The following is a 55,752-nucleotide window of genomic DNA, read 5'->3' as shown; positions in this document are numbered from 1 at the left end:
TTCAGAGGCTTCTTCGGCCGCGGACTGCTCGGCAACGGGCTCGTCGATTTCTACGTCGACCGGGGCGATCGCCTCGGGGATAACGGGCTCCGGCGCCGGCGGCACTTCGGCCGGTACCGCTGCTGCGACGTCCGCTTCCGGCGCGGCATCCTGCGGCTTGGTTTCCTCGACAGTGCCCTTGCCGAAGGAGAAGATCTTCTTGATGAAACCGATTGCCATTCAGGGATTCCGCATGAGTCAGGCCGCAGCCATCTGTTTTACCTGCATCGTCAGATGCTTGCCATTGTGGCCGGTGATCGTGACCGGCACAAGCGCACGGGGTTTGAGGCCGGCGGCGTCGACGAGCGTGAAGTTTTCGGTGTGAGCGAGGCCGTTGTTTTCGACCAGCAGCGTCTGCGCGCTGCCGACCATGCCTTCGAGATGGCGGGCATAAAGGGCCGCGCCCGTCGCGCGAAGGCGGGCGGCGCGATCCTTGACCAGCGCCCGGTCAAGCTGCGGCATACGCGCTGCCGGCGTGCCGGGACGGGGGCTATAGGGAAAGACGTGCAGATGGGCGATGCCGCAATCCTTGGCAAGCCGCACGGCATTTTCAAACATCTCTTCGGTTTCCGTCGGGAAGCCGGCGATCATGTCGGCGCCGAGACTGATATCGGGGCGCAAGCGCCGGACCTTGTCCGTGAAGGCGAGGGCGTCGGCGCTCGAATGGCGACGTTTCATGCGCTTCAGGATCATGTCGTCGCCATGCTGCAGCGACAGATGCAGATGCGGCATGAAGCGCGCTTCGTCGGCAATCAAATCGAACAGATGGCCGTCGGCCTCGATGCCGTCGATCGAGGAAAGGCGCAGGCGGCGGATATCCGGCACCTGTTTGAGAAGCGTCTTTGCCAACAGTCCCAGCGTCGGGGTTCCCGGCAGATCGGCGCCGTAGCTCGTCGCATCGACGCCGGTGAGCACGATCTCGCTGTAGCCGCCCTCGACGAGCCTGCGTGCCTGGTCGACCACCGCACCCATCGGTACCGAGCGGGAATTGCCGCGTCCATAAGGGATGATGCAGAAGGTACAGCGGTGATCGCAGCCGTTCTGCACCTGGATGAAGGCGCGTACGTGACCGTCGATATGCTTGACCATCTGTGGTGCTGTGGCCCGCACGCTCATGATGTCGTTGACGCGCAGCTTTTCTTCCGCCGAGACGCCGAAATCGGGCAGCGATCGGTAGGAGGCGCTTTTCAGCTTCTCCTCGTTGCCGAGCACGGCGTCGACCTCGGCCATACCGGCGAAGGTTTCCTTCTCCGTCTGGGCGGCGCAGCCGGTGACAATGATGCGGGCATGCGGGTTGTCGCGGCGGGCGCGGCGGATCGCCTGGCGCGCCTGGCGCACGGCCTCGCCGGTCACCGCACAGGTGTTGACGAGGATGGCGTTGTTCAACCCCGCCTTTTCGGCTTCCGCCCGCATCACTTCGGATTCGTAGGTATTGAGACGGCAGCCGAAGGTTATGACCTCGACGCCGCTCAAAGCGCCCGGGCCTCGGCGGTTCCCGGTTGGGTTTCATCGCGCTGCCAGGCGCCGGTCGCAGGGTCGACGGTTCCCGACCATTCCCATTCGGCCGGGCCGGTCATGACGACATGGTCGTCCGCTTCACGCCACTCGATCGACAGTGGGCCACCGGGCACGTTGACGATCACCCTGCGGTCGGTGCGGTCGGTCCGGGCGGCGCTGACGGCCGCAGCACAGGCAGCAGAACCGCAGGCAAGCGTCAGGCCGGCCCCGCGTTCCCAGGTTCTGAGGTCCAGTTCATTTCGCGAAAGCACGCGCGCAATCGAGATGTTGGCCCGCTCCGGGAACATCGGGTGGTTTTCGAGCAGCGGCCCGAAGCGTTCGAGGTCATAGGACCAGACGTCGTTGTCGACCCAGAAGATCGCGTGCGGATTGCCCATCGAGGCAACCGACGGCGAATGCAGCACGGGATTGTCGATCGGGCCGATCTGCAGCTCGATCCGGCGCGTGTCGTGAAACTCTTCCGACAGCGGGATTTCGTCCCAGCCGAAGCGCGGGCTTCCCATGTCGACGGAGATCGTGCCGTCGTCGTGCTCCTTGGCTTCGAGCAGGCCAGCAACCGTATGGAAGAGAAAGGCCTTCTTACCGGTTTCGGCGGCAAGCGCCTGGACGACGCAGCGCGTGCCGTTACCGCAGGCCTGGGCCATCGAGCCGTCGGAATTGACGATATCGATCCACGCGTCGGTGCCGGCGGCCTTCGGATCGTGGATCGCCATGATCTGGTCGAAGGCGGTGGCCGGATCGGCGTTGAGCGATATGGCAGCCTGCGGCGTCACGCGGTCGCGGCGGCCGCGCATGTCGACGACCAGGATCTTGTTTCCAAGCCCGTTCATTCTGGCAAATTGCACGTTGTCGACCATGTCGCGATTGTCCAAACCAGCCTCGCCAAGCGGAGGCACCCTTCATTTGGGCTGTATATGGCGGAAAAGCCCGGAAATTACCAGTGCCGGCTTCCCAGTGCCGGCTTCATTGGCGCGTCGACGACGAAGGCGGCACATCGAAGATTTCGCCCGGGCGCATGGCCCTGAAGCGCGTGCGGGCAATCTCGGCCTCGTCAAGCGCCTGTTCGAGCGCCTTGACCGGTGCATCGACGCCTTCATCGGTCAAGCGGAAGGTTCCCCAGTGGTGCCCAGCCACGTGGTCGGCGGCGCAGTCGATCATGCCCTGCACCGCCTCTTCCGGGTTCTGGTGATGATCCTGCATGAACCAGCGCGGCTCGTAGGCGCCGAAGGGCAGGTTGGCGAGGCGGAAGCCGCCATGTTTTTCGCGGGCGGCGCGATAGTTGATGCCGCCGTGAAAGCCGGTGTCGCCGACGTGGTAAATCTTGCCAACAGGGGTTTCGATGACGAAGGCCGCCCAGAGCGCCATGCGGCGATCGCCGGAGCCGCGCGCCGACCAGTGATGGCAGGGCTCGGCATGGATCACCAGTTCGTCTTCAAGGTCCAGCCGGTCGCCCCAGTCGAGAACGGATATGGTCGCGTCCGGCACGGCGCGGCGGATGATTGTGTCGTTGCCGAGCGGCGTGACGATCAGCGGACTGTGCTCTTCGTTGAGGGCTGCCAGCGTATCGAGATCGAGATGGTCGTAGTGGTTGTGGGTGACGAGCACGAGGTCGATCGGCGGCAGATCGTCCATCTCGATGCCTGGCGCATTGCGCCGTGCTGGGCCGACGAAGGAAAACGGGCTCACCCTGTGTGCCCAGACCGGGTCGGTCAGTATGTTGAAGCCATGCACCTGGATCAAAAGGCTCGCGTGGCCGATCATCGTCACCCGCAGGCGGTCGGCCTCGATGCTCAGATCCGGCTTTGCCTGCTGAAACGGGCTTGGATAATGCGTCGGCCACCTCACCTTGCCTCGACCGAGCTGCCAGCGCAGAAGGTCGCCCATGCCCCGCGGCTGCCGGCCATTGGGGTTGAAGAACCGCGTTCCGTCGAAGTGGTCGGAGGCGGGCCCCCGATAATAAGGATTGACCTTCGGCATCGTCGCTTTCCGGCGATTGTTTGGTGGCGGTGTCTGAAAAAGATAGGCGCTTGCGATGCGTCGTGACAGGGTGAGGGGACAAGGTTTAAGAAATTCTTGAAAATAGCAACTTGATTGCTATCGTGCCTCATGCTGGTTCGCTTCGACAAACAGGAACGTCTGTACAAGGCCATCAAACTGGTCCGGCCGATCCATCTCAATGTGCATCGTTCGATCGAGCACATGCTGGAAGGTTCGGGCATATCCGTCGCCGAAAGGGCGGTGCTCGAGCTTCTCTGCGTGGAGCCATTGACAGTGCCGGAGGCGGCGCGGCGGTTGTCGATGAAACGGCAGTTCGTGCTGCGCGTCGTCGTCGGACTGCTGGAAAAGGGACTTCTGGAAAAGCAACCCAACCCGGAACATCGACGCGCCTATTTCTGTGCGCCGAGCGTTGTCGGTCGCGACCTGTTCGAGGCCATCCACCGGCGCGAACTCGAATTGCTGCACGCGGTTCTGGGCGATATCAACCAGACCGAAGTGGTTGCGGCACTCAGGGTCATGACCCGCGTCGCGACGGCGTTCGATGAGCTGGCACGTGAACTTGGCGCAGCGGATGACAAGGAAGGCTCTTGACCGCCGGGATTGGTGCTGTGAGCGTCGCGGCGCAGTCCGTGCCTGAAATCCCTGCTGCCGGATTTGCCGGCCGTTCTTGACTTTTCGGCCGCTTTCCTGTTTATCGCGGCAAATTCCTTCGCAAGTTGATGACTTCGAAGCCACCGACCAGGCCCCGTAAAGGTATAAAGAGAGCCCGGAGGTCAACATCCGACAGCGCGTTGCGCCCTCGGGTGGTTTTTGGCTTTGCGCCTTGTTTTTCAGGCGAAGGAACCCACGTTTCCGGCTAGTCTCCATGCCACCGGAAACCAGAAGGAAGTGAGAATGTTCGAGAGCCTCCAGGACCGCCTTGGTTCCATATTGAATGGACTGACCGGCCGCGGCGCATTGTCGGAAGCAGATGTTTCCGCGGCGCTTCGCGAGGTTCGCCGTGCGTTGCTCGAAGCCGATGTCGCCCTCGACGTCGTGCGCTCCTTTACTGAAAAGGTTCGCGAGAAGGCCGTTGGCGCCGAGATCCTGAAATCGATCAAGCCCGGGCAGATGGTCGTCAAGCTCGTCCATGACGAGCTGGTCGAGATGCTGGGCTCCGAGGGCGTCACTATCGACCTCAATGCGCCGGCACCGGTCGTCATCATGATGGTCGGTCTGCAGGGCTCGGGCAAGACGACGACCACCGGCAAGATCGCCAGCCGGATGAAGACGCGGGACAAAAAGAAGGTCCTGATGGCTTCGCTCGACACCCGTCGTCCGGCCGCCCAGGAGCAGCTTCGCCAGCTCGGCGTTCAGGCCGGCGTCGATACGCTGCCAATCATCGCCGGCCAGTCGCCGACCGATATCGCCGCGCGCGCCGTGCAGGCCGCCAAGCTCGGCGGCCACGACATCGTCATCCTCGACACCGCCGGCCGTACGCATATCGACGAGCCGCTGATGATCGAGATGGCGGAAATCAAGCGGAAGTCCAATCCGCATGAGATCCTGCTGGTCGCCGATGCGCTGACCGGTCAGGATGCCGTCAACCTCGCCCGCAACTTCGACGAACGCGTCGGCATCACCGGCCTCGTGCTCACCCGTATGGACGGCGACGGCCGCGGCGGTGCAGCACTTTCGATGCGCGCCGTTACCGGCAAGCCGATCAAGCTCATCGGCGTCGGCGAAAAGATGGGCGAACTCGAAGAGTTCCATCCGCGCCGCGTTGCCGACCGTATCCTCGGCATGGGCGACATCATCTCGCTGGTCGAAAAGGCTGCCGAGAACATCGACGCCGAAAAGGCGGCCGCAATGGCCGCCAAGATGGCCAAGGGCAAGTTCGACCTGAACGACCTCGCCGACCAATTGCGTCAGATGCAGAAGATGGGCGGCATGGGCGGTATCATGGGCCTGATGCCCGGCATGGCCGGCATGAAGGACAAGATGGCCTCGGCCGGTCTCGACGACAAGCTGTTCGGACGCCAGATCGCCATCATCTCCTCGATGACCAGGGCCGAGCGCGCCAACCCGGACATGCTGAAGCATTCCCGCAAGAAGCGCATCGCCGCCGGTTCCGGCACCGATGCTGCCGACATCAACAAGCTTCTGAAGATGCACCGCCAGATGGCGGACATGATGAAGATGATGGGCGGCAAGGGCAAAGGCGGCATGATGAAGCAGATGATGGGCGGCCTTGCCAGCAAGATGGGCCTCGGCGGCCTTGGTGGCGGCGGCATGCCCGATCTGTCGAGCCTCGACCCCAAGCAGCTCGAAGCGTTGCAGAAGCAGGCGGAAGCAGCCGGCCTCAAGCCCGGCGGCATGCCGGGCCTTGGCGGCGGCGGCCTGCCCGGTCTCGGCGGCGCCAAGCTTCCGGGCCTTGGCGGTTTCCCCGGCCTTCCGGGCCTACCCAAGAAGAAGTGAGGATCGGTGAGAGATGATTGATCCCGAAATCAAAAAGGAATTGGCGGGTTACCGGCAGTCGATCGACAACATCGATGCCGCGCTCGTCCACATGCTGGCCGAACGGTTCCGCTGCACCCAGGCGGTCGGCGTTCTCAAGGCCAAGCACAATCTGCCGCCGGCCGATGCGGCGCGCGAAGAATACCAGATCGAACGTCTTCGCCACCTGGCGAAGGATGCCAATCTGGATCCGGATTTCGCCGAGAAGTTCCTGAACTTCATCATCAAGGAAGTCATCCGGCATCATGAAGCCATCGCCGCCGATCGCACGCATTCCGCGGGCACCGTCGGCACCACCCATTCCGCTTGAACGAAGCGGTCAAGAAAGCCTGCAAGGAGTTACTCAAATGGCACTGAAAATTCGTCTCGCCCGTGGCGGTTCCAAGAAGCGTCCTTACTACCAGATCGTCGTTGCCGACGCCCGCAGCCCGCGTGACGGCCGCTTCCTCGAGAAGATCGGTTCCTGGAACCCGATGCTCGGCAAGGACGACGAAAAGCGCGTCGAGCTGAACGCCGAGCGCATCAGCCACTGGATCGCCCAGGGCGCCCAGCCGACCGACCGCGTCATGCGCTTCCTCGACCAGGCCGGTATCGCTCAGCGTCCGGCTCGCAGCAACCCGAACAAGGGTCTGCCGGGCAAGAAGGCTCAGGAGCGCGCTGCTGAAGCCAAGCAGAAGGCCGAAGACGCCGCTGCTGCCGCTGCCGAAGGTGCCGCGGAATAATATCCGGCAAACGGATGAAGGAGACGGGCGGCATTTCCATGCCGCCCGTTTTCCGTTATGTGCACCCTGAAATCCCCAAACGGATACGGATGATGAGCAAACTCGAAAACCCGGTTCTGATGGCGACTGTCGGCGCGGCGCAAGGTTTGCGCGGCGAGGTCAGGGTCAAGTCTTTCACCGACGACCCGACGGCACTCGGCGATTATGGCCATCTCCATAGCGCCGATGGGCGCGTGTTCGAGGTGCTGGAAATCCGCGAGGCCAAGAACGTGGTCGTCGTCCGCTTTCGCGGCGTCAACGACCGCACGGCCGCCGAGGCGCTGAATGGCCTCGAACTGTTCGTCGATCGCGACAATCTGCCCGACGACGATCTCGACGAAGACGAATTCTTCTATGCCGACCTCGAGGGCCTCGAGGCCATCGACGGCAGCGGCAAGAGCTACGGCACCGTGACGGGCGTGTTCGATTTCGGCGCGGGCGACCTGCTGGAGCTCAAGGGGCCGGGCAAGCGCCCCGTGCTCATTCCCTTTACTGAATGGTCCGTTCTGGAGATCGATTTGGAAGGCGGCAAGCTGCTGGTCGATCCGCTGGCCGCCGGCCTCATCGACGACAAGGACGAGCCCGGCAGCCCGTTTTCGGCCAAGCGCAAGTGAGCGCCAAGGCAATGTCCTTCCGCGCAACGGTTCTCACGCTCTATCCCGAAATGTTTCCCGGCCATCTCGGCGCCTCGCTCTCCGGCCGGGCGCTGGAGCGCGGCCAATGGTCGATCGATGCCGTGCAGATCCGTGACTTTGCGGAGGACAAGCACCGGACCGTCGACGATACGCCGGCCGGCGGCGGCGCCGGCATGGTGCTGAGGCCCGACGTCCTCGCCCGTGCGATCGACGCGGTGTCGCAGGACGATCATCGCCCGCGGCTGCTGATGAGCCCGCGCGGTAGGCCCTTGACGCAGAAGCGCGTGCGCGAACTTGCCGACGGTCCCGGCGTGGTCATCGTCTGCGGGCGGTTCGAAGGTGTCGACCAGCGCGTCATCGACGGGCGCGCGCTCGAGGAAGTGTCGATCGGCGACTATATCCTCTCGGGCGGCGAGCCGGCAGCGCTGACGCTGCTCGATGCCGTCGTGCGCATCCTGCCCGGGGTGATGGGCAACGAGCTGTCGGGCGTTCACGAAAGCTTCGAAGGCGGGTTGCTGGAGCATCCGCACTATACCCGTCCGCAGGTCTTCGAGGGCAGGGAGATCCCGGCCGTGCTGACCTCGGGCAATCACGGCGCCATCGCCAAGTGGCGCGAGGCGGAAGCCCGTCGGCTGACCGAGGCGCGTCGGCCGGACCTGCTTCCTCAACCCGTGAAGAAGTAATAGGCGGCGAGCAGCAAGCCGACCGCGACGACCAAGGCGCGGATCACCGCCTGCGGCACGCGCCGTGCCGCCCAGACGCCGAGATAACCGCCGAGGGCGGCACCGGGAACCATGATCGCCGCATGCAGCCACGACACGACCCCGCCGGCGGCGAAGACCACGATGGCGATGGTGGCGATGACGATCGAGATGAAGTTCTTCAGCGCATTCAGGCGGTGATAGCCGCCACCGGTGGCAAGTCCCAACACCGCCAGCATCATGATGCCCATGCCGGCGCCGAAGAAGCCGCCATAGATCGAGGTTGCGAACTGGCTGACGACACCGGCCGGGCTGATCGCATGCTCGTCGATGCGGGCCTTGGGCTTCAGGAGCGGCCCGGCGGCGAAGATCGCCGTCGCGGCGATCAGCAGCCAGGGGACGAGCGCACGAAACGAGGCGTTCGACAGGGAGATCAGCAACACCGCGCCGGCAAGTCCGCCGACCGCCGAAATGACGCCAAGAAGGATCGCCTGGCGGCGGTCCGCGCGGATCTCCTTGGCATAGGCAAGGGTCGAGGTGATATAGCCGGGAAGCTGGATGATCGACGACGTGGCATTGGCGACAATCGGCGGCAACCCGCCAAGGGTCATGGCGCCGAAGGTGAGGAAGGTTCCGCCACCGGCAATCGCATTGACCACGCCCGACAGGAAACCGGCGACGAAAAGCAGAAGTACTTCGAAGAAATGCATGGTCTCCCCCATCGCCCCCAGCTCGGCATAGCCCGCGGGCTTTGCAGCCGCAAGCCCGCGATTGAATGCATTTCAATGCGCGTTATTTCGAAATCTCTGATAGAATTCGCGCCGAACGCCTCCATGGCCCGGAAAATATGGCTTGCGGGGATGACAAGCGGGTTTTCTTCGTGTAAGTGCCGCCCCGGTTCGGGTTGTTTGCCCGTCGACCACCAACAAAGAATGGTGAATCCGCTCCTGCCGGGGTCCGGCAACATCTGAAGGTACGTCCGACAGGTCGATCGAGAGCGCTCTGGCTGTTTCAGAAGAACTTGAAAGGTTAACCCGATGAACATCATCCAGCAGCTGGAAGCCGAACAGGCCGCCAAGATTGCCGCCAAGCGCACGCTCCCCGATTTCTCCGCAGGCGACACGCTGCGCGTCAACGTCCGCGTTGTCGAAGGCACGCGTACCCGCGTTCAGGCCTATGAAGGCGTTTGCATCGCTCGTTCGGGCGGCGGCATCAACGAAAGCTTCACCGTTCGCAAGATCTCCTACGGCGAAGGCGTTGAGCGCGTATTCCCGGTTTACTCGCCGCTCGTCGAGAGCGTTGAAGTGGTTCGCCGCGGTAAGGTCCGTCGCGCCAAGCTCTACTACCTGCGCGATCGTCGCGGCAAGTCGGCTCGTATCGTTGAAAACACCGGTACGCGCGCCCGCAAGCTGAACGACGCCGAGCGCCAGGCCGTTGTCGAGGAAAAGGCACGGATCGAAGCTGAAAAGATCGCAGCAGCTCAGGCTCTTGCAGCCGAAAAGGCAGCAGCCGAAGCCGCAGAAGCCAAGGCAGCAGCAGAAGCCGCCGAAGCCAAGGCAGCTGAAGCCGCAGCGGAATAAGATTTCAATCCTTTGGGATTGTAGGGAAGGCGGCCTCGGGCCGCCTTTCTTTTTTGGTACTATGCGCTTGTCTTTTCTTAGCAATCCGTGACATTTTTCGCTGCCACACTTTTCGGGAGCTCTTCCAATGACAATCCGTCGCCATGTGCTTGCGGGCATCGCAGCCGCACTTGCCGTTCCATTTGCTTTTTCTGCACCGGCTTTCGCCAGCGACCTGCCGGATCTCGGTGGCAAGACGGTTGTCGTCGTCACGGAAAATGCCTACCCGCCGCTGCAGTTCGTCGATCCGAAGACCGGTGAGGCGATCGGCTGGGAATATGATGCGATGAACGAGATCGCCAAGCGTCTGAACTTCAAGGTCGAGTACCAGAACACCAGCTGGGACGCGATGATCCAGGCTGTTCACGACGGCCAGTACCAGATCGGCATGACCGGCATTACCATCAAGGACGACCGCAAGGAGAAGGTCGACTTCTCCGATCCGTACATGCGCTCGCAGCAGTTCATGCTGGTGCGCGGCGACGAGAACCGCTTCAACGACGGCAAGAGCTTCGGCGCCTTCGCCGACGGTCTGGTCGGCGCACAGCCGGGCACCTCGCCGTTCTACACCGCCGTCTACGAAATGCTCGATGGCAACGAGCAGAACCCGCGCATCAAGCTGTTCGAAACCTTCGGTGCCACCGTGCAGGCGCTCAAGGCCGGCGACGTCGACGTCGTCCTGACCGACAGCGTTGCCGCCAAGGGGTATGTCGATTCGTCCGAAGGCAAGCTGAAGGTCGTCGGCGGCCCGCTCGGCACCGAGGATTTCGGCTTCATCTATCCCAAGGGTTCGGACCTGGTCGGCCCGGTGAACGCCGCGATCAAGGCGCTGAAGGAAGATGGAACCTTCGACGCCTTGGATAAGAAGTGGTTCCTCGACTACAAGATGGGCGGCTGATCGCAGGCCATGGCCTCCCCACAATCGACTGATAAGTCCGGAAAGGGCGACTATCCCTGGTGGCTGGTCGCCCTTCTGGTGATTGCCGTGGCGCTCGCCGCTGTTATCGTCACCAATGACATCTACACCGAAGTCTTCAACGTCGTCCTCAAGGGCATTGGCGTCACCATTTTCGTGACCCTGATGGGCTTCGTGCTGGCGACGACGCTCGGTCTCGGCATTGCGCTGATGGCGCTGTCGGAGCACGCGGCACTTCGCCAGATCGCACGCTTCTACACCGAGGTCATCCGCGGCGTGCCGATCCTCGTCCTGTTGTTCTACATCGCCTTCGTCGGCGCGCCGACGCTCGTCACGGTCGCCAACTTCATCACCGCGCCGCTGATATCGGCCGGCTGGATGGAGCCGGTGGTGGTGCGCGACATCTCGCTGATGTGGCGGGCGATCATGGCGCTGATGATCGGCTATTCCGCCTTCATCGCCGAAGTCTTTCGGGCCGGCATCCTCTCGGTCGACAAGGGTCAGGTCGAGGCAGCCAAGGCGCTGGGCCTGACGCGCTACCAGCGGTTTCGCCTGGTGATCTTCCCGCAGGCGATCCGCGTGATCCTGCCGCCGCTCGGCAACGACTTCGTCGCCATGGTCAAGGACTCCTCGCTGGTCTCGGTGCTCGGCGTCGCCGACATCACCCAGATGGGCAAGGTCTACGCCTCCGGTTCCTTTCGCTTCTTCGAGACCTATTCGATCGTTGCCTATGTCTATCTCGTCCTGACCATTGGCCTGTCGCTGGGCTTGCGGGGGATCGAGCGGCGGTTGCGGCGCGCCGAGCAGCGTTGAGGCTGCTTCCACCGATTGCCGAAGTGTCAAAAAATTGATATGTACGGCCTCATGGAATCCAAGTTCGGATGTCGAGAGCAAAAAATCGTCGTGCTGCAGGACCACAAGCGTCTGCCGGCACGCTTTTTTGCGCGCGTATCCGGGGCGCTGACAAGCCTCCTATCCTGATCCCTTGATCAGTGTTTCCGGCTGCCTTGCTGCCGGCTTTTCCCTTACTTCTGAAAATTCGATGGATATATCGCCATGAGCGCACCGCGTACTCTCTATGACAAGATCTGGGACGACCATCTGGTCAACAGCCAGGACGATGGCACCTGTCTTCTCTACATCGATCGTCATCTCGTTCATGAGGTGACGAGCCCGCAGGCTTTCGAGGGCCTGCGCATGGCTGGCCGCAAGGTCCGCGCTCCGGAAAAGACGCTCGCCGTCGTCGACCACAACGTGCCGACCTCACCTGATCGCCATCTCGGCATCAAGAACGAGGAGAGCCGCATCCAGGTCGAGGCGCTCGCCACGAACGCAGCCGAGTTCGGTGTCGAATACTACTCGGAAAACGACAAGCGCCAGGGCATCGTGCACATCGTCGGCCCGGAGCAGGGCTTCACGCTGCCGGGCATGACCATCGTTTGCGGCGACAGCCACACCTCGACGCATGGTGCCTTCGGCGCGCTGGCGCATGGCATCGGCACGTCGGAAGTCGAGCACGTGCTTGCGACCCAGACGCTGATCCAGCAGAAGGCCAAGAACATGCTGGTGCGCGTCGACGGCCAGCTGCCGCCAGGTGTGACCGCCAAGGACATCATCCTTGCCATAATCGGTGAGATCGGTACCGCCGGTGGCACCGGACACGTCATCGAGTTTGCCGGCGAAGCGATCCGCTCGCTGTCGATGGAAGGCCGCATGACCATCTGCAACATGACGATCGAAGGCGGTGCCCGCGCCGGCCTGATCGCGCCCGACGAAACGACCTTCGAATACATCAAGGACAAGCCGCGCGCGCCGAAGGGCAAGGCCTGGGAAATGGCGCTCGACTATTGGAAGACGCTGCACACCGACGAAGGCGCGCATTACGATCGCGTCGTCGTGCTCGACGCTGCCGATCTGCCGCCGATCGTCTCCTGGGGTTCGTCGCCTGAGGACGTCATCTCGGTTCAGGGCATCGTCCCGAACCCGGACGAGATCCCGGAAGAAAACAAGCGCACCTCCAAGTGGCGCGCGCTTGACTACATGGGCCTGAAGCCCGGCACCAAGATCACTGACATCGCCATCGACCGCGTCTTCATCGGCTCGTGCACCAACGGCCGCATCGAGGATCTGCGCGCCGTTGCCGCTGTCGTCGAAGGCCGCAAGGTTGCGCCGACCGTTTCGGCGATGATTGTTCCGGGCTCCGGCCTCGTCAAGGAGCAGGCGGAAGCCGAAGGCCTCGACAAGATCTTCCGGGAAGCGGGCTTCGACTGGCGCGAGCCGGGCTGCTCGATGTGCCTGGCGATGAACGACGACCGGCTGAAGCCGGGCGAGCGCTGTGCCTCGACCTCCAACCGTAACTTCGAAGGCCGCCAGGGCTTCAAGGGACGCACACATCTGGTATCGCCGGCAATGGCGGCGGCCGCAGCGGTCGCCGGACATTTCGTCGACATTCGTGAGTGGAAGTAAGCTGGCGCGAGTGGAAATAAGCCGGTTCCTGAGCTTTCCGGCGTTGATGGCCGCCCTTCGGGGCGGCCTTTTTTGTGGTTCACTCCTACAGCGTCCTTTGCGCGTCAGATATGAGGCGCAAAGGACGCTGTAGCGCATTAAACCTGCTGCATAATTTCCTCCTTAAATCGATTCCGATTTAAGGAATTATGCAGTACGGGGACAAAACGTCGAAGCGATGCCAGAATGGACCTGACGGAGTAGATCGTACTTCGCTGCGAAGGAGGACGTGATGGCCGGGGATCGCGGGGCGAAAACATACCGCCTGATGCTGTTGCGCCATGCCAAGTCCGCATGGCCGGACGGCGTGCCGGATCACGACCGGCCGCTCGGCGAGCGCGGCCGCAAGGCGGCGCCACTGATCGGCGCAGATATGAAGCGCAAAGGGCTGATCCCGGGGCTCGCGATCGTTTCCACTGCGCGACGTGCGCGGGAAACCTGGGCGCTGGTTCGGGATAACCTGCCGCCGCCAATCCCCACCCGTGAGACGCGCGACATCTACGAAGTTGGGGCACCCGCCATTCTGGCGACCATTCGCGCCGTTGACCCTGATATCCGTAACCTGCTTGTCGTTGGCCACAATCCGGGCATGGAGGAACTTGCGCATCTGCTGGCCGGATCGGGCAGGCAGGAGGCGCTCGCGCGCATGCGGGAGAAGTTTCCGACAGCGGCGCTTGCCGTACTCGCGTTCGACGGCTCCAGTTGGGAGGACCTGGCATCGGGCCGGTGCCGTCTCATCGATTTCGTCACGCCGCGCCAACTCGCCTGAGGCCGCGCCGGCTTGCCTGATTGGATCAGATCTTGTGTTTTGCCAGCCTGCGCACAAGGGCGGACGGAAGGCGCTTTGCCAAGACCTTGGCCGCCGGTTGCAGCCGCGCCATGACAAGCTCGCGCAGCAGCCAGCCGCGCCAGGAGAACGCGAAAGCATAGTCGCTGACGGCAACCAGCCCGTCGGCGTGCTGCATCTTGTAGCCATCCGCTGGCGCCAGCAGGTCGAAGACACGGCTGCCGCGATCGGCGGCGGCCGCGAATGTCCGGTGGATCAGCAGCCGCCCGAGGCCCTCGCGGTCATAGCCAGGGTCGGTTGCCAGCACGTGTCCGAAGGTGTGGCCCTTGCAATCGAAGGACAGATCGACGCCGATCGGCCGCCCATCGCAGGCGATCGTCGAGGCGCAGAGGCCGGCGCCGGGATCGCCGGCCAGGTCCTCGAAGAACGCTTGGAAGCGGCTGTCCATGACGGTCGGCGACAGGATCGCGTTTTCGAGCAGCCAGTTCTTCTTGATGGTGATGGCAGCGGCTGCGGCCGTTGCGGCTGTTGACCCCGGCTCCGGCTCGGTAAAGGTGATGTCGCCGTGCTCTCGCAGCCTTCGCAGCCGGCGCCGATAGTTCGAGCGCTCGCGTGCGGAATAGGCGATGCCGGGGCCATCGGCTGTCACCCGCCGTGACAGGCTTGCGAAAGGCGCCTGCACGTCGCCAGGCAAGGAGGCGCCGCTTGGGATCACCGATCCGCATAGGGCAGCATCCGCTCTTACCCGCCGTGCTTCGAAGAGATCGGCGCCGAGCGATGCGACGGCGTTCCAGCCGGCTTCGAGCAAGGCGTGTCTGTTCTCGCCGGCCTCGACGAGCACGTCGCCGAATTGGGTCACCGGCGCTCCCATGAAACCAAGCACATCAAAACCAAGCTTGCGCCGGCGCACCAGTGGCCAGAGGGTGACGAGACGCCCGTCGATACGACCGATGAGGATGCAGAGCTGCGTCTTTGGATCGAGATAGTGCCGCGCCCAGTGTCGCAGGAAGATATGACGCTGGAACACCTGCTGAGGCTCCGCCGTCCGCTCGAACAGGTCGTCCCATTCCTTGTGCAGGGCCTCGAAGCCTTCGAGACTTGTGACGCAACTGATTTGGAGATTGTCGCCCAAAAGCTGAGAGCTCGGAGTTATCTCAACTGCGTCGGCGATCGGCGACGTCGCTCGGCCGGGCATGGCTCAGCCGCTTCGGAAGTGATTGACGAGCCGCCGCGTTCCTCTGATCGGGAAACGGGCAAGATAGGCAACCATGAGGGCGGGGTGGAGAGCGGCGAACGGGGCATCGTTCTCGACCAGATGCCGGATCGCGAGAACCGGCATCGGCGAGCGCAGTGGTCGGAAGTCCGGGTTCCACAGGCCGCGATCCTCGGAGCCTGCATGCATCATGCCGATCATCCGGGCGCGGGCGAGTGAATAGAACCGATGCCGCCGCTGGATGCGCTTCAACATCGCGATCCCATCCGCATCGGCGCAGTCAGGAAAGCCAACGATCACCGTGCGGAAATGCTTCATCGCGGGTTTGCAGGGGATGGCTTCGAGTTCGCCGAATGCGCCACGGATGAGCGCAAAGACCGTGTCTTCGTCCTCGGCGCGCGCGTCAGAAATCGCCAACCGGACGGTATCGATCTTGGCGGCCTGGCGGGTAAAGGGGCAGACAGCGCCGGTTCGTCCGAGATCGGAATGGCCGGCCATCAGATAGGATTCGACCCAGTCGAGCAGCTGCGCAATGTCGGAACCTTGCGAGACGCCGTCCGCGCTATCACGAACCTCTTTTATCCCGAAGAACCGTCCGTCGGTCGCCGGTATCGCTTTGGCCGTCTTGGTCAGCATCGGCAGCACTCGTCCTGCAAATCTCGCTTGAGGCTACATAGACACCAGAGCTTGCGGAAGTGTTGATGGTTGTGGCCGGTGAGGTTTCTCGCGTGATCTATGCTTTCCGAATTCTTCTTTCGATCGCCGGTCATGCCTCATATTGCAGCGTCGACATTAGACAACTTTGACGACGGTGCCGCGACGCAGATGCGGGATCAGCCGGCGCATGGCGGCAAGGCTTATGGCGACGCAGCCCTCGGTCGGCTCGTATCCGGGGCGGATGAGGTGAAAGAATATTGCCGACCCGGCATAACGGCGCCGGCTGGTCAGGTTCCAGTCCATCACCAGGCAGATGTCGTAGAGCCTGTCCGTGCGCATCATGTCCTCGTGGCTCGGCGCGAAGGGCGCATTGGCTGGACGGTTGTAGCGGGCATGACTGGGAGCGTCGCACCAGAGCATGCCGTTACGCGTGGCCCGCATCGGCAGCGGCGTCGGCGGCAGCAGGATGCGGTCGCGCCTGACATAGCCGCCGATGAGTTTCATCGCGGCGCGCGGCGTGGCACCGTCGCCCTCGCGCTTGCGGCTGGTAATGCCGCTGCGGCCGATGGCCGCTTGCTCCGTGCGGCCATCGAAGGTAACCAGTGCACGCCTGCGATCAAGCGGGGCAGGCCGGACGGTGATGACGGATTTGACTGGCCTTCTTCCCGACGTTTTCTTGCGCATCTCTCTCACAGATTTTTGAATTGTCCGTGATTTGGCGGGCACCATAAGCACGGTTGCATATATAACGAGGTTCCAAAACCGGTTCGCTTGCCAACACGGGCATTTGAGCTAGTTTGAAACCGGAAGCAAACAGGAATTGTCCCATGGCGACCCGTACCATTCTTCTTGTCGACGACGACAATGACCTGCGCGAAACGTTGGTCGAACAGCTTTCGCTGTACGAGGAGTTCGATCTTCTTCAGGAAGCGACTGCCGGCAAGGGGATACAGGCGGCGCGCGCCCAGCAGGTCGATCTGCTGATCATGGATGTCGGTCTGCCCGACATGGACGGGCGCGAGGCGGTCAAGCTCTTGCGCAAGGGCGGCTTCAAGGCGCCGATCATCATGCTCACCGGTCATGACACGGATTCGGATACGATCCTCGGTCTGGAAGCCGGCGCGAACGACTATGTCACCAAGCCGTTCCGCTTCGCCGTCCTCCTCGCCCGTATCCGCGCGCAGCTGCGCCAGCACGAACAGAGCGAAGATGCGACCTTCAGTGTCGGTCCCTACACGTTCAAGCCGAGCCAGAAGCTGCTGACGCTCGAAAACGGCCAGAAGATCCGGCTGACCGAAAAGGAAGCGGCGATCATCCGCTATCTCTATCGCGCCGACCAGAAGGTGGTGACGCGCGACGTGCTGCTCGAAGAAGTCTGGGGTTACAATTCCGGCGTGACGACGCATACGCTCGAAACACATGTCTATCGGCTCCGCCAGAAAATCGAGCGAGACCCTTCCAATGCCGAGATTTTGGTGACAGAGAACGGCGGCTACAAGATCGTTCCGTGAGGCGGCGACGTCCGATGATTTCTCCGCACGTCAGCTGCTTCGGACTATTTGCATCGATTGCTATGCTCTTGGGTTTCGAACCCCGGAGCATCGTGATTCAGGGAGGTTAGCCGTTTGGCGCTCAACGACGACATCGTTCTTCTGTCCAATGTGCCGCTTTTTGCCGATATCAGCGAGGACAAGCTGAGGCTGATTGCCTTTGGCGCCGAACGTCGACGCGTGTTCAAAGGGCAGGAGCTGTTTCGCGAGGGCGCTCCGGCCGATTGCGCCTTTGCCATTGCCAGCGGCAGCCTCTCGCTTTCGAAAGCCAATGCCGACGGCGCGATGGAGGATGTCACCACCGTCGGCCGCGGCGCGCTTCTCTCGGAACTGGCGCTGATCTCGATGGTGGAACGCAAGTTTACCGCGACCGCGGACGAAGACAGCGAAGTGATCCGCATCAATCGCCCGCTGTTCCGGCGCATGCTGGAAGAATACCCGGAAGTTGCCGCCCTCGTGGAGGCGCGCATCCGCGAGAACCTGCAGGCGATGATCCGCCGCGCAGGCGCACTGGCCGGCCGTTTCGCCTGACGCACTCCCGATAGACGGTCGCACGCCAGGCGTTTTCACCTACCATTTGTACTTGAGCGTGCCGAGCACGGTGCGGCCCTGGCCGAAGTAGCAGTAACCGTCGGTGCAGACTTCTTCGCGCCGGTCGCCAATGTTGGTTGCGCTGACGGCCAGCGACAATCCGTTCAGATCGGGATTTTTCACGCCGAAATCATAGGCGATCGACGCGTCGAAGTAGACGGCGCCGCCGTTTTCCGCCGTATTGTCGTCGGAGGTGAAGGACTTGGAGGTGGCGCGGATACCGCCGCCAAGGCTGAGACCGGCGAGCTGCGTATCGTCTGGCACGAGGTAGTTCACCCAGAGGGATGCGATGTTGCGCGGCTTGGTCGAGGGCACGTTGCCGATCAGTGCGGGATTGACGTTCCCGGTGATCTCGGCGTCGTTGTAGGTGTAGGCGGCGATCAGGCTGAAGCCATTGTCGAATTCGCGTCGCGCCTCGACCTCGAAGCCCTTGGTGGTCACCTCGCCCGAAGATTTGTAGTAGTAGCCGACGGGCAGCGACGCGTCCGCGACATATTGCGGCGCCCCGGTTTCGACGATCCGGTAGACGGCGGCGCTCAGCGAATAGGCCTCGCCTTCCGGCTGGTATTTGATGCCCAGTTCGATCTGCTCGCCCGTCGTCGGATCCAGAACCGTACCATCTGCCGAGAGCTGCGTGCTCGGCACGAAGGACGTGCCGTAGCTGGCGTAGGGCGCAATATCGTTGTCGAAGAGGTAGAGCAGGCCCACCTGGCCGGTGACTTCACCGTCGTCCTTGCGGTCGACTGCACCGGTGTTCTTGTTGGTGCTCGTCTGGTCCACCCAGTCGTGGCGCAGGCCGGCGACGGCGCGCCAGTTGCCGAATTCCGCCTGGTCCTCAGCATAGATGCCGGTCTGGCGCAGATCGCGGCCACTGAAGCTGGTGAGCGCGGGCGTCGGGCCGGTGATGCCGAAGGTCGGATTGTCGAGGTCGAAGCGATAGGCCGGATCGCTGGCGCCAAAGCCGAGCCCGAAGTCTGACGTGATCCAGGTATAGTCGAGGCCGGTCAGCAGTGTGTGCGAGATGGCGCCGGTATCGAAGGTCGCCAGCAACTGGTTGTCGATCTGGTAGGTGCGCTGATTGTCGGTAATCGCGACCGGCGACCGCTCGTAGACATTGCCAGTTGCCGTGCCGAACTCGAGATAGCGGGCGTCCAAATCCATGTCGCTGACGCGGGCGTGCTGACGGAAGATCAGGCCATTGTCGAATTCGTGCTCGAGCTTGAAGCCAGCCTGATACTGCCGCACCTTCTGGTGATCGTATTCCGGATCGCTGTAGCGCAGCAGCTTGCCGCCATATTCGAACACCCGCGGGCTGGCATCGCTCTCGCCCTTCTGTCCGAGGCCGTAGACGGTCAGCGACGTTGCCTCGTCCGGCTTCCAGGTGAAGGAGGGCTGCAGCAGGTAGCGGTCGTCGGCAACGTCGTAGCTGGTTTCGCCGTTCCGCAGCAGACCGACGATACGATAGAGAAAGTCGCCTTCGGCGGTCGCCGGGCCGCCGAAATCGAAGGCCGTCTGGGCGCGGCCGATCGTGCCGTATTGAACTTCGACCTCGCGGTGCGTGTCGTCCTGCGGCATCTTGGAAATGCGGTTGACGATGCCGCCGACACCGGCGGCGCCGTACAGCACCGACACCGGTCCCTTGATGATCTCGATGCGGTCGAGACCGTAGATCTCGGTCGGGAAGGTGCCGTAGTTCATATAGGGCTGGCGCAGGCCGTCGCGGAAGTCGCCGGTTGTGGTCGTCTCGAAGCCGCGAATGTAGATCTGGTCGAAGCGCGGGTCGAAGCCGAAGGCGCCGGTGGTAACACCGGCGGCATAGCGGGTTGCCTGGATCATGTCCTGGGCGCCACGCTCCTCCAGTTCCTTGCGGGTGACGACGGAGACCGAGCGCGGGGTCTCGACCAGTGGCGTGTCGGTCTTCAGCGCCGTGATATTGCGCGACGGTGCGATGGTATCATTGTCCTCGGCGATGCTGGTGGCCGCCTGTGCGGCCGAAACCTCGATCTTCTGCAGCCGTGTCGTCTTCTCACTCGTGGCCGTCTGCGCGGTGGCGGAATTTGATAGCAGTCCGATCGTGATCGCGAGTAGTGCCGTTGTTGCCGAAAGGGAACGAAGCGAGGTGCGAACGGGTCTGTTCGGAAAAATCTTGCGCATGATCTGGCCCCTTTTGCGGGCGCACGAAAGCCCTCCGGACTGGCCCGGAGCGAAGCACCCGAAAATCAATGGAAACGACGGCTGCTTAGCCGCCGGAGGCGGTGTCCCCGCCGCTCGCAAAAAGGGATAATCGCTTCGAAAAACAGGATCAAGAAAAATATGAGATTTTTACTCATCTTTTCTTGATGCAGCTGATCGTGCTACAGCGCCGCGCGTCTTATTAGACGCGCGGCGCTGTAGCACTTTGAATTGCTGCATGTTTTTATCCTTAAATCGAATAGGATTTAAGGAAACACGCAGTAGAGCGTTGCCGCTCTAAATATCGAAATGCGCGATCACCGGCACATGGTCCGACGGCCGCTCCCAGCCGCGCGCTTCCCGCAGGATATCCACCTGCGTCAGCTTCGGCGCGAGGTCGGCCGACGACCAGATGTGGTCGAGGCGTCGGCCGCGGTCGGCCGCTTCCCAATCCTTCGCGCGGTAGCTCCACCAGGTATAGAGCTTGGTCGGCGCCGGCGCATGCTGGCGCATCAGGTCGACCCAGGCGCCGCCGTTCATCACCGTGTTGAGGCCCTCGGTTTCGATCGGCGTATGGCTGACGATCTTCAGGAGTTGCTTGTGCGACCAGACGTCGTCCTCGAGCGGCGCGATGTTGAGGTCGCCGACGAGGATGGAGGAGATGCCCGCCTCGGCTTCGGCGTGCAGCAGCTTCATCTCATCGACGAAATCGAGCTTGTGGCCGAACTTCGGGTTGATCGACCTGTCCGGTTCGTCGCCGCCGGCGGGAACGTAGAAATTGTGCAGGCGGATCTTCTTGCCGCCCGCCTCGAACACCACCGAAAGGTGGCGCGCATCGCCGACGCCGCAATAGTCGCGGCGGTCGCTAAGCTCGTGCAGGGGCAGACGCGAGATCGTCGCGACGCCGTGATAGCCCTTCTGGCCGTGCATCTCGATATGGTTGTAGCCGAGTGCCTTGAGTGGCTTTGACGGAAACTGGTCGTTCGGGCACTTGGTTTCCTGCAGGCAGAGAATGTCGGGCTGCCAGGTCTTCAGCAGATGTTCGATCAGCGGCATGCGCAGGCGAACGGAGTTGATATTCCACGTGGCGACGGAAAGGGCCATTGCTCATTCCCCATGATTGGGTAGGTCCGGGCGTTCGACGAATGGAAAGCCGGCTCAGGACGGATATGTTTTCGATGTCGGGGAGGTTTAAGCAGGTCTGGCGCGTCGGGACAAGGAATGCATGAAAAGGTCGCTGCGCACTTTGACGCGCTGCATGTTTTATCCTTAGATCGGATCCGAGGACACATGCAGTGGGCGGCCGATGTCCACAATGCCTATGCTGAGGCGGTCTTAGCCGCCCCGTTTGTTGCGAACCTCGTCGTAAGGAATCTTGAACACCTTGTCGTCGAGCGCGATGCCGGTCCGGACGTTGAAGATCATCACCGACGTGTCCTTCTTCTGCGCATCGGTGATCGTCCACTGGCGCAGGTCGTAGGTCTTCGGATCGAACATCATGGTGATGGTCGAATCGCCGAAGATCGAGCGATCCCCGAGCACGATGGTGATGAGGTCTGATTCTTCCTTGACGTCGCGCACCATCTTGCCGGTCAGGTCGATCCGCTCGCTGAGCAACAGGTTCAGCGGCGTCTTGGAGAGCGGGTAGATATCCCAGGTCTTCAGCTTCATATTGCCGATGACCACCGACTTGCCGTCGGAAATCACGCGCATCGGCGAAGGCGCCTCGTAGTTGAAGCGGATGCGGCCGGGGCGGCGGATGTAGAACTTGCCACCGGTCTGCTCGCCGCGCGGGCCGAACTGCACGAATTCGCCGGACATGGTCTTCACCGACGAGAAATGATCGGCGATCTTCTGGGCGGAGGCCGGGGCCTGGGCAAAGGCCTTGGTGACGTCAAGACCGGCGCCACCCATGCCCGCGAGCGCCGCGAGGCCGCAAACGAATACACGGCGCGACATCGCCGGATTGCTGCCCAGGGTGGTTTTCGTCTCTGTCATCACAGTCTCCTTCATTTCCTGAATCATCTGGAGCGCAAGTGCGGCACCTTCAAGGCGTTTTTCATGGCCTTCGGCGGGCCGCGCTCTCACATGACCGTTACCGGGCATGGATCATCGCCCGGGACGAAAGCCGGGTTTACCGGCCAGTGATTTCCGCTTCGGTCGGCACGAGGATTTCCCGTTTGCCGGCATGGTTTGCCGGGCCGATGATGCCTTCCTGTTCCATGCGCTCGATCAGTGAAGCGGCCCTATTATAGCCTATCCCGAGGCGACGTTGCACATAGGATGTGGAGGCCTTGCCGTCGCGCAGAACGATCGCCACCGCCTGGTCGTAGGGGTCGTCGGAATCGGCAAGATTGGACGTGCCGGCGGGGCCGCCGCCGTCATTGTCCTCATCGTCATCTTCGGTGATCGCGTCGAGATATTGCGGTGTGCCCTGGGTCTTGAGATAGGCGACGACTTCCTCGACTTCGGTGTCGGAGACGAAGGGACCGTGGACGCGCTGGATGCGTCCGCCACCGGCCATGTAGAGCATGTCGCCCATGCCGAGCAGCTGTTCGGCACCCTGTTCGCCAAGGATGGTGCGGCTGTCGATCTTCGACGTCACCTGGAAGGAGATGCGGGTCGGGAAGTTGGCCTTGATCGTACCGGTGATGACGTCGACCGACGGGCGCTGCGTCGCCATGATCACATGAATGCCGGCAGCGCGCGCCATCTGCGCCAGCCGCTGCACCGCGCCTTCGATGTCCTTGCCGGCGACCATCATCAGGTCGGCCATTTCGTCGATGATGACGACGATATAGGGCATCGGCGACAGATCGAATTCCTCGGTCTCGTAGATCGCCTCGCCGGTCTGGCGGTCGAAGCCGGTCTGCACCGTGCGGGTGATCGCATCGCCCTTGGCCAGCGCCTGCTCGACGCGGGTGTTGAAGCCGTCGATGTTGCGCACGCCGATCTTCGACATCTTCTTGTAGCGCTCTTCCATCTCGCGCACCGTCCACTTGAGCGCGACGACCGCCTTCTTCGGGTCGGTCACGACGGGCGAAAGCAGGTGCGGGATGCCGTCATAGACGGAGAGTTCGAGCATCTTCGGGTCGATCATGATCAGGCGGCACTGGTCGGGACGCAGGCGGTAGAGCAGCGACAGGATCATGGTGTTGATCGCCACTGACTTGCCCGAGCCGGTGGTGCCGGCGACGAGCAGATGCGGCATCTTGGCGAGATCGGCGACCACCGGTTCGCCGCCGATGGTCTTACCGAGCGCCATGGCCAGGCGCGCCTTGCTGGTCTCGAAGTCGCGCGAGCCGATCAGTTCGCGCAGATAAACGGTTTCGCGGCGCTGGTTGGGCAATTCGATGCCGATGGCGTTGCGGCCCGGCACGACGGCGACGCGGGCAGCAATGGCGCTCATCGAGCGGGCGATGTCGTCGGCAAGGCCGATGACCCGGGAGGATTTGATGCCCGGCGCCGGCTCCAGTTCATAAAGGGTAACGACCGGGCCCGGGCGGACGTGGATGATCTCACCCTTGACGCCGAAGTCCTCAAGCACACCTTCGAGCATGCGGGCGTTCTGCTCCAGCGCGTCGGCGGAGAGCGAAGCGTCGCGGGTGACGTTCTTCGGCTCGGCGAGGAAATGCATTGGCGGCAGCGCGAAATCGCCGTCATCGTCCTCGACGAAGGAGCGCTGCGCCTCGCGCTCGAGCCGCTGGCTGGTCTTCGGGCGAGGCGGCGGGGTGGCAACACGCGAGCCGGCCTTCGGCAGACCCTGCTTCGGCGGTGCTGCTTTCGGCGCCCAGTCGGCTGCTGCGTCAAGATCGTCGTCCTCGTCATCGGACAGAATGCCGGCGGGGCGGCGCTCGTCCATGTCGAAGGGCATGTCGTCATCGTCATCAGCCATGATCGGCGGTGGCGTGACGATGCGGCGCTCGGAACGGTCGAGCGAAGGTTCGATGCGGTCGCCGGCCATCGGCTTCGGCCGGACCGGCTCGTTCAGCGTGCCGAATTCGTCATTGTTGAAATCGTAGGGCTCATCGTACTGGCGCTTCGTCGGCGTGCGGGTACCGCTCATGCCGAAGATGCGGCGGACGCGTGCCTGCACGGTGTAGCGCAAGTGGGCGAAAGAGCCCATCAGCAGGGTGAAGGGGCCTTCGCTGTCGTCTTCGTCCAGTTCGTCGCGCACGGTGCGCGCCTTGCTCGGCGTCGGCGCCTCGATCTCGTCTTCGTCCTCCTCCTCGCCGACACCGATCAGGCCGGCGCTGTAGATCAGGCACCAGGCGGCAGGAGCGGCGAAGATGCAGGCAAGCACGGTAGCGAAGGTGCCGGTCGGGAAGGCGCCGGTGAACAGCGCGGGAAACCGCAGGATCATGTCGCCGAAGACGCCGCCGAGGCCGTTGGGCAGCGGCCAGGTGATCGGCGCCGGGACGCAGCTCAAGGCCGCGCCTGCAAGCACCGATCCGACGAACCAGAGGCCGAGGCGCTTGAAGATCTTGTCGAAGCGCTTGCCGCCGATCAGCACCAGCGCCCAGGCAACGGCCGGAAGCAGGGCGACGACGCTTGCAAGCCCGAAAAACTGCATGAAGATGTCGGCAAAGGCCGCGCCGGCATAACCGAGCACGTTGGTCGGCTCGTCGGAGGTGGCGTAGGAGAAGCTCGGGTCGGCAACGTTCCATGTCGATAGCGCCGCGATTGCCAGCGCCAGTGCGCCAAACAGCGCAAAGCCCGCCAGCGACGCGATCTGTCGCCATACGAATGTGGTTAGCACGAACCGGTTGGAACGGCTGTCAAGCGTTGCCGGATTGCTTCTGCTCATGTTGCCTGCTGCCCGTCTCGATCTTCAAGACACATTGCGTGCCATGGAATCAACCTAAGCGAAGCACGGTTAATGCGACATTAACCATGCGTGTATGCCGCTAAAATACCGGTGGGCGAGGCGTGCAATCCGCATGAAAGGGAAAAAAAGCCCGGATCAGTCGATCCGGGCCAAAGGCGATCCGTATCAGACGGACCGCGACGGGACGTTGAGCGGCGCCTGTTGACGGCGCCGCGATTGGCTTAGCTGTGGTAGGCGGCTTCGCCGTGGGACGAGAGGTCGAGACCTTCGCGTTCGGCTTCGACCGAGACCCGGAGCCCGACGATCGCGTCGACCACCTTGTAGAGGATGGCCGAGACCACGCCGCACCAGATGATGGTGATGGCGACGGCGGTGAGCTGGGTCATGAACTGGCCGCCCATGGTGACGCCGTCGGCATAGCCGATGCCGCCGAGCGATGACGATGCGAAGATGCCGGTCGCCAGCGCACCGAAGAAGCCGCCGACGCCGTGAACGCCGAAGACGTCAGCGGTGTCGTCGTAGCCGAACTTGTTCTTCACCACCGAGACGAAGAAGTAGCACAGCGGCGAAACGATCAGGCCCATGACGATCGCGCCCATCGGGCCGGCGATGCCGGCGGCAGGCGTAATGGCGACGAGGCCGGCGATCATGCCCGAGGCTGCACCGAGCATCGAGGCCTTGCCGCGGGTGAAGGTTTCGACGACCGACCAGGAAAGGATGGCTGCTGCGGTCGCGAGGAAGGTGTTGACGGTTGCGAGCATCGCGCCGCCTGATGCCTCGAGGTTGGAGCCGGCGTTGAAACCGAACCAGCCGAACCACAGCATCGCTGCGCCGACGAGCGTCAGCGTCATCGAATGCGGTGCCATCATGTCCTTGCCGAAACCGGTGCGCTTGCCGACCATGATCGCGCCGATGAGGCCCGCAACACCGGCATTGATGTGCACGACGGTGCCGCCGGCGAAGTCGAGGGCGCCCATGCCGAAGAGCAGGCCGTTGCCGTCCCAGACCATGTGGGCGATCGGGAAGTAGACGAAGGTTGCCCAGAGGACGGAGAAGAGCACGGCCGCCGAGAATTTGATGCGCTCGGCAAAGGCGCCGATGATGAGGGCCGGCGTCAGCGCTGCAAACGTCATCTGGAACAGCATGAAGATGTATTCCGGAATGACCACGCCTTGGGAGAAGGTGGCCGACGTGCTGTCAACCGAGACGCCTGCGAGGAACATCTTGGCGAAGCCGCCGAAATAGGGGTTGGTCGAGCCGCCGAAGGCGAACGAATAGCCATAGACGACCCAGACGATCATCATCGTTGCGCCGATGACGGTGCACTGCATCAGGACCGACAGCATGTTCTTGGCGCGAACGAGGCCGCCGTAGAACAGCGCGAGGCCTGGGATCAGCATGAAGAAGACGAGCAGCGTGGAGATGAACATGAAGGCCGTGTCGGCCTTGTCGGGAACGGGTGCTGCGGTGGAGGCAGCGGCGGCTGCCGGTGCGGCTTCCTGGGCAAAGGCGACGACCGGTGCAAGAAGGGCGGCAGAGGCTGCGCCGATCCTGACCAGAGAGGTGGAAAGTTTGCTTGACGACATCGAGTAGTGCTCCCTGAACGGCGTGGCTTACAACGCTTCTGAATCGGTTTCGCCGGTGCGGATGCGCACGGCATGGTCAATGGAGTAGACAAAGATCTTGCCGTCGCCGATCTGGCCGGTCTTGGCGGCAACGGCGATCGCTTCCACGGCCTTGTCGACGACCTCCGAGGCGACCGCGATCTCGATCTTCAGCTTTGGCAGGAAGCTCACGGCGTATTCGGTGCCGCGATAGATTTCAGTATGTCCCTTCTGGCGGCCGTAGCCTTTAACCTCGGTTACGGTCAGGCCCTGGATGCCAACAGCAGTGAGGGCTTCGCGAACCTCATCGAGCTTGAACGGCTTGATAATGGCCATCACAATTTTCATCGGTTTCCCATCCTTGTTCGCCTCCGGTCGGAGGCCATCTCTCCTTGCTGCGGAACGCTGAAAGCGCCGTGCAACCGGACAGCTACATTCAAGGGGCGTGCCAGATTCGTCGTGGCACGCTAAACCTATGAAAAGGCATGGGAAAATTATCACGCACAGCGACGGTGCCGCGACGCGCTAAAAAATCGTCACTTTAGAAGATTAAAAAATAGGCAGAAAAGAATAAGTGCCCTATTCCTGTTCAGCTGCCTTTTTCCGGATCAGGCCTTCCTGCGCCACCGAGGCAATCAGCACGCCGGAACGGTCAAAAAGGCTGCCGCGGGTCATGCCGCGGGCACCATGGGCACTGGGGCTGTCCTGGGTATAGAGCAGCCAGTCGTCCATCTTGCAGGGGCGATGGAACCACATGGCGTGATCGAGGCTTGCAACCTGCAGGTTGCGATCGAACACCGACGTGCCATGGGCATAGAGCGACGTGTCGAGCAGCGTCATGTCCGAGAGGTAGGCAAGCACGGCCGCCTGCAGGTGGCGCTCGTCGGGCACATGGCCGACGGCCTTGACCCAGACGTCCTGGGTCGGCTTACCATCGTTGCGGGCGAAATAGTGGGTGAGCGAGACCGGCCGGATCTCGATCGGCCGTGGCCGCTCCCAGTAGCGGCGGATCGCTTCGGGGGCGTGCGCCAGGAACTTGTCCTTCAGCTCCTGCTCGCCCGGCAGGGTTTCCGGCATCGCCACGTTGGGGATGTCGATCTGATGTTCGAAGCCGTCCTCGTCATATTGGAACGACGCCGACATTGAGAAGATCGCCTTGCCGTGCTGGATGGCGACGACACGCCGCGTGGCGAAGCTCGAGCCGTCGCGGATGCGGTCCACCTCGTAGATGATCGGCACGGACGGATCGCCTGGGCGCATGAAATAGGCGTGCAGCGAGTGCACGTAGCGGCCTTCGTCGACAGTGCGCTGGGCTGCGACCAGCGCCTGCCCGATCACCTGGCCGCCGAACACGCGCTGCCAGCCGACCTGGGGACTGCGGCCACGGAACAGGTTCTCCTCGAGCTTTTCGAGGTCGAGTGTGGCAAGCAGCGCATCCATGGGCGTTGCGGTCTCAGTGGGGCGCGACATTTCGGCTGTCTCCGATGGTAGGAACGGCGATGGCATTGATCTATATAGGCATGAAACGATGCTCAAGTGCGACGGGAGAAAGCGGATGATCGATGTGTTGATTGCCGGTGGCGGCTATGTCGGCCTTTCGCTCGCGGTATCGCTGAAGAAGGCGGCACCGCATCTCGAAGTTTCCGTCATAGACGGTGCGCCGGAAGGCGCCTGGAAGCGCGACGAGCGCGCCTCTGCCGTCGCCTCGGCAGCTGAGCGCATGCTCGATGTTCTCGGCGTGTGGCAGGCGATTGTGCCGGAGGCCGAGCCGATCCGGCGCATGGTCATCACCGATTCGAAGACATCCGATCCGGTGCGCCCGGTTTTCCTCACCTTCGACGGCGAGGGGGAGGAGGGGCGGCCCTTTGCCCATATGGTGCCGAACACGGCCATGGTCGGCGCGCTGCGCGCCGCCTGCGAGGAGTTTGGTGTAACCGTGCGGCAGTCGACCATGGTCGAAACCTTCGAGAGCGGCGATCATGCGGTTGCGGTGACGCTTACCGGCGGCGAGCAGTTGGAGGCCCGTCTGCTGGTTGCCTGCGATGGCGTGCGCTCGAAGCTGCGCGATGCGGCCGGCATCAAGACGGTCGAATTCGACTATGGCCAGTCGGGCATCGTTACCACCGTCGAGCATGAGCGCCCGCACGAAGGCACGGCCGAGGAGCATTTCCTGCCGGCCGGCCCCTTTGCCACCCTGCCGCTCAAGAACAATCGCTCGTCGCTGGTGTGGACCGAGCGCACTGCGGACGCGGAGCGCCTGGTCAAGGGCGACGATTTCCTCTTCGAAGAAGAGCTGGAGCGCCGCTTCGGCCACAGGCTTGGCCATCTCAAGGTTGTCGGCGGCCGTCGCGCCTTTCCGCTCGGCCTGACCCTTGCGCGCGATTTCGTAAAACCGCGGTTTGCGCTTGCGGGCGATGCCGCCCACGGGATCCACCCGATCTCCGGCCAGGGCCTCAATCTCGGCTTCAAGGACGTGGCGGCGCTGGCCGAGACGATCGTCGAGGCGGATCGTCTCGGGCTCGATATCGGTTCGCTTGCTATCCTCGAGCGCTACCAGAGCTGGCGCCGGTTCGACACCTTCCGCATGGGGGTGACCACGGATGTGCTCAACCGACTGTTTTCGAACGACATTACACCCGTCAGGATCGCCCGCGACTTCGGTCTCGGTCTTGTCGATCGGCTGCCGTCCCTCAAAAGCTTCTTCATCCGCCAGGCGGCCGGCGTTGCCGGCGACGCGGACCCGCGGCTGCTTTCCGGCCAGCCGATCTGAGGGGTCAGAAGATGGTGAGATTCTCGATCCGGTAGACGAAAAGCGCCCAGAGCCAGCCGGGCGCGACATCGACGACGGCAGTGAATTTGTCTTGCAGATCCTGGTACGACAACAGCAATGTCATGCCGATCGCGATCGTCCACGTGAAGCAGATGCGTAGATTTCTGCGGCTGAAGAACTCGTAAAATCCGTCCTCGTCGTATTCGGTCCCGGCGACCATGTCCCAGAAACCGTAGTTCGCACTCAGCATGTCGTCGATGGCGTGATTGCGCCAGAACTGGCCGGGCGCGGCATTGAAGCGATCGGGAATGAAATTGAACGACGAGCGGAAGACATGGACCGCCGCGCCAAGCGCGGTCAGAGTCACGATCGCGACGACGTAGTGCCAGATGTTCATCGTGTCCCGCCGAGCTACCGATAGTCCAGGCAACTTACGGGCTATTCCTTGACTGATCGTCAAAGGATGTGGGATCGGCCGCTGGCGTCAGTCCTCGATCTTGCGTGCCTCGGAGATCAGCATGATCGGCACACCGTCGCGGATGGGATAGGCGAGCCGTGCCTTTTCCGAGATCAACTCATTGGCTTCGGCGCGATAGCTGAGCCGGCCCTTGGTCAACGGGCAGACGAGCAGTTCGAGCAGTTTCGGATCGACTTTGCTGGCGTTGACGTCCATGACCCCTCGCTTACTGCAGAATGTTGTCGACATCGCCGAAATTGCGCGCAAGCACGATCTCGGTAATGGCAATCAGCGTCTCGGCGCGGGTCTTGAGGTCGGGGGCCTCCAGCAGCGCCTGTTTTTCTGCCGGTCCGTAGGGCGACATCATCGCCATGGAGTTGACCAGCGTGCGGTTGCTGGCGCGCTCGACACTCTCCCAGTCGGCCTTCAGCTTGTTGGCCTCCAGATAGGCCCTGAAGGCTGCCAGCAGCGCCGAGCGATCGACAAGGCTTTCATCGTCGCGATTTTCGAGATCGGCCGTGAAGGGCCCGATACGGAAGCGGCGATAGCCGCGTGTGCCGGCCACCTCGTTAAACAGTCGGTAGCGGCATACGCCGGTCAGCGAGGTGATGTAGCGGCCGTCGCCGGTTTCGGCAAAGGAGGTGATGCGGCCGATGCAGCCGACCTCGCAGAGCGCGGGCACCGGCCCGACGCCGATGTCGTTGCGGCCTTCGCAGAAGGAGGGCTGGACAATCCCGACCAGCCGATTGCCGGAAAGAGCGTCGTCGAGCATCGCCAGGTAGCGTGGCTCGAAGATGTTGAGCGGCAGCTGGGCACCCGGGAGCAGCAGCGCACCGGTCAGCGGAAACACCGGAATGATCTCCGGCAAGTCCTGCGGACCAAGATAACGTGCATTTCCGACATGCATTCCAATTGACCTTGCAGATGTCCGGTTCTGCCCCGCCACGCCCATAGGCATAGCCAACCAGATCAAGAAATGGTGCGCCCTTCGAAAATCTCAAGGGAAAAACGCACCGATCTTGCTGCTCTGCTCAGGAAAAGAGGATCGACGACAGCTTGCGGCGGGCGGCGATCGTCGCCGGGTCTTTCGGGCCCCAGACTTCGAAGAACGAGACGAGCTCGCGCCGTGCGCCATCGTCGTCGAAAGCCCGGTCGCGCTTCATGACCGTCAGCAGGTGGTCGGCCGCGCCATTGCGGTCGCCTTCCACGTTGCGGATCTTGGCGAGCATCATGCGCGCCTCATGGTCGTCAGGGTTTGCCGCCAACCGCTGTTCCAGGGCGTTCGGATCGCCGAGCTTGCGGGCTTCTTCGATCTGGTCAAGCTTCTTGGCGATCGCGCTGATGCCGGCATCCTTGGCAAGATCTTCCGGCAGGCTCGTAAGCGCTTCGCGCGCTTCGGCGATCTGGCCAAGCGTGATCATGCAATCGACCATGCCGGCAATAGCCACCACATTCTCCGGGTCTGCCTGCAGCACGGCGCCGAAGAGCCCGGCGGCGTTCTCGGCATCGCCCGCTTCGAGCAACCCCTTGGCGTCGGCAAGTGCTGCCTCGATCTCGGCCTTGCTGTCGTCGACGGCGGGGCCGGCGATCTTTTCGATGAATTGCTTGATCTGGCTTTCAGGCACGGCACCCATGAAACCGTCGACCGGTCGCCCACCGACGAAGGCGATGACGGCGGGGATCGACTGGATGCCGAGCTGGCCGGCGATCGACGGATGGTCGTCGATGTTCATCTTGACGAGCTTCACGCGGCCGGCGGCTTCCGTCACGACCTTTTCGATCACGGGGGTCAGCTGCTTGCATGGTCCGCACCAGGGCGCCCAGAAATCGACGAGAACAGGCTGCTGGCGCGAGGCGTCCAGCACGTCCTTGCTGAAGTTGGCGGTCGTCGTTTCCTTGATCAGGTCGCCGCCCGGTGCGGCGGCCGCGGCCGGCTGGCCGCCGAAGGAAGCCGAAGCGGTCATCTGGTTGCCGAAGGACCCTGCATAGGGATTGTCGTTGCCCGTCATTCTTCTCTCCTCGCCGGTTCGTGATCCGGCTTCCTGCATTCGCGCCAAAGATCGTATGTCAGGCTGTCACTTTCAAGACAAGCGGTTCATGTCCCGTCGCTTCCATGAAGCGCAACAGGTCGTTCGAGCCGATCGAGGTCGTCGCGTCGTTGGAAAGCGGGTGGCAGTTGATCACATCGAACTTCATCAATTCCTCGTCGATGATCACCTTGACGTTGCCGCCGGTGTCGTTGATGGCGCCGAGTGCGGTCACCGCTCCCGGGATGACGCCGAGATATTCCATCAGCTTCTCCGGCTTGCCGAAGGAAACCTTGCTCGCAGCACCGATGACCTGGTGTACCGTCTTCAGATCCACGGTCGCGTGTTCCTCTACGGTCAAAAGGAAGTAGTTGTCCTTCTTGTCCTTCACGAACAGGTTCTTGGTGTGACCGCCGGGGATTTCGTCGCGCAATGCCACCGATTCGGCCACGGTGAACACCGGCTCGTGTTTTTTGGTGCTGTGTTCGATGCCGAGGTCGTCGAGAAAGCGGAAAAGTTCGTCCGCGGTCTTCGGCTGCGCTTCGTTCATGAGGGTGATTCTCCTGCCGCTCCGTTTTTTTCCAGTCTGCTTTAGGGGAGAACGGCCGCGGCGTGCAATCTCAGAGACGGCGGCGCGGCGCGAAAACGCGGCATTTGCGGGCTTCCCGGGGAGGCTTCCAAAAAATATTCGCTTTCTCGACATTTCCCTGTTGCATTCCAAAATCGCTTAGGCCATATAGCGCCCGTCGCCGCAAGACAGCGCGGCACCCACGGTCCACCGACTACCCCCGGACCGAGGTAATGAGCGGGTGTAGCTCAGGGGTAGAGCACAACCTTGCCAAGGTTGGGGTCGGGCGTTCGAATCGCCTCACCCGCTCCAATTTTCCCAACCATTTTACTTGTAAATGCTTTTGGCTTCGGCCAATGCATTCGCCCCGGGCGAAACGCAGCAGCCGTCTTGTCTCTGCTGTCAGCGCCGATGCGCTCGCCTGTCAGCTCTTCATGAAGACATAGTCGGTTTCCTGGCGGCGGAGTTCGCCGGGGCGCAGAACCGCGTTCGGAAAGCCCTCGTGATTGACCGCGTCCGGCCACACCTGGGTTTCAAGGCAGAAACCGGCAAAGGCGCCGTAGCGGCGTCCTTCGAGGCCGGGCACCGGCACGTCGAGCTTGAAGCCGGTATAGAGCTGGACGCCAGCCTCGGTCGTCAGCACTTCCATCGTCACGCCGGAATTGAGGCTGCGGGCAAAGGCGACTGAGTGTTTTGCCATGCGCTCCGGCGAAAGGCAGAAATTGTGGTCGTAGGCGATGCGTTCGCCCTCGGTCTGGCGCTTGAGCGAGGTCATTTCCCTGAGATCGAAGGCGGTGCCTTCGACCGGGCGGATTTCGCCCGTCGGGACCTGGAACTCGTTGGTCGGCAGATAATGGTCGGCGGCGATCATGATGTCGTGGCCAAGCGCGTCCGTGCCGCCATCGAGATTGAAATAGCTGTGCTGGCAGACATTGGCGAGTGTCGGCCGATCGGTCTCCGTCTCGTAGACGACACTGAGCACGCCGCCGGCTTTGAGCTGGTAGGTGCAGCGGATCTGGCAGCTGCCGGGATAGCCGGCGCGGCCGTCCGGGTCGGTGATCGCCAACGTGACGCTGTCCGGTGTGTGGCTGACGATCGTCCAGTTGCGCTTGCCGATGTTGTCGCTGCCGCCATGCAGGTGGGTCACACCTTTTTCATTGCATTCGAGCTGGTAGGTTTTGCCGTCGAGCGTGAAGCGACCGTCGCCAATACGGTTGGCGCAGCGGCCGGGCGTCGCGCCAAAATAGGGGGAATGGTCGAGATAGCTTTCGAGATCGGTGAACCCGAGCACCAGCGGCGGCTCATGGCCATCCAGCCGCAGATCCTGGATCACGCTGCCCCAGGTGAGGATATAGGCAGTAAGGCCACCACCGGAGAGTACGACACGATGAACCGGCTCACCCGATGGCAGGTGTCCGAAGATTTCCGTATCCGCATGCTTGTCCATCGCCTGGCTCCCCACAGCGCCGCGCGTCTTAGCAGACGCGCAAAGGTCGCTGTACACTCTAGAACTGCTGCATGTTGTATCCTTAAATCGGCTAGAGCGCCGTGCGTTCAGATGAACACACAAAGGACGCTCTAGCACTTTGATTCTAGAGCATCTTATCCGCTTTCAGTGATTCCACTTGAAAGCGGGATGCTCTACGATTTACGGAAACATGCAGTCCTCACGACAAGCAACCTGCGTCATTTCAGGTGGATCGGCAACCGGAAATCGAGATTTTCTGCGGTAGATTCAGCGTGATAGTTGTTTCGTCGCGTCCTGCAGTCCGGCAAGCGTCAAGGGAAACATCCGTCCGCCTACGAGGCTCCTGATCATGCCGATCGACTGAGTGTAGCCCCAATGCTGCTCGGCAACCGGATTGAGCCAGATAGACCGGGGAAAATGGGCGGCGATACGCGAGAGCCAGAGCCCGCCGGCCTCGTCGTTCCAATGCTCGACCGAACCGCCGGGGTGGCTGATCTCATAGGGGCTCATCGATGCGTCGCCGACGAAGATCGCGCGGTAGTCGCTGCCGAAGGTGCGCAGCAGCTCCGCCGTGCGGGTGATGTCGGCGCGCCGGCGGCGATTGTCCTTCCACAGGCCTTCGTAGACGCAATTGTGGAAGTAGAAGTGCTCCATGTGGCGGAATTCGCCGCGTGCCGCCGAAAACAGCTCCTCAACGATGCGGATATGGTCGTCCATCGAACCGCCGACGTCGAAGAACATCAAGAGCTTGATAGCATTGCGCCGTTCCGGCCGGGTGACGACATCGAGATAGCCGTGCTCGGCGGTGGCGCGGATCGTGCCGGAGAGGTCGAGTTCGTCGGCAGCACCCTGGCGCACCCAGCGCCTGAGCCGTTTGAGCGCCACCTTGATGTTGCGCGTGCCGAGTTCGACCGTGTCGTCGTAATCCCTGAATTCGCGCCGGTCCCACACCTTGACCGCGCGCCGGTGCCGCGAGCCGTCCTGGCCGATGCGCACACCTTCGGGATTGTAGCCATAGGCGCCGAAGGGTGAGGTGCCGGCGGTGCCGATCCATTTGGCGCCGCCCTGGTGGCGCCCTTCCTGTTCGCTGAGCCGCTGGCGCAAGGTCTCCATCAGGGTCTCGAAGCCGCCAAGGCTTTCGACCAGGCGCTTCTCTTCCTCGGTCAGATATTTTTCGGCAAGCTTGCGCAACCACTCTTCGGGGATTTCACCCTGCGCGAACTCGTCTGGCGGATTGATGGCCTCAAGGCCGGAAAAACAATGCCGGAATACGCCGTCGAAGCGGTCGATATGGCGCTCATCCTTCACCAATGCCGTGCGTGCGAGAAAATAGAACGCCTCGATATCGAAGGTGGCAATGCCCGCCTCCATGCCCTCGATCAAGGACAGGAATTCCCGGAGCGTCACCGGGATCTTCGCGGCCTTCAATTCGAGGAAGAAGGGGATGAACATCCGCGGCTCCGGCCCTAGCTTTCGTTCCTGCCGATCAGGTCCATTTCGTAGGGCGTCGTCTGGTACATCTCGTTGATCCAGTTGCCGAAGAAAAGATGCGCATGGCTGCGCCAGCGGTTCTGCGGCGGCAGGGTTGAATCATTGTGCGGGAAGTAGTCATGCGGCATCTTGATCGGTACGCCCGCATCCACATCCCGGAAATATTCGTCCGATAGCGAAGTGGAATCATACTCTACGTGATTGAACATGTAGAGGCGCTTGCCCTTCTTCTCGTGCACGAGGCACACACCCATCTCCTTCGATTCCATCAGGATCTCAAGGTCGGGCACCGCATCGATGTCGGCGCGGCGCACTTCGGTCCAGCGCGACACCGGCACGGCGAAATCGTCGGAAAAGCCGTTGAGATAGACGGAGGAGGGCTGCAGGTTCTGGTGGCGGTAGACGCCGAAAGCCTTCTCCTTCAGCGGATATTTCGGCACGCCATGGAAATGATAGATCGCCGCCATCGCGCCCCAGCAGACGTTCAGCGTCGAATGCACGTTGGTCGTCGTCCAGTCGAGGATGCGCTTGAGTTCGTCCCAATAGGTGACGTCCTCGTATTCCAGCGTTTCGACCGGGGCGCCGGTGATGATGAAGCCGTCGAACTTGCGGGCCTTCACCTCCTCCCAGGTCTCGTAGAAGGCAAGCAGGTGTTCCTCGGAGGTGTTCTTCGCGCGGTGCGCGCCGATGCGGATCAGCGACAGCTCGACCTGCAGCGGCGAGGCGCCGATGAGGCGCGCCATCTGGATCTCGGTCTTGACCTTGTTCGGCATGAGGTTCAGCAGCCCGATCTGGAGCGGGCGGATATCCTGACGGATCGCCACGGTCTCGGTCATCACCCGCACGCCCTCGGTCGCGAGGGTCTCGAATGCGGGCAGCGTATCGGGTATCTTGATGGGCATGGGGCTTCCACTCGATCAATACAAAAAAACCGGCGGCGATTGATCGCGACCGGTCCTCGGAAAATCCACGTTTCCTCGGCCCTTTAGCGATTTGTTTAACGTGGCTGCAAGCCGGCCGGCCAAATCACCACGGATTGTTTGATAGCGCGGCAAGGCCGCGGGGGTCAATGAAAAACGATTCGTGTGGGTTGGCCCCTCATCCGGCTGCCGCCACCTTCTCCCCGCAGGCGGGGAGAAGGGACATTGCCGCGGCCGTTCGGCTCCCTTTCAGGCTTACAGCAGGTGATGAGGTTGCGGTCGCCGCGTTCCCCCGCCCCGCTTGCGGGGAGAGGGTTAGGGTGAGGGGCAATCTGTTGCTAGGTGCAGCAAGTCCAGACCGTTCTGCATGCCATATCCCAGCCGCTTGCCGGCCTCGCTCTGACTGAGCCAGAAGAAGCGAAAGCGGATCGGCGGGCCACCGCTCTCCGGCGTCATTTCGCGGTGCAGCCAGGGTTCCTTTTGTTCGCCGGCTAACGGCCCATGGAAATAGTGCCGGCGATGGCAGATTTTCCGGCCGTTCTGCGTGAAGTGATAGTCCTGCGTTTTAAATGGCAATAATGCCGGCGGCGGCGTCAGCCCGGTCTCCTCGACAAATTCGCGGAAGGCCGCCGCTTCAGGGCTTTCTCCCGGTTCTATCGTGCCGCCCGGGACCTGCAGATCTACATCGGGAAAGTCCGGCTCGTCGAAGACGAGCAGATGCCCTCGCCAGGTGGCGTAGATCAGGACCTTGTTGGCGTCCGGTCTCATCCGTCGCGGCGTGCCATGAAGGCCAGGCGCTCGAAAAGGTGGACGTCCTGCTCATTCTTGAGAAGCGCGCCGTGCAGCTTCGGCAGCATGGTCTTTGGATCGGCGCGCAGGTCGGCCGGGTCGATCTCGTCGGCGACGAGCAGGCGGATCCAGTCGAGCGCTTCGGAGGTCGAGGGCTTCTTCTTCAGCCCCGGCACCTGGCGGATATCGTAGAAGGCGGCAAGGGCTGCCGAAAGCAGCGTCTTGCGGATGCCGGGATAGTGCACCTCGACGATGCGGGCGAGCGTGTCTGCGTCGGGAAAGCGGATATAGTGGAAGAAGCAGCGGCGCAGAAAAGCGTCCGGCAGTTCCTTCTCGTTGTTGGAGGTGATGACGACGATCGGCCGCTGGCGGGCGTGGATCGTCTCGTTGGTCTCGTAGACGTGGAACTCCATCCGGTCGAGTTCCTGCAGCAGGTCGTTCGGAAACTCGATGTCGGCCTTGTCGATTTCGTCGATCAAGAGCACCACACGCTTCCCGGCCTCGAAGGCCTGCCAAAGCTTGCCCTTGCGGATGTAGTTCTTGACGTCGTTGACGCGCTCGTCGCCGAGCTGGCTGTCGCGCAGGCGCGAGACGGCGTCATATTCGTAAAGTCCCTGCTGCGCCTTGGTCGTCGACTTGACGTTCCATTCGATCAGGTCGAGTCCCAGAGCAGCTGCAACCTGCCGCGCAAGCTCGGTCTTGCCGGTGCCGGGCTCGCCCTTGACGAGCAGTGGCCGTTCCAGCCGGATCGCGGCGTTGACGGCGATCATCAGGTCCTTGTCGGCGATATAGTCGGCGGTGCCTTCGAATTGCATGGGCTTCTTCCGGTCATAGTGATGCGGAAAACGGTCCTGCGGGCGAGGGCCGTCGTCATGCTTCTGCAGTAGCGCATAAGCGGTGCAGGTGTCACTGCCGCTGGCTGCGACCCGTCAGACGTCAGCCGCGGAAGGCGGTAACCTCGATCTCGATCAGCATTTCCGGGCGGATGAGATCGCAGACGATCATGGTGGCGGCAGGGCGGATTTCGCCGAACATCTCGCCGAAGATCGGAAAAACCCGGTCGGCGAAACTGGCATCGGTGACGTAGTAGTGATTGCGCACCACGTCTAAGAGCGAGAAGCCCGCCTCTTTCAGCGCGCCCTCGATCGTCTTCAGGCAATTGTGCGCCTGCTCTTCCACCGTTTCCGGCATGGTCATGGTGGCGTAGTCGTAGCCGGTGGTGCCGGAGACGAAACACCAGTCGCCCTTGGCGACGGCACGCGAATAGCCTGCCGTCTTCTCGAAGGGCGAACCGGAAGAGATGAGCTTGCGCGTCATCCCGTCGCTCACGCCCAGGGGCGCGAGGCGGTGGTCGACTTTTCGAAGCTGTCGATGGCCGTTGCCTTCTCCAGCGTCAGGCCGATGTCGTCGAGGCCGTTCAGCAGGCAGTGGCGCTTGAAGGCATCGACCTCGAACTTGACCGTGCCGCCGTCCGGACCAGTAATTTCCTGGGATTCCAGGTCGACCGAGAGGATGGCGTTGGAGCCGCGCGAGGCGTCGTCCATCAGCTTGTCCAGGTTCTCCGGGCTGACGACGATCGGCAGGATGCCGTTCTTGAAACAGTTGTTGTAGAAGATGTCGGCGAACGAGGTCGAGATCACGCAGCGGATGCCGAAGTCGAGAAGCGCCCACGGTGCGTGCTCGCGCGAGGAGCCGCAGCCGAAGTTGTCGCCGGCGACCAGGATCTTGGCGTTCTGGTAGGCGGGCTTGTTGAGCACGAAATCCGGGTTGACCGAGCCGTCCTCGTTGTAGCGCGCTTCGGCGAAAAGTCCGGTGCCGAGGCCGGTGCGCTTGATCGTCTTCAGGTAATCCTTCGGAATGATCATGTCCGTGTCGACGTTGACGACGGGGAGGGGAGCGGCGACGCCGGTGAGCTTGACGAACTTTTCCATAACTTCAGGCCTTCGATTTCAGCGAAATGTTGCGTAAGCGTTTAGATCAGTTTTGCGCCGAAATGAAGGAAAATCTATCCCGAAGATGCTTGCCGGGCGGGTGAAATCGCCTGCCCGGCAAGTGTTGTCGCGGTTGTTTTATCCGTTGGGCGCCTTGCCCGAGGGTTTTGCCGAAATCGGCCGGTGTCTGGCTTCGGTCTCAGCCTGTCTTGACTCTAGCCTGCTTTTACTGGGGCGTTCAGCGCCCAGAGCACGCCGAAGGGGTCGCGCAGCTGCCCGTAGCGATCGCCCCAGAACATCAATTCGATCGGCATCACGACTTCGGCGCCGGCGGCGACCGCCTGGCTCCACCACGCGTCGATGTCGTCGACCGGCAGCATCAGGCTGAAGGCCTGCGGCTTTTCCAGGGCATGGCCGTATTCCGGATAGGCGTCACTGAGCATCAGCGAGCTGCCGTTGATGTGGAGATGGATATGCATCGTCCGGCCCTGGTCGTCGACCGGTTGCCGATAGGCTTCCTTTGCGCCGAAGGCGTGCTTGTAGAATTCCGCCGCCTTGGCCGCGCCGTCGACCTGGAGATAAGGCACCAGGCCGTTGAGGGCCTTCGGCAGCTGGTTTGCGTCTGTTTTCTGCGTCGTGCTGTCCATGTCATGCTCCTGTTGAGGGAATGATGCAGTGGCCATGACCTTTGCTGGCCGGACCCAAGGACGAACGCAAGCGGGTCTTGCCGACACGGGTGTCGCAAAAAAATCGAGCGAGATTGGGCTGCCGCGTCGGGCAGACTCAAGCATTTCGGGAAAAATGCGAAGCGGTTCCCGTCAGGAAGTGCGTAGAAACAAGGAGATAGAGCGCTTCCGCGACGTCGTCTAAACCGGAAACGCTCTGGAGATCGATGCCTAGAGATCGATGATCGTGCCGCGACCGTCGTTCCAGATGCGCATTTCGCGCGGGGCGGCGCCGGAGGTCGGGCGGGCCGTTGCTCGAGCCTGCTTCAGGTTCAGCCGGGCGGCAATGGCGCTGCCGATCGCGACAACGGCGGCGATGCCGGCGAGCGCAAGCGCAAGCGATGCGGTGAAGACGAAGGCTGCCAGCGTAATGGTGATGGCGAGAGCCGTAAAAAGAACAGAACGTATGCTTTGCATGATCGTCACCTTTCTGCTCGGGATGTGGGTGTTGCCGCCGCCGCTTGCAAGAGGGGTGCGGCCGTTCGCCTCGTCTTGCGGAAAAAAGGAAAGGCGGGCACAACTGGCCGCATGACAAAATCGATCGAACATCACCCCGTTCGCCTGCGCCGTTCGGTGCTTTCAGTGCCGGCCGACAATGCCCGCGCACTGGCCAAGGTTGCGGAACTTGCGGCCGATGCCGCGATCTTCGACCTTGAGGATGCGGTGGCGCCGGAGCGCAAGGCCGAGGCGCGGGACGGCCTCGTTCGCCACCTCGTCGAAAACAGGCCGGATTGTGAGGTCATCATCCGCATCAATGCGCTCGGATCGGGCTTCGGCCAGCAGGATCTGGCGGCGGCCGTTTCGGCAAAGCCTGACGCAATCCTGCTGCCCAAGGTCGAAAGTCCGGCCGATATCCAGATCGTCGCCGACTGGCTGGCCGATAACGATGCGCCGGAGGCGTTGCGTCTCTGGGCGATGATCGAAACGCCGCGCGGTGTCGTCAATGCGCCTGTTATCGCCGAGACCGGCCGCACCTTCGGCGGCAGGCTCGATTGTTTCGTCGTCGGCCTCAACGACCTGCGCAAGGAAACCGGTGTTCCCGACCGGCCCGGCCGTCCGTACCTCATCCCCTGGCTGATGCAGATCCTTTTGGCCGCACGCGGGAGCGGTCTCGACGTCATCGATGCGGTGTTCAACGATTTCCGTGACGCCGACGGTTTCGACGAGGAGTGCCGGCAGGGGCGCGACATGGGCTATGACGGCAAGATGCTGATCCACCCGCTGCAGATCGGCCCGGCCAACGAACGCTTCGGCGTCGAGCAGGCGGCCGTCGACGAGGCGCGCGCCATCATCGCCGCCTTCGCGCTGCCGGAGAACGCGGAAAAAGGTGTCATCAATCTTCATGGCCGAATGATCGAGCGGCTGCATCTCGATCAGGCCCTGAAGCTCGCCGCCAAGGCGGAGATGATTGAAAAACGAAAGGCAAGATTTTGAAACTTTACCGCTTCCTCACCGGCCCCGACGATGCGTCCTTCTGCCATAAGGTGACGGCGGCACTGAACCAGGGTTGGTCCCTGCACGGCTCACCGACCTACGCCTTCAATGCGGATACGCAGCACATGCAATGCGGACAGGCCGTATTCAAGGAAGTCGAAGGCAAGGACTACCACCCCGACATCAAGCTGTCGGAACAGTAAAAAGCAGGAACGCTTCGACTTTCCGGCCGGAGCGTTTTTTTGTTTTCCGATTGTTTTTCGGGGGCTCTGCCTCGGAGCGGATGGGGGCTTAGTTGCCCACGTGCTCCACGCTCGCCTCGATCCGTTCCATATCGTCGTCGGAGAGGCCGAAATGGTGGCCGATCTCGTGGATCAGCACATGGGTGATGATGTCGCCCAGCGTTTCCTCGTTTTCCGCCCAATAGTCGATGATCGGGCGGCGATAAAGGATGATCCGGTTCGGAAACTCACCTGTCTCCATGGTGAAACGTTCGCTGATGCCACGGCCTTCGAACAGGCCGAGCAGGTCGAACGGCGTCTCCAGCGCCATGTCCTCGAAGACGTCGTCGCTTGGAAAATCGGCAACCTCGATGATGAGGTCGGTCGTCAGTTGGCGGAACTCCTGCGGCAGGTGGCTGTAGGCTTCCACTGCGAGTTGTTCGAATGTCGTGAGCGTCGGTGCGTGGCGTTCCCGCCAATCATCGGTCTGGTCAATGCGGGCCATAGGCACTCCTTGTTGCCCTCCATATAGCGATTTTGCCTTTGTTTTTCGAGTGTTGAATTCCGGCTGGGGTGGGCGAGGAATAAATTCTTAAACTTGGCTGTTGACTCATGTGGTCAGCTCTGGAATCTATAAGAACATAACAGGAACATCTTAAATGGGAGTTGACCGTCATGGCCGAGAACGCCGTGCAGCGGGAGACCGTTCTTTCGCTTCGCGAAACCATAGCCAGGATCGAAAATCGCAGGCTTGCGGGCGTCGTGAAGGCGGTCAAGGCGGCCGATCCCGCAGGCTTTCGGCGCAAGGAAGAAGGTCACCAGTCCTCCGGCCGCAAGGTCCTGCCGCTCGGCATTCCCGAACTCGACGATATCCTCGAGGGCGGCCTGCCGCTCGAGGGTATGACCGAGATCCGCAATTCCGAGACGCGCGATGCCGGCGCTGCGGCCGGTTTTGCAACCGCGCTCAGCGCCCTTTGTCAGCAGGCGCGCCAGCAAAAGGGCGATGCCGGGGCACCGGTTCTGTGGGTCAGCCAGTCGCTGGCCTCGACCGAGGCCGGCCTGCCCTACGGTCTTGGTCTCAAGGCTTACGGGCTCGACATTCGAAGCCTGATCCTCAGCCTGCCGCGCACGGTGAAGGACGCGCTGTGGATCGCCGAGACGGCGCTTTCCGTCCCGGCCTTCTGTGCCGTCATTCTCGAAATTCGCGGCAATCCGGCATCGCTGGCCTTGAGCGAAAGCCGGCGCCTGCATGTTCGCGCGCGCGCCGGACGCATTCCTCTTCTTCTTCTGCGTCAGTCCGGTCACGAGGAGGCGAGCAGCGCCTTCTTCCGGCTTCATATCGAACCGGCGCCCGCCCGCGAGCGCGCCCTCCCTGACGGTTCGATGCTTTGCGGCAGCATCGGCCATCCCGTCTTTCACGTCATTGCCGAAAAAAGCAGGTCTCCTGCTCCCGTCGGCCTCTTCCTGGAGTGGAACCCCCATGACCGCCGCTTTTACCCCGTCGAGCCCCTACCAGCCGCTGCTGCGGCAGACCCACAACCAGCGCATTCTGTCGCTCGACTTTCCGCATCTTCCGGCCGACCGGGTGGCGCGGAGCCGCTGGGGAACCTCCTGGCTTTCCCGCGGGCGTCCTGATCATCCGCCTGTCGTCTTTGCCGACCGGGTCAGGAATGCGATGCGCCTCGTCGCGCTCGATGGCCTTGCCGAGAAATCAGGATTCCAGTTGGGCCAGGGCGTTGCCGAGGCGCGGGCCATGTGTCCCGAGGTCGATGTGCTGCCCGCCGACCGGGCGGCGGATCGCGCCCTTCTGGAAGGGCTTGCGGACTGGTGCAGCCGCTACACGCCGCTGGTGGCGCTCGACGGCGAAAGCGGCCTTTATCTCGACATTACCGGCTGCGCCCATCTGCTCGGCGGCGAGAAATCGCTTCTCGACGACCTGCTCGCCCGGCTCTTTCATCTCGGCATCGAGGCGCGTGCGGCGATCTCGTCTTCGGCAGGGCTTTCCTGGGCGGTGGCGCGCTTCGGCTCGCAAAGCGTGATCGCTCCGGAGGAGGCCGTACGCGTGCTTGCGCCACTGCCGATGGCTGCCCTCAGGCTTCCAGTCGACATGATCGAAACGCTCGGCCGGGTCGGGCTCAAGCAGGTCGGCGATATCATCGAGGCGCCGCGGGCGCCGCTTGCCCGCCGCTTCGGATCCATTCTGCTCCTGCGCCTCGATCAGGCCATGGGGCTGGAGGACGAGCCGCTCTCGCCGCGGCTCCCCGTTGCCAGCCTCTCGGCCGAGCGGCGGCTTTCCGAGCCGGTCCAGGGTGAGGACGATATTCTCGGCCTGACGCAGGAGCTGGCAGCAAGGCTGAAGCCGGAGCTGGAAAAGCGCGGCGAAGGCGGACGGCTGTTCGAACTGCTGCTGTTTCGCGTCGACGGCCGGGTCTTTCGCATCGCTGCCGGAACGTCTTCGCCGCTGATTGAACCGAGCCGCATTGCCGGCCTTTTCCGCGAGCGGCTGCAGGCGGTGCACGAGGATCTCGATGCCGGTTTCGGTTTCGAGATCCTGCGGCTGTCGGTTCCCAAAAGCGAAAAATACGAGGTGATGCAGGAGGATTTTTCCGGCACGCCGGATCGGCAGCAGCCGCTTGCGGCCTTTGCCGACAGGGTCATGGCGCGGCTGGGCGCAGAAAGCCTGTTTCTGCCCGTCCTGTCGCAGAGCCACGTGCCGGAGCGTGCCGCCGCCTTTCAGCCGCTTGCGGATGTGGAAATGCTGAAGACGGTCGAGGAAGCCGCTTCCACTGTTCCGGCCTGCCTTAGGATGGCTTCCGTTCGACCGCAGCGGCTGTTCCAAAGTCCGGAGCCGGTGGAGGCGGTGGCCGAGGTGCCGGAGGGCCCGCCCAGAAGCTTTCGCTGGCGGCGGAGCCTTCATCGCATAGCGCGCGCCGAGGGTCCTGAACGGATCGCGGCCGAATGGTGGGTCGATGGCGAAAAGGCGGCCGAGCGGGATTATTTCCGGGTGGAGGATGAAAAAGGCCGGCGCTTCTGGCTGTTTCGAGAAGGGCATTATGGCGGGCCCGCACAGCCGCGCTGGTTCATGCATGGGGTCTTCGCATGAGCACGCCCTATTTCGAGATCGGCGCCTGGTCGAATTTCTCCTTCCTCGAAGGAGCCTCCCATCCGGGCGAAATGATCGTTGCCGCCAGCCGCCTTGGTATTTCCGGCCTTGGCGTTGCCGATCGCAATACGGTGGCGGGCGTGGTGCGCGCTCATGCGCAGGCCAAGGTGGAGGCGTTTTCCTTCCAGCCCGGCGCCCGGCTTTCCTTTGCCGAAGACATCCCGGATGTGCTCGCCTATCCGCGCAACCGTCGGGGCTGGGGCAATCTCTGCCGCATGCTGAGTGCTGGAAACCTGCGGGCGAAGAAAGGCACCTGTACGCTCTACGAGACCGACCTTGTCGAATGGGGCGAGGATATCCTGATTGCCGTCCTGCCCGACCCGGTGATCGGGGCGTCGGAGGCTAAAAACCTTGCGGAATTTCTCAAGCGGCTGAAGCCGCATTTTGCCGACCGGCTCTATCTGGCGCTGGTGCCGCGCTATGACGGTTTCGATCAGCTTGTCTTTGCCGGGCTGGCGACCATCGCCCGCAACGTGGGCACGAGGCTGATCGCCACCAACAGTCCGCTGTTTCACGCGCCGGCGCGCCGGCCGCTGGCCGATATCGTCACCGCCATACGCGAGCATGTGACGGTGGCGCAGGCGGGGTTCCGGCTTCAGGCGAATGCCGAACGCCATCTGAAACCACCGGCGGAAATGGCGCGCATCTTTCGCGACTACCCCGAGGCGATCGCCAATACCGGGCATTTTTTCCGCCGGCTGAATTTCACTTTGGCGGAACTCGAATACCAATATCCCGATGAGAGTTTTGCAGGCGAGACGACGACACAGACCCTCAGGCGGCTGACGATGGAAGGCGCCCATGTGCGTTATCCCGAAGGCATTCCCGCGAAGGTCTCGACCCAGATCGAATACGAGCTCGAGCTGATCGCCAGCAAGCGCTATGAGCCCTACTTCCTCACCGTGCGCAACATCATGGAATATGCGCGAAGCGTCGACATTCTCTGCCAGGGCCGCGGCTCGGCGGCAAATTCGACGGTCTGCTACTGCCTTGCCATCACCGAGGTCGATCCGCTTTCGACGACGCTGCTTTTCGACCGGTTCCTGTCGACGGAGCGTGACGAGCCGCCGGATATCGATGTCGATTTCGAGCACGAGAAGCGGGAAGAGGTGATCCAGCATATCTATAGGACGTACGGCAAGGAGCATGCGGGGCTTACGGCCGCCGTCATCAGCTACCGGGCGCGGTCGGCCGGTCGCGAAACGGCCAAAGCCTTCGGCTTTTCCGAGGACGTGCAATCGGCGCTTGCCGGTTCGGTCTGGGGTTGGTCGGCCGCCGACCTGTCGGAACGGGAGGCCAAGGCCGCCGGTCTCGATGTCAAGGATCCAACGACGGTGCGAGTGCTCGACTATGCCACCGCGCTGATGAGCTTTCCCCGCCATCTCTCTCAGCATGTCGGCGGTTTCGTCATCACCCGCGATCGGCTCGACGAGGTGGTGCCGATCATGAACACGGCGATGCCCGACCGCTACATGATCGAGTGGGACAAGGACGACCTCGATACGCTGAAGATCCTGAAGATCGACGTGCTGGCGCTCGGCATGCTGACCTGCATCGCCCGGGCGTTCAAGCTGATGGAGCGGCATTACGGCGTGAGGAAAGACCTGCACACGCTGTTCAAGGATGAGCAGGATGACGTCTACGACATGATCTGCCGGGCCGATACGATCGGCGTCTTCCAGATCGAGAGCCGGGCTCAGATGAGCATGCTGCCGCGGCTCAGGCCTCGTGTCTTCTATGATCTCGTCATCGAGGTGGCGATCGTGCGGCCCGGACCGATCCAGGGCAACATGGTGCATCCCTATCTGAAGCGGCGGGAGCAGCGCAATCGCAACATACCCATCGAATATCCGAGCAAGGAGCTGGAAGTGGTTCTGGAGCGGACCCTTGGTGTGCCTTTGTTCCAGGAACAGGCGATGCAGATCGCTATTACCGCGGCAAATTTCACGCCGGGCCAGGCCGATCAGCTCAGGCGGGCAATGGCGACCTTCAAGCGAACCGGCACCATCCACACCTTCGAGCAAAGGATGGTCGAGGGCATGGTCAACAATGGCTACGACAGAGATTTCGCCGTACGTTGCTTCAAGCAGATCGAAGGCTTTGGCGAATACGGCTTTCCCGAAAGCCATGCTGCGTCCTTCGCGCTGCTCGTCTATGTCTCTTCATGGCTGAAGACCTATTATCCCGATGTCTTCTGCGCAGCACTTCTGAACTCACAGCCGATGGGCTTTTACGCTCCCGCCCAATTGGTGCGGGACGCGCGCGAACATGGCGTGCGGGTGCTGCCTGTCGATATCAACCATTCGAATTGGGATGCGGACCTCGAGAGGGGCGGGCATGATCGTGGTGCGGTGGAGCCGCGCCATCGGGACATGCTGGGTGTGATCAAGACGGAAAAGGCCATCCGCCTCGGCTTCAACCAGGTCAAGGGGCTGAGAGAGATGGAGATCGTGGACAAGCTTATCGCCCATCGCGGCCGGGGCTATACCTCGGTTCGCGATCTCTGGCTGCGCTCGGGATTGCCGCGCTCCGTGCTGGAGAAGCTTGCCGATGCGGATGCGTTCCGTTCGATCGGGCTCGATCGCCGCAACGCGCTTTGGGCGGTAAAGGCGCTGGATGAGAAAAGTGCTGCCGAGCGGTTGCCGCTCTTCGAGCAGGCGACGCAGGACGAATTCCAGCTGGAGCCGGCAGTTTCGCTGCCGGTGATGCTGGAGGGCGAGCAGGTCATCAACGATTACCGCTATCTCTCCTTCTCGCTGAAGGCGCATCCGGTTTCTTTCCTCCGGGCGGAGTTTTCGGGGCAGGGGCTGGTCGAAAACCGCGCGCTTGCCACGGCACCCGTCGGCCGAAGAGTGACGGTTGCCGGGCTGGTGCTCGTTCGCCAGCGTCCAGGCTCGGCCAAGGGCGTGATCTTCATGACGATCGAGGACGAGACCGGCGTCGCCAATGCCATCGTCTGGCCGAAGGTTTTTGAAAAATACCGGCCGGTGATCATGGGTGCGCGTCTCGTCAAGATCCGCGGCCGGCTCCAGCGTGAAAGCGAGGTCATCCACGTGGTGGCGGAGTATATCGAGGATATGACCCCGATGCTCGGGCTGTTGCGCAAGGAGGAGCGCCGCTTCGGCGCCAACGATCGTGCCGACGAGGTGCTGCGACCGACGGCCGACGCGCGCGATAAGAAGGTGCTGAAGGAACTGCGCCTTGCGGCTGCCCGCCGTGCCGCCGGCGCCGATCATCAGGCCGTCGCGACCGAAATTGCCGACGTCATGCCGAAAGGCCGCAACTTCCATTGATGAACAGACACGATGGGCTCGGCTTGGCTTCGAAGGCTCGGTCCCTCACAGCCGTTTCATGACCCGTCCTTCCGGAGCTGGGCTTGCCGTACCGGATTTCGGCCACTCACCTTGGTCTTCCTGCGTAAAAATGTCGCAGTATCCTGCGGCAATCGCCGGGAAATCCACAGAAAGAAAGGTCATCAATGCTACGCTAATATTCTGAAAATACGATGTTTTTTGTCATGTTTAGATTCGTTCTAATCTGCGTGCAAGTTCCGCTTGTGGAGTTTTTTGTTGACAATAAATGTCCTCTTTTGCTTTATGAGCGAATTCAGGACGTTGCGTTTCACAGGCAAGACGACATGCTGGTTTGCAGCTGCAATTTCATCACGGAAAAAGAGATCGAGGACATGATTGTCAGCCTTCTCGATGAAGACTGTTGGCAGCTGATCGTGCCGGCGAAAGTCTATCACGCGATGGAAAAACGCGGTCGCTGCTGCGGCTGTTTCCCCAACGTCGTCGACATCATCATCCGCACCACCGAGCAATATCACGGCCGTCGCGACTCGACGGATGTCGAGATATTTGATTTCATGGCCCGCCTCAAACAATTCCATGAAGACAACCGGAGGGCGGATTTTGAAAGGCGACAAAAAGGTCATCGAGCAGCTTAACGAAGCGCTCTATCTCGAACTCGGCGCCGTCAACCAATACTGGCTGCATTTCCGCCTTCTCGAAGATTGGGGCTACACGCTCCTTGCCAAGAAGGAACGTGCCGAGTCGATTGAAGAAATGCATCATGCCGACAAGCTCGTCGCGCGCATCATCTTCCTCGAAGGTCATCCGAACCTGCAGACGGTCGGACCGCTGCGCATCGGCCAGAACGTCAAGGAAGTGCTGAAGGCGGATCTCGCCGGCGAATACGATGCCCGCACGGCCTACAAGAAATCACGCGACATCTGTCATGACGCCGGAGACTACGTCTCCATGAAGCTGTTCGAAGAGCTGCTTGCTGATGAGGAAGGTCATATCGACTTCCTCGAGACCCAACTCGAACTGCTCGAAACCATCGGCGAAGCGAAATACGGCCAGCTCAACGCAGCACCGGCCAACGAAGCCGAGATCGACTGAGCGTCTCGCACCATTCACACGAGAAAGCCGCCGATCACCTCGGCGGCTTTCTGGTTTTCGGGCCAAGACGATCTATGGCGCCCCGTTGCCTGACGCGCTTAGAGCATTTCCAGGAAAAGTGCGAAGCGGTTTTCCGTCAGGAAATGCGTAAAAACAAAGAGATAGAGCGTTTGTGCGGTTCCGTCTAAATCGGAAACGCTCTAAAGAATGGGCGCGCGGGCTGACGGTTCGCCCGCATGCAGACCCTCAAAGAGCCCGGTGGGGGTCTGTGAACCCTCAGGCTCGAGCGCATTTCTCCATGCGTCTTCAAACGGCGATGCGCCCTGCACCGAATTGGTATCGGGCCGGCCGGCGCCTGCTCGATACCAACCTGCCGGATATTGGCGATCGGCCCCAGAGTGGCATTGCTGCCGGGCAGGGCAAAACCTCAACCGGAACCAGGCGGTCGGTGAGGGTTGCCGCGGCAATCGCAAGACCAAAAGCGCGCGCTGCGAGCGGCCGCCTATCGTCCGCTGGCAGCTCGCAATCTGCGACGGATGCCAGGGCATCGCTTTGCGGTGTGCGTGTTGTCGGCTGGGTCCCCCGCGAAAGGTCGATGTCAGCGCAGACCCGGCCCCTGTTGCGAAAGGCGTAGTTACGGCGCCAGGTGGGCGAAGGCGGCAACGACCTCCTCATAGACCTTGCGCTTGAACGGTACGATCATCTCCGGCAGGTCGCGCATCGGCTTCCAATCCCAGGCGTCGAATTCCGGTTCGTGGCCGCCCGGCGGTGGGTTGATGGCGATCTCGTTCTCGTCGCCCTCGAAGCGGAAGGCATACCAGCGCTGCGTCTGGCCACGAAATTTGCCCTTGAGGCCGATGCCGATCAGGTGTGAAGGCAGGTCATAGTTGATCCAGCCCGGTGCCTCGGCGAGCAGCGAAACCGTGCGCATGCCGGTCTCTTCATAGAGCTCGCGATAGGCGGCCTTCAGCGGATCCTCGCCCTTGTCGATGCCGCCCTGCGGCATCTGCCATTGCTGCGGCGAGCCGTCATATTCGGAATTGCCGACGGCGATCCGGTGGCCGGCCCAGACGAGGCCGGCGCGGTTCAGCACCATGACGCCGACACAGGGGCGATAGGGCAGGTCTTCGGCCCGTAGGTTCTTGTCGTTATGCTTGCTCATCCGCTGTCCTCTCCTGGCTCAAGGCGTGACCCACTGCTCGCGCACGGCAGCGTATGGCCCTGAAGTGTTCGAACCTTTGTGAAGTCTCATCGCACCCATCTTTCGGGTTCGCAATGATTTCGTGCGCCTCGCCTGAGGCGCTGGGCTTCTGACATGGCGCCCTACATGCAGCAATTCAAAGTGCTACAGCGACCTTTGCGCGTCCAATAAGACGCGCGGCGCTCAAGGCACGCTTGACCTATCTCTGCTGCGGGTCCTTGACGAGTGCTGAAACGCCGACGATCTCGATGCCGCGCCCTTCCGCCTCGCCGGCCCACTGGGCGATGGCGGCCACGCTCTCGTCGAATGCCGAGGCGACACCGATGGCTGTACCGTTGCGCCGGGCGATGCGTTCCAGCTCGTCGAGTTTTTTCAGGATGGCGCTGCGGCTGAGCTCGCTGTCGACGGTCATGTCGGCGAAGCCATGCGGAACGTCAAAGGCATCGGCAAGCTTGCCGGACAGCGATTGCGCCGACGTGCCGTCGTCGAGGAAAAGCACGCCGCGTTTGCCGAGATCGCGCATCACCGGTTCGAGAGCATCGGCATCGGAGAGAAAGCGCCCACCGAGATAGTTCATGATGCCGGTGTAGTTGGTGATCTGCGCCATGTTCTTGTGCAGTTCGGCCAGGTTCTTCGTCGAACCAAGCGAGAGGCGGAGCGCGCGCGGTCCCGGATCGTTGTCGGGGTAATCGAAAGGCTCCATCGGGATCTGCAGCAGGATCTCATGGCCGCTGCGTCTTGCCTCCTGCATCCAGCGCTGCAGGCTGTTGCCGGCGGCGGCAAAGGCGAGGGTGACGTCGGGCGGCAGGTCGCGGATGGCCTTCTGCGTGCCGGTCTGGCTGAGGCCAAGGCCGCCGATCACAAGCGCGATACGGGTGCCGCGTGCACCCGACCAGGGTCGGGCATATTGATCCATCGGCCGCAGCCCGTCGGCGGCGGTGATCGGTAGCCGGCCCTCAGCGCTGTCTTCCAGCAGGTCGTCATTCGGAAGGGCGGCCATGCGCGGGTCCTGGCCGCGGATCGGGCCGACATTGATCAGCGCAGGCCCGCTGCCGTCGCGTTGGCGCGGCGTGAACTTGGTGACGGTCGCGCCGTCGTTTGTCAGGGTTTCCTCGACATGAGCGCCGGAGAAGGCGGTGCCCGGCTTCAGCGTGCCGCCGCTGGTGTTCGATGCTTGCCCGCTTGTGGAATTGGGTGTCTTTTGTGCCGTTTCGGCCGGTTCCGGCCCAACCATACCCGGTTCGGACGCCTGCCTGCGCAACCCATCCGGAGCGACGGCGTTCCAGACGGAAAGGCCGATTATGGAAAGGGCAAAGATGCCGACAAGGGAATAGCTGAGAAGGCAACGACGGTCGCGTCTTGGCGCGGTCTTTTCCCGGCGGTTCTGGCCAAGGGGGGCATTGAGATCTGTTCCCAAACGGAGCCTCGGTCGACCTGAAGGAGAGTTGCCGGTGAGGGATGCGCCGTTTTTAAGAGAATCGGCGGTTTCCGGCAGCACCTGCAGCCCACATAGTATAAAGGCGCCGGGTTGACCAGCCCGGCGCCTTCAATGGCTTACTTCTTGAGCTCTGCCTGCTCCGGGCTTGCCGGGAAGGCCGGATCGGTCTTCTTGCCGCGCAAGAGGTCAAGCGCGTAGTTGAGCTGCAGGTCGTCCTTGGTTTCCGGCGGTACATAGGCGACCGAGCCGGAACCTTCGTCGGTTTCGCTCTGTCCCTGGATGTGGCCACGCAGATCGGATTCGCCCTGGGCTTCGACCCTGCCAAGCAGTTCCGGCGGCAGTGGCTGTTCGACCTTGATGTCGGGCGTGATGCCCGTTCCCTGGATCGATTTGCCCGACGGCGTGTAGTAGAGCGCCGTCGTCAGGCGCAGAGCGCCTGCTTCGCCGAGCGGAATGATCGTCTGTACCGAGCCCTTGCCGAAGGAGCGCGTGCCGAGCACGGTCGCGCGCTTCAGGTCCTGCAGGGCGCCGGCAACGATTTCCGATGCGGAAGCCGAGCCGCCATTGACGAGAACGACCACCGGCTTGCCGTCGGTCAGATCGCCAGGCGTCGCGTTGAAGCGGCGGGTCTCGTCCGGATTGCGGCCGCGGGTCGAAACGACCTCGCCACGCTCCAGGAAGGCGTCGGAAACGTTGATCGCCTGGTCGAGCAGACCGCCCGGGTTGAGGCGCAGGTCAAGGACATAGCCCTTCAGCTTGTCGGCCGGTACTTCGGACTTGATCTTCTCGATGCCCTTCTTCAGGTCGTCGTAGGTCTTCTCGGTGAACGAGATCACGCGAAGATAGCCGACGTCGCCTTCGGTGCGGAACTTGACGGCGCGAACGGCGATCACGTCACGCACGATCGACAGTTCAATCGGCTTGTCGGCGCCCTTGCGCAGGATCGTCAACTTGATCGGGGTGCCGACGGCGCCACGCATCTTCTCGACCGCATCTTCAAGCTTCAGGCCACGAACGTCCTGGCCGTCGATCTTGGAAATGAAGTCACCGGCGAGAACGCCGGCGCGGGCCGCGGGCGTGTCGTCGATCGGGCTCGTGACCTTGACGAGGTCGTCTTCCATCGTCACTTCGATGCCGAGGCCGCCGAATTCGCCGCGGGTCTGGGTGCGCATGTCCTCGGCGTCGGTCGAGTTCATGTAGCTCGAGTGCGGATCAAGCGAAGAGAGCATGCCATTGATGGCATTCTCGATCAGCTTGTCATCCTGCGGAGGGGTGACGTACTGCGCGCGCACGCGCTCAAACACGTCACCAAAAATCGCCAGCTCGCGATAAGTCGAGGTATTGGCCGCGACGGCCGGAACGACAGCCGAATAAATGACGCCCATAGCGGTCGCACCCATCAGCGCCCCGACCAGAACAAGTGAAGCCCTACGTATCATTTCGCGCCTTTCCAACCTCTGCTGCGGTCCACCATGGTCGGGAATCAACCGGTTTTCCGTCTTTTCGGAATTCAATGTAAAGCGTCGGCCGGTCGGTTTCCAGCGCCAAGGCCGCAGCACTTGCGACTCTTTTCGCACCCATCGTCGCAAGCGGTTCACCCGCCACGACAAATTGTCCGGTCTGTACGCTCACCTTCTCCATGCCCGACAGCACAACATGGTAGCCGTCGCCCGGATTGAGAATGATCATCTGCCCATAACTGCGGAAATTGCCTGCATAGACGATCCAGCCATCTGACGGCGCAGTCACCAGCGCGCCGGGGTTGGTTTCCAACATGATCCCTTGCAGGGAGTGCCCTGTACCATCGGCATCACCGAACTTTCGCAAAAGCGATCCCGCGGCCGGATAGGCAAGCTTATTCCTCAGCTCCGAGAACACGTATGCTGGCGCAATGCGGTTTTTGTCGGGCACGGCGCTCCGGGCGAGCTCCCGCGCCGCTTCGCGCTCGGCCTCGCTCATGCGCAGGCGTTCCTCTTCCTGCGCGCGTGCGGCGGCAGCCGCGTCGCGCACCGAAGCGATGTCATTTTCGAGCGAACCGATGAGGCCTTCGAGATTGGTCGCCTGCGAGGCGAGTTCCTGCGCCTTGCGCTGTTCGGCGGCGAGTTCGGCCGCACTTTTCTGGCGCAGTTTTTCCTTTTCGGCCACGAGCATCGACATGCGACGCTCTTCCTCGGCATTGGCCGTCATCGCTGCCGTCAGCTCTTCGCGCTGCTTGCCGATGCCGGTTCTGATATCGGCGAGCGCCTTCAGGTCGGCGACGAGGTTGTCCGTTTCCTCGCGAATTCCGGGTACGACAGCGCCGAGCAGAATGGCGCTGCGAACGGAGCCGAGCGCATCCTCAGGCGTCACCAGGATCGCCGGCGGCGGGTTGCGGCCCATGCGCTGAAGTGCGGCGAGCACTTCGGCAAGCACCCCACGCCGGGCGCGCAGCGATCGGCGCACGGTATCTTCCTTGGAGCGCAACTCGCTCAGCTTCTTCTCTCCATCGACGATCTGCTGCTCCAGACCCTGCCGCTTCCTGGCAGAATCGACGATGGCGGCGCGCAATGCCTCATTGTTTTTGTCGATCTCGGCGATGGTCGCCGCCAGCTCGTCGGCGCGCTCCTGCGACAGCGTGATGGTTTTCGACAGCGCATCGAGCTCGCTGCGGGTGCTGTCTCGACGAAGCGTCAGGTTTGCCGCCGGATCGGGCGGCCCCTGCTGCTGGTCCGCCGCTGATGCCGCTGGCGTCGCCGGTGCATCCTGGGCGGCTGCCGGAAGCGCAGCAACAAGCACAAGCGCCAGCAGCGCCGCACTGCGGCCGGGCCGCCATGCTTCGCCACCGATCTTGCTGAAAGCGCTCATCATGCTTCGGCGCGTCATTCGTCCCTATGCATCCAACTGGAAATGCTTCGCGCTTACTTCCGCCAACCGGAACCGATTTTCGGAAAGCGTCATGCGCAGTTTCAACGTTTCTGAGCGCTCGCCGGGCATCTTTCCCCGGTGCGTGACGCTCTCCTCAAAAAGCCTAATCTGATTTGGCGGATGCGACCAACACATATTCTCGTTATCGCCGGTGCATGGCGCGTCTCAGACACGGTGATAGGGATGTCCGGAAAGGATGGTCACGGCGCGATAGAGCTGTTCGGCGATCAGAATGCGCACCAGCTGATGCGGCCAGGTCATCTTGCCGAGATTGAGCACGGCGTCGGCGCGCGAATGAAGGCCAGGGTCGAGCCCGTCGGCGCCGCCGATCGCGATCATCAGGTCGCGTTTGCCGCTATCGCGAAAACTGCCGAGCAGCGATGCGAAGCCTTCGGAATCGAGCGCCTTGCCGCGTTCGTCAAGCAGCACCAGCAGACTGCCGTCAGTGAGCGCTTTTTCAAGCTGGGCTGCCTCCTCCCGCTTGCGCGTATCGGAGTTGGAGGCGCGGCTTTCGTTGACTTCGACCACGCGGGAAAGCTCGAGACCGATCGCCGGACCGGCCTTGGCAAAACGATCGAGATAGCGGGCCGCAAGATCCTTTTCCGGCCCCGCCTTGAGGCGGCCGACTGCGAAAAGTCCGATACGCATGACCCAATCCGTCTCCGCCTGCGCTGGACCGCACTGCTGCACACCTCCTGAAACCGGGGCCGATTCAAGGAGAAGGTCATGCAGCGCACTAAAGCGTTACAGCGACATTTGCACGTCATGCCAGACGCGGCGCTGCAAGCTACGATCAGTCGCAACAATTATCCTGGCTGCGAACGCCGCTTCGGCGATGACAGCCACATTCCCAATATGTATGATCGCAATACGGTGCGTGCGGCGGCTCAGACGCCCGACGAACCGTGCGATCTCAATGCAGCGTGCCGTCCTCGATCTCCGGTGTCGCCCACATCTTCTCGATGTTGTAGAACTCCCGGATTTCCGGCCTGAAGATGTGAATGATCACATCGCCGGTATCGATCAGCACCCAGTCACCCGTTTCCAGACCTTCGACGCGGGCGTTGCCGAAGCCCTCGTCCTTCAGGTCCGTGGTCAGATGGTCGGCAATCGCCGCCACATGCCTGCTCGATCGCCCGGAGACAACGACCATGAAGTCCCCCAGCGCCGACTTGCCGGCAATGTTGATGGTAACGATATCTTCTGCCTTCGAGTCCTCTAGGCTTTCGAGGACCAGTTGAAGCGCACG

Annotated in this window: 57 protein-coding genes, 1 tRNA gene and 1 riboswitch (2 of these 59 running past the window's edge); of the genes, 22 read left to right on the top strand and 36 right to left on the bottom strand. The window is 62.3% G+C overall.

From position 1 onward, the window contains the following. The 4 genes from ftsY to J3R84_RS17090 form a co-directional block, all read right to left on the bottom strand. On the bottom strand, window positions 1–219 hold the beginning of the coding sequence (gene ftsY / locus J3R84_RS17105; protein WP_025425181.1) for a signal recognition particle-docking protein FtsY. 1,473 nt of this gene lie to the left of the window's left edge; the window shows 219 of its 1,692 coding nt (coding positions 1–219); its start codon is at window positions 217–219; the stop codon falls past the left edge of the window. A gap of 18 nt (window positions 220–237) precedes the next feature. Beyond that, window positions 238–1,512 (bottom strand): tRNA (N(6)-L-threonylcarbamoyladenosine(37)-C(2))-methylthiotransferase MtaB, encoded by a 1,275-nt coding sequence (gene mtaB, locus J3R84_RS17100; RefSeq protein WP_025425180.1) that lies wholly within the window; start codon window positions 1,510–1,512, stop codon window positions 238–240. Further along, entirely contained in the window at window positions 1,509–2,414 is a 906-nt protein-coding gene (dapF, locus tag J3R84_RS17095; RefSeq protein ID WP_171520372.1) for a diaminopimelate epimerase, read from the bottom strand. The genes mtaB and dapF overlap by 4 nt, the downstream gene beginning before the upstream one ends. Before the next feature lie 106 nt (window positions 2,415–2,520). After that, a complete protein-coding gene (locus J3R84_RS17090) occupies window positions 2,521–3,534 on the bottom strand; it encodes an MBL fold metallo-hydrolase (protein WP_025425178.1) in 1,014 nt (337 codons plus the stop codon). Between the two features lie 129 nt (window positions 3,535–3,663). Here J3R84_RS17090 and J3R84_RS17085 point away from each other — a divergent pair, with 129 nt between their 5' ends. The 6 genes from J3R84_RS17085 (at window position 3,664) to trmD (ending at window position 8,130) form a co-directional block, all read left to right on the top strand. Then, window positions 3,664–4,146, top strand: a complete 483-nt coding sequence (locus J3R84_RS17085) for a MarR family winged helix-turn-helix transcriptional regulator (protein ID WP_025425177.1) — start codon at window positions 3,664–3,666, stop codon at window positions 4,144–4,146. 303 nt (window positions 4,147–4,449) lie between these two features. Then, window positions 4,450–6,012 (top strand): signal recognition particle protein, encoded by a 1,563-nt coding sequence (gene ffh, locus J3R84_RS17080; protein WP_025425176.1) that lies wholly within the window; start codon window positions 4,450–4,452, stop codon window positions 6,010–6,012. 13 nt (window positions 6,013–6,025) lie between these two features. Continuing rightward, the gene (locus J3R84_RS17075) at window positions 6,026–6,361 is read left to right on the top strand and encodes a chorismate mutase (protein WP_025425175.1); all 336 of its coding nucleotides are present in this window, start codon (window positions 6,026–6,028) and stop codon (window positions 6,359–6,361) included. 37 nt (window positions 6,362–6,398) lie between these two features. Continuing rightward, entirely contained in the window at window positions 6,399–6,773 is a 375-nt protein-coding gene (rpsP, locus tag J3R84_RS17070; protein ID WP_025425174.1) for a 30S ribosomal protein S16, read from the top strand. Window positions 6,774–6,865: 92 nt separating this feature from the next. Continuing rightward, on the top strand, window positions 6,866–7,426 hold the full coding sequence (gene rimM, locus J3R84_RS17065; RefSeq protein WP_025425173.1) for a ribosome maturation factor RimM: 561 nt from the start codon (window positions 6,866–6,868) through the stop codon (window positions 7,424–7,426). Between the two features lie 11 nt (window positions 7,427–7,437). After that, complete coding sequence (gene trmD / locus J3R84_RS17060) at window positions 7,438–8,130, top strand: tRNA (guanosine(37)-N1)-methyltransferase TrmD (RefSeq protein ID WP_025425172.1); 693 nt, start codon at window positions 7,438–7,440, stop codon at window positions 8,128–8,130. On the opposite strand, the gene J3R84_RS17055 is transcribed toward trmD, so the two are convergent. Then, window positions 8,112–8,858 (bottom strand): sulfite exporter TauE/SafE family protein, encoded by a 747-nt coding sequence (locus J3R84_RS17055; RefSeq protein WP_025425171.1) that lies wholly within the window; start codon window positions 8,856–8,858, stop codon window positions 8,112–8,114. The genes trmD and J3R84_RS17055 overlap by 19 nt on opposite strands. Window positions 8,859–9,185: 327 nt before the next feature. Between J3R84_RS17055 and rplS the strand changes: the two genes are divergently transcribed. The 5 genes from rplS to J3R84_RS17030 all read left to right on the top strand — a co-directional run bounded on the left by rplS (window position 9,186) and on the right by J3R84_RS17030 (window position 13,957). Next, window positions 9,186–9,728 (top strand): 50S ribosomal protein L19, encoded by a 543-nt coding sequence (gene rplS / locus J3R84_RS17050; protein ID WP_025425170.1) that lies wholly within the window; start codon window positions 9,186–9,188, stop codon window positions 9,726–9,728. Between the two features lie 127 nt (window positions 9,729–9,855). Continuing rightward, a complete protein-coding gene (locus J3R84_RS17045; protein ID WP_025425169.1) occupies window positions 9,856–10,665 on the top strand; it encodes a transporter substrate-binding domain-containing protein in 810 nt (269 codons plus the stop codon). A gap of 9 nt (window positions 10,666–10,674) precedes the next feature. Continuing rightward, entirely contained in the window at window positions 10,675–11,496 is an 822-nt protein-coding gene (locus J3R84_RS17040) for an amino acid ABC transporter permease (protein WP_025425168.1), read from the top strand. A 243-nt stretch (window positions 11,497–11,739) separates the two neighbouring features. After that, window positions 11,740–13,149 (top strand): 3-isopropylmalate dehydratase large subunit, encoded by a 1,410-nt coding sequence (leuC, locus tag J3R84_RS17035; RefSeq protein WP_025425167.1) that lies wholly within the window; start codon window positions 11,740–11,742, stop codon window positions 13,147–13,149. A gap of 271 nt (window positions 13,150–13,420) precedes the next feature. After that, window positions 13,421–13,957 (top strand): SixA phosphatase family protein, encoded by a 537-nt coding sequence (locus J3R84_RS17030; RefSeq protein ID WP_025425166.1) that lies wholly within the window; start codon window positions 13,421–13,423, stop codon window positions 13,955–13,957. 25 nt (window positions 13,958–13,982) lie between these two features. Here J3R84_RS17030 and J3R84_RS17025 read toward each other — a convergent pair whose 3' ends face one another. The 3 genes from J3R84_RS17025 to J3R84_RS17015 form a co-directional block, all read right to left on the bottom strand. Then, window positions 13,983–15,170: a GNAT family N-acetyltransferase gene (locus J3R84_RS17025; RefSeq protein WP_081788825.1), complete on the bottom strand. Its 1,188-nt coding sequence runs from the start codon at window positions 15,168–15,170 to the stop codon at window positions 13,983–13,985. A gap of 3 nt (window positions 15,171–15,173) precedes the next feature. Next, window positions 15,174–15,824, bottom strand: coding sequence for a DUF6875 domain-containing protein (locus tag J3R84_RS17020; RefSeq protein WP_128090482.1), 651 nt, complete (start codon window positions 15,822–15,824; stop codon window positions 15,174–15,176). A gap of 156 nt (window positions 15,825–15,980) precedes the next feature. Continuing rightward, window positions 15,981–16,529, bottom strand: a complete 549-nt coding sequence (locus tag J3R84_RS17015; protein ID WP_025425163.1) for a L,D-transpeptidase family protein — start codon at window positions 16,527–16,529, stop codon at window positions 15,981–15,983. 143 nt (window positions 16,530–16,672) lie between these two features. On the opposite strand from J3R84_RS17015, the gene J3R84_RS17010 reads away from it, so the two are divergent. Both J3R84_RS17010 and J3R84_RS17005 read left to right on the top strand, forming a co-directional pair. Beyond that, entirely contained in the window at window positions 16,673–17,356 is a 684-nt protein-coding gene (locus J3R84_RS17010) for a response regulator transcription factor (protein ID WP_025425162.1), read from the top strand. 114 nt (window positions 17,357–17,470) lie between these two features. Then, window positions 17,471–17,926: a cyclic nucleotide-binding domain-containing protein gene (locus tag J3R84_RS17005; protein ID WP_025425161.1), complete on the top strand. Its 456-nt coding sequence runs from the start codon at window positions 17,471–17,473 to the stop codon at window positions 17,924–17,926. A gap of 39 nt (window positions 17,927–17,965) precedes the next feature. On the opposite strand, the gene J3R84_RS17000 is transcribed toward J3R84_RS17005, so the two are convergent. The 7 genes from J3R84_RS17000 to tesB form a co-directional block, all read right to left on the bottom strand. Continuing rightward, window positions 17,966–20,140, bottom strand: a complete 2,175-nt coding sequence (locus tag J3R84_RS17000; protein WP_025425160.1) for a TonB-dependent siderophore receptor — start codon at window positions 20,138–20,140, stop codon at window positions 17,966–17,968. Window positions 20,141–20,455: 315 nt separating this feature from the next. Further along, a complete protein-coding gene (locus J3R84_RS16995) occupies window positions 20,456–21,262 on the bottom strand; it encodes an exodeoxyribonuclease III (protein WP_025425159.1) in 807 nt (268 codons plus the stop codon). A gap of 231 nt (window positions 21,263–21,493) precedes the next feature. Then, the gene (locus J3R84_RS16990) at window positions 21,494–22,156 is read right to left on the bottom strand and encodes an outer membrane lipoprotein carrier protein LolA (protein WP_025425158.1); all 663 of its coding nucleotides are present in this window, start codon (window positions 22,154–22,156) and stop codon (window positions 21,494–21,496) included. Window positions 22,157–22,292: 136 nt separating this feature from the next. Further along, window positions 22,293–24,965 (bottom strand): FtsK/SpoIIIE family DNA translocase, encoded by a 2,673-nt coding sequence (locus tag J3R84_RS16985; RefSeq protein WP_025425157.1) that lies wholly within the window; start codon window positions 24,963–24,965, stop codon window positions 22,293–22,295. Between the two features lie 242 nt (window positions 24,966–25,207). Then, window positions 25,208–26,572, bottom strand: a complete 1,365-nt coding sequence (locus J3R84_RS16980; RefSeq protein ID WP_203529676.1) for an ammonium transporter — start codon at window positions 26,570–26,572, stop codon at window positions 25,208–25,210. Between the two features lie 27 nt (window positions 26,573–26,599). Beyond that, window positions 26,600–26,938 (bottom strand): P-II family nitrogen regulator, encoded by a 339-nt coding sequence (locus tag J3R84_RS16975; RefSeq protein WP_025425156.1) that lies wholly within the window; start codon window positions 26,936–26,938, stop codon window positions 26,600–26,602. Window positions 26,939–27,169: 231 nt separating this feature from the next. Further along, window positions 27,170–28,060 (bottom strand): acyl-CoA thioesterase II, encoded by an 891-nt coding sequence (gene tesB, locus J3R84_RS16970; protein ID WP_025425155.1) that lies wholly within the window; start codon window positions 28,058–28,060, stop codon window positions 27,170–27,172. Between the two features lie 85 nt (window positions 28,061–28,145). Here tesB and J3R84_RS16965 point away from each other — a divergent pair, with 85 nt between their 5' ends. After that, window positions 28,146–29,360: a ubiquinone biosynthesis hydroxylase gene (locus tag J3R84_RS16965; RefSeq protein ID WP_057210855.1), complete on the top strand. Its 1,215-nt coding sequence runs from the start codon at window positions 28,146–28,148 to the stop codon at window positions 29,358–29,360. Window positions 29,361–29,364: 4 nt separating this feature from the next. Here J3R84_RS16965 and J3R84_RS16960 read toward each other — a convergent pair whose 3' ends face one another. The 5 genes from J3R84_RS16960 to J3R84_RS16940 form a co-directional block, all read right to left on the bottom strand. Then, the gene (locus J3R84_RS16960; protein ID WP_025425153.1) at window positions 29,365–29,757 is read right to left on the bottom strand and encodes a hypothetical protein; all 393 of its coding nucleotides are present in this window, start codon (window positions 29,755–29,757) and stop codon (window positions 29,365–29,367) included. An 87-nt stretch (window positions 29,758–29,844) separates the two neighbouring features. Beyond that, the gene (locus tag J3R84_RS16955) at window positions 29,845–30,033 is read right to left on the bottom strand and encodes a Trm112 family protein (RefSeq protein ID WP_025425152.1); all 189 of its coding nucleotides are present in this window, start codon (window positions 30,031–30,033) and stop codon (window positions 29,845–29,847) included. Window positions 30,034–30,043: 10 nt separating this feature from the next. Next, entirely contained in the window at window positions 30,044–30,724 is a 681-nt protein-coding gene (locus J3R84_RS16950) for an LON peptidase substrate-binding domain-containing protein (protein ID WP_025425151.1), read from the bottom strand. Window positions 30,725–30,848: 124 nt separating this feature from the next. Beyond that, window positions 30,849–31,826 (bottom strand): thioredoxin, encoded by a 978-nt coding sequence (gene trxA, locus J3R84_RS16945; protein WP_025425150.1) that lies wholly within the window; start codon window positions 31,824–31,826, stop codon window positions 30,849–30,851. A 58-nt stretch (window positions 31,827–31,884) separates the two neighbouring features. Further along, a complete protein-coding gene (locus J3R84_RS16940; RefSeq protein ID WP_025425149.1) occupies window positions 31,885–32,394 on the bottom strand; it encodes a prolyl-tRNA synthetase associated domain-containing protein in 510 nt (169 codons plus the stop codon). Window positions 32,395–32,649: 255 nt separating this feature from the next. Between J3R84_RS16940 and J3R84_RS16935 the strand changes: the two genes are divergently transcribed. Continuing rightward, window positions 32,650–32,724: transfer RNA gene (locus tag J3R84_RS16935), tRNA-Gly, on the top strand. A gap of 112 nt (window positions 32,725–32,836) precedes the next feature. Here the strand turns inward: J3R84_RS16935 and J3R84_RS16930 are convergent. The 9 genes from J3R84_RS16930 to J3R84_RS16890 form a co-directional block, all read right to left on the bottom strand. Further along, complete coding sequence (locus tag J3R84_RS16930; protein ID WP_025425148.1) at window positions 32,837–33,859, bottom strand: aldose epimerase family protein; 1,023 nt, start codon at window positions 33,857–33,859, stop codon at window positions 32,837–32,839. Between the two features lie 288 nt (window positions 33,860–34,147). Continuing rightward, a complete protein-coding gene (locus tag J3R84_RS16925) occupies window positions 34,148–35,332 on the bottom strand; it encodes a vWA domain-containing protein (RefSeq protein ID WP_025425147.1) in 1,185 nt (394 codons plus the stop codon). 14 nt (window positions 35,333–35,346) lie between these two features. Further along, window positions 35,347–36,273: a homoserine O-acetyltransferase MetA gene (metA, locus tag J3R84_RS16920; RefSeq protein WP_025425146.1), complete on the bottom strand. Its 927-nt coding sequence runs from the start codon at window positions 36,271–36,273 to the stop codon at window positions 35,347–35,349. Between the two features lie 63 nt (window positions 36,274–36,336). After that, a riboswitch (SAM riboswitch) is annotated at window positions 36,337–36,414 on the bottom strand. A 192-nt stretch (window positions 36,415–36,606) separates the two neighbouring features. Then, entirely contained in the window at window positions 36,607–37,059 is a 453-nt protein-coding gene (locus J3R84_RS16915) for an NUDIX hydrolase (RefSeq protein ID WP_025425145.1), read from the bottom strand. After that, a complete protein-coding gene (locus J3R84_RS16910; RefSeq protein ID WP_025425144.1) occupies window positions 37,056–37,895 on the bottom strand; it encodes an AAA family ATPase in 840 nt (279 codons plus the stop codon). The genes J3R84_RS16915 and J3R84_RS16910 overlap by 4 nt, the downstream gene beginning before the upstream one ends. Window positions 37,896–38,016: 121 nt before the next feature. Continuing rightward, window positions 38,017–38,397 (bottom strand): RidA family protein, encoded by a 381-nt coding sequence (locus tag J3R84_RS16905; protein ID WP_025425143.1) that lies wholly within the window; start codon window positions 38,395–38,397, stop codon window positions 38,017–38,019. Window positions 38,398–38,405: 8 nt separating this feature from the next. Then, the gene (gene leuD / locus J3R84_RS16900) at window positions 38,406–39,011 is read right to left on the bottom strand and encodes a 3-isopropylmalate dehydratase small subunit (RefSeq protein WP_025425142.1); all 606 of its coding nucleotides are present in this window, start codon (window positions 39,009–39,011) and stop codon (window positions 38,406–38,408) included. A gap of 215 nt (window positions 39,012–39,226) precedes the next feature. After that, window positions 39,227–39,658, bottom strand: coding sequence for a VOC family protein (locus tag J3R84_RS16895; protein WP_025425141.1), 432 nt, complete (start codon window positions 39,656–39,658; stop codon window positions 39,227–39,229). A gap of 249 nt (window positions 39,659–39,907) precedes the next feature. Beyond that, complete coding sequence (locus J3R84_RS16890; RefSeq protein ID WP_025425140.1) at window positions 39,908–40,153, bottom strand: hypothetical protein; 246 nt, start codon at window positions 40,151–40,153, stop codon at window positions 39,908–39,910. A gap of 111 nt (window positions 40,154–40,264) precedes the next feature. Between J3R84_RS16890 and J3R84_RS16885 the strand changes: the two genes are divergently transcribed. After that, complete coding sequence (locus tag J3R84_RS16885; RefSeq protein WP_025425139.1) at window positions 40,265–41,170, top strand: HpcH/HpaI aldolase/citrate lyase family protein; 906 nt, start codon at window positions 40,265–40,267, stop codon at window positions 41,168–41,170. Continuing rightward, window positions 41,167–41,373, top strand: coding sequence for a DUF1737 domain-containing protein (locus J3R84_RS16880; protein WP_025425138.1), 207 nt, complete (start codon window positions 41,167–41,169; stop codon window positions 41,371–41,373). The genes J3R84_RS16885 and J3R84_RS16880 overlap by 4 nt, the downstream gene beginning before the upstream one ends. Before the next feature lie 88 nt (window positions 41,374–41,461). Here the strand turns inward: J3R84_RS16880 and J3R84_RS16875 are convergent, their stop codons facing one another. Beyond that, complete coding sequence (locus tag J3R84_RS16875; protein ID WP_025425137.1) at window positions 41,462–41,896, bottom strand: metallopeptidase family protein; 435 nt, start codon at window positions 41,894–41,896, stop codon at window positions 41,462–41,464. 170 nt (window positions 41,897–42,066) lie between these two features. Between J3R84_RS16875 and J3R84_RS16870 the strand changes: the two genes are divergently transcribed. The 5 genes from J3R84_RS16870 (at window position 42,067) to bfr (ending at window position 48,960) form a co-directional block, all read left to right on the top strand. Then, window positions 42,067–43,026 carry an ImuA family protein gene (locus J3R84_RS16870; protein WP_025425136.1) on the top strand — a complete coding sequence of 320 codons (960 nt, stop codon included), beginning with the start codon at window positions 42,067–42,069 and terminating at the stop codon, window positions 43,024–43,026. Further along, complete coding sequence (locus J3R84_RS16865) at window positions 42,977–44,494, top strand: Y-family DNA polymerase (RefSeq protein WP_239637582.1); 1,518 nt, start codon at window positions 42,977–42,979, stop codon at window positions 44,492–44,494. Before J3R84_RS16870 ends, J3R84_RS16865 begins: the two co-directional genes overlap by 50 nt. Then, on the top strand, window positions 44,491–47,847 hold the full coding sequence (locus J3R84_RS16860) for an error-prone DNA polymerase (RefSeq protein ID WP_038575756.1): 3,357 nt from the start codon (window positions 44,491–44,493) through the stop codon (window positions 47,845–47,847). Before J3R84_RS16865 ends, J3R84_RS16860 begins: the two co-directional genes overlap by 4 nt. A gap of 242 nt (window positions 47,848–48,089) precedes the next feature. Continuing rightward, a complete protein-coding gene (locus J3R84_RS16855; protein ID WP_239637581.1) occupies window positions 48,090–48,503 on the top strand; it encodes a (2Fe-2S)-binding protein in 414 nt (137 codons plus the stop codon). Beyond that, window positions 48,469–48,960, top strand: coding sequence for a bacterioferritin (bfr, locus tag J3R84_RS16850; RefSeq protein WP_025425133.1), 492 nt, complete (start codon window positions 48,469–48,471; stop codon window positions 48,958–48,960). The genes J3R84_RS16855 and bfr overlap by 35 nt, the downstream gene beginning before the upstream one ends. A 634-nt stretch (window positions 48,961–49,594) precedes the next feature. Here the strand turns inward: bfr and J3R84_RS16845 are convergent. The 6 genes from J3R84_RS16845 to rsfS all read right to left on the bottom strand — a co-directional run. After that, a complete protein-coding gene (locus J3R84_RS16845) occupies window positions 49,595–50,122 on the bottom strand; it encodes an RNA pyrophosphohydrolase (protein WP_025425132.1) in 528 nt (175 codons plus the stop codon). Between the two features lie 238 nt (window positions 50,123–50,360). Then, complete coding sequence (locus J3R84_RS16840; protein WP_025425131.1) at window positions 50,361–51,578, bottom strand: divergent polysaccharide deacetylase family protein; 1,218 nt, start codon at window positions 51,576–51,578, stop codon at window positions 50,361–50,363. A 137-nt stretch (window positions 51,579–51,715) separates the two neighbouring features. Next, on the bottom strand, window positions 51,716–53,038 hold the full coding sequence (locus J3R84_RS16835) for a S41 family peptidase (protein ID WP_025425130.1): 1,323 nt from the start codon (window positions 53,036–53,038) through the stop codon (window positions 51,716–51,718). After that, on the bottom strand, window positions 53,028–54,461 hold the full coding sequence (locus tag J3R84_RS16830) for a murein hydrolase activator EnvC family protein (RefSeq protein ID WP_107027563.1): 1,434 nt from the start codon (window positions 54,459–54,461) through the stop codon (window positions 53,028–53,030). Before J3R84_RS16830 ends, J3R84_RS16835 begins: the two co-directional genes overlap by 11 nt. A 207-nt stretch (window positions 54,462–54,668) precedes the next feature. Beyond that, window positions 54,669–55,151 (bottom strand): 23S rRNA (pseudouridine(1915)-N(3))-methyltransferase RlmH, encoded by a 483-nt coding sequence (rlmH, locus tag J3R84_RS16825; protein ID WP_025425128.1) that lies wholly within the window; start codon window positions 55,149–55,151, stop codon window positions 54,669–54,671. A 265-nt stretch (window positions 55,152–55,416) separates the two neighbouring features. After that, window positions 55,417–55,752 carry the 3' portion of a ribosome silencing factor gene (gene rsfS, locus J3R84_RS16820; RefSeq protein WP_025425127.1) on the bottom strand. Its footprint extends 156 nt past the window's final position, so the window shows 336 of its 492 coding nt (coding positions 157–492); its start codon lies beyond the right edge, outside the window; its stop codon occupies window positions 55,417–55,419.

This window comes from Ensifer canadensis, from assembly GCF_017488845.2.
Taxonomy (GTDB): Bacteria; Pseudomonadota; Alphaproteobacteria; order Rhizobiales; family Rhizobiaceae; genus Ensifer; species Ensifer canadensis.
Note: the sequence above shows the minus strand (reverse complement) of the source record. Positions and strands in the feature narration are given on the sequence as shown.

Bases quoted from the DNA above. Each gene is read 5' to 3' on its own strand.
- dapF (WP_171520372.1), bottom strand. From the start codon at position 2,414: ATGGTCGACAACGTGCAATTTGCCAGAATGAACGGGCTTGGAAACAAG.
- J3R84_RS17090 (WP_025425178.1), bottom strand. From the start codon at position 3,534: ATGCCGAAGGTCAATCCTTATTATCGGGGGCCCGCCTCCGACCACTTC.
- J3R84_RS17085 (WP_025425177.1), top strand. From the start codon at position 3,664: ATGCTGGTTCGCTTCGACAAACAGGAACGTCTGTACAAGGCCATCAAA.
- ffh (WP_025425176.1), top strand. From the start codon at position 4,450: ATGTTCGAGAGCCTCCAGGACCGCCTTGGTTCCATATTGAATGGACTG.
- J3R84_RS17075 (WP_025425175.1), top strand. From the start codon at position 6,026: ATGATTGATCCCGAAATCAAAAAGGAATTGGCGGGTTACCGGCAGTCG.
- rpsP (WP_025425174.1), top strand. From the start codon at position 6,399: ATGGCACTGAAAATTCGTCTCGCCCGTGGCGGTTCCAAGAAGCGTCCT.
- rimM (WP_025425173.1), top strand. From the start codon at position 6,866: ATGAGCAAACTCGAAAACCCGGTTCTGATGGCGACTGTCGGCGCGGCG.
- trmD (WP_025425172.1), top strand. From the start codon at position 7,438: ATGTCCTTCCGCGCAACGGTTCTCACGCTCTATCCCGAAATGTTTCCC.
- J3R84_RS17055 (WP_025425171.1), bottom strand. From the start codon at position 8,858: ATGCATTTCTTCGAAGTACTTCTGCTTTTCGTCGCCGGTTTCCTGTCG.
- rplS (WP_025425170.1), top strand. From the start codon at position 9,186: ATGAACATCATCCAGCAGCTGGAAGCCGAACAGGCCGCCAAGATTGCC.
- J3R84_RS17045 (WP_025425169.1), top strand. From the start codon at position 9,856: ATGACAATCCGTCGCCATGTGCTTGCGGGCATCGCAGCCGCACTTGCC.
- J3R84_RS17040 (WP_025425168.1), top strand. From the start codon at position 10,675: ATGGCCTCCCCACAATCGACTGATAAGTCCGGAAAGGGCGACTATCCC.
- leuC (WP_025425167.1), top strand. From the start codon at position 11,740: ATGAGCGCACCGCGTACTCTCTATGACAAGATCTGGGACGACCATCTG.
- J3R84_RS17030 (WP_025425166.1), top strand. From the start codon at position 13,421: ATGGCCGGGGATCGCGGGGCGAAAACATACCGCCTGATGCTGTTGCGC.
- J3R84_RS17025 (WP_081788825.1), bottom strand. From the start codon at position 15,170: ATGCCCGGCCGAGCGACGTCGCCGATCGCCGACGCAGTTGAGATAACT.
- J3R84_RS17020 (WP_128090482.1), bottom strand. From the start codon at position 15,824: ATGCTGACCAAGACGGCCAAAGCGATACCGGCGACCGACGGACGGTTC.
- J3R84_RS17015 (WP_025425163.1), bottom strand. From the start codon at position 16,529: ATGCGCAAGAAAACGTCGGGAAGAAGGCCAGTCAAATCCGTCATCACC.
- J3R84_RS17010 (WP_025425162.1), top strand. From the start codon at position 16,673: ATGGCGACCCGTACCATTCTTCTTGTCGACGACGACAATGACCTGCGC.
- J3R84_RS17000 (WP_025425160.1), bottom strand. From the start codon at position 20,140: ATGCGCAAGATTTTTCCGAACAGACCCGTTCGCACCTCGCTTCGTTCC.
- J3R84_RS16995 (WP_025425159.1), bottom strand. From the start codon at position 21,262: ATGGCCCTTTCCGTCGCCACGTGGAATATCAACTCCGTTCGCCTGCGC.
- J3R84_RS16990 (WP_025425158.1), bottom strand. From the start codon at position 22,156: ATGACAGAGACGAAAACCACCCTGGGCAGCAATCCGGCGATGTCGCGC.
- J3R84_RS16985 (WP_025425157.1), bottom strand. From the start codon at position 24,965: ATGAGCAGAAGCAATCCGGCAACGCTTGACAGCCGTTCCAACCGGTTC.
- J3R84_RS16980 (WP_203529676.1), bottom strand. From the start codon at position 26,572: ATGTCGTCAAGCAAACTTTCCACCTCTCTGGTCAGGATCGGCGCAGCC.
- J3R84_RS16975 (WP_025425156.1), bottom strand. From the start codon at position 26,938: ATGAAAATTGTGATGGCCATTATCAAGCCGTTCAAGCTCGATGAGGTT.
- tesB (WP_025425155.1), bottom strand. From the start codon at position 28,060: ATGTCGCGCCCCACTGAGACCGCAACGCCCATGGATGCGCTGCTTGCC.
- J3R84_RS16965 (WP_057210855.1), top strand. From the start codon at position 28,146: ATGATCGATGTGTTGATTGCCGGTGGCGGCTATGTCGGCCTTTCGCTC.
- J3R84_RS16960 (WP_025425153.1), bottom strand. From the start codon at position 29,757: ATGAACATCTGGCACTACGTCGTCGCGATCGTGACTCTGACCGCGCTT.
- J3R84_RS16955 (WP_025425152.1), bottom strand. From the start codon at position 30,033: ATGGACGTCAACGCCAGCAAAGTCGATCCGAAACTGCTCGAACTGCTC.
- J3R84_RS16950 (WP_025425151.1), bottom strand. From the start codon at position 30,724: ATGCATGTCGGAAATGCACGTTATCTTGGTCCGCAGGACTTGCCGGAG.
- trxA (WP_025425150.1), bottom strand. From the start codon at position 31,826: ATGACGGGCAACGACAATCCCTATGCAGGGTCCTTCGGCAACCAGATG.
- J3R84_RS16940 (WP_025425149.1), bottom strand. From the start codon at position 32,394: ATGAACGAAGCGCAGCCGAAGACCGCGGACGAACTTTTCCGCTTTCTC.
- J3R84_RS16930 (WP_025425148.1), bottom strand. From the start codon at position 33,859: ATGGACAAGCATGCGGATACGGAAATCTTCGGACACCTGCCATCGGGT.
- J3R84_RS16925 (WP_025425147.1), bottom strand. From the start codon at position 35,332: ATGTTCATCCCCTTCTTCCTCGAATTGAAGGCCGCGAAGATCCCGGTG.
- metA (WP_025425146.1), bottom strand. From the start codon at position 36,273: ATGCCCATCAAGATACCCGATACGCTGCCCGCATTCGAGACCCTCGCG.
- J3R84_RS16915 (WP_025425145.1), bottom strand. From the start codon at position 37,059: ATGAGACCGGACGCCAACAAGGTCCTGATCTACGCCACCTGGCGAGGG.
- J3R84_RS16910 (WP_025425144.1), bottom strand. From the start codon at position 37,895: ATGCAATTCGAAGGCACCGCCGACTATATCGCCGACAAGGACCTGATG.
- J3R84_RS16905 (WP_025425143.1), bottom strand. From the start codon at position 38,397: ATGACGCGCAAGCTCATCTCTTCCGGTTCGCCCTTCGAGAAGACGGCA.
- leuD (WP_025425142.1), bottom strand. From the start codon at position 39,011: ATGGAAAAGTTCGTCAAGCTCACCGGCGTCGCCGCTCCCCTCCCCGTC.
- J3R84_RS16895 (WP_025425141.1), bottom strand. From the start codon at position 39,658: ATGGACAGCACGACGCAGAAAACAGACGCAAACCAGCTGCCGAAGGCC.
- J3R84_RS16890 (WP_025425140.1), bottom strand. From the start codon at position 40,153: ATGCAAAGCATACGTTCTGTTCTTTTTACGGCTCTCGCCATCACCATT.
- J3R84_RS16885 (WP_025425139.1), top strand. From the start codon at position 40,265: ATGACAAAATCGATCGAACATCACCCCGTTCGCCTGCGCCGTTCGGTG.
- J3R84_RS16875 (WP_025425137.1), bottom strand. From the start codon at position 41,896: ATGGCCCGCATTGACCAGACCGATGATTGGCGGGAACGCCACGCACCG.
- J3R84_RS16870 (WP_025425136.1), top strand. From the start codon at position 42,067: ATGGCCGAGAACGCCGTGCAGCGGGAGACCGTTCTTTCGCTTCGCGAA.
- J3R84_RS16860 (WP_038575756.1), top strand. From the start codon at position 44,491: ATGAGCACGCCCTATTTCGAGATCGGCGCCTGGTCGAATTTCTCCTTC.
- J3R84_RS16845 (WP_025425132.1), bottom strand. From the start codon at position 50,122: ATGAGCAAGCATAACGACAAGAACCTACGGGCCGAAGACCTGCCCTAT.
- J3R84_RS16835 (WP_025425130.1), bottom strand. From the start codon at position 53,038: ATGATACGTAGGGCTTCACTTGTTCTGGTCGGGGCGCTGATGGGTGCG.
- J3R84_RS16830 (WP_107027563.1), bottom strand. From the start codon at position 54,461: ATGACGCGCCGAAGCATGATGAGCGCTTTCAGCAAGATCGGTGGCGAA.
- rlmH (WP_025425128.1), bottom strand. From the start codon at position 55,151: ATGCGTATCGGACTTTTCGCAGTCGGCCGCCTCAAGGCGGGGCCGGAA.